General features: G+C 58.2%; 53 protein-coding genes, 1 tRNA gene and 1 pseudogene (1 of these 55 running past the window's edge). 31 read left to right on the plus strand and 24 right to left on the minus strand.

The features are described 5' to 3' along the window. The first annotated feature begins 783 nt into the window (after positions 1-783). Together ftsH and A37O_RS0110510 are read left to right on the plus strand one after the other, a co-directional pair. Positions 784-2,811, plus strand: a complete 2,028-nt coding sequence (gene ftsH / locus A37O_RS0110505; protein ID WP_245533833.1) for an ATP-dependent zinc metalloprotease FtsH — start codon at positions 784-786, stop codon at positions 2,809-2,811. Positions 2,812-2,897: 86 nt separating this feature from the next. Then, positions 2,898-3,485, plus strand: coding sequence for a flavodoxin domain-containing protein (locus A37O_RS0110510; protein ID WP_018297459.1), 588 nt, complete (start codon positions 2,898-2,900; stop codon positions 3,483-3,485). On the opposite strand, the gene A37O_RS0110515 is transcribed toward A37O_RS0110510, so the two are convergent. The 4 genes and pseudogenes from A37O_RS0110515 to ychF form a co-directional block, all read right to left on the minus strand. Further along, on the minus strand, positions 3,457-3,927 hold the full coding sequence (locus A37O_RS0110515; protein WP_018297460.1) for a GNAT family N-acetyltransferase: 471 nt from the start codon (positions 3,925-3,927) through the stop codon (positions 3,457-3,459). The two genes, A37O_RS0110510 and A37O_RS0110515, sit on opposite strands and share 29 nt — an antisense overlap. 26 nt (positions 3,928-3,953) lie before the next feature. Further along, positions 3,954-4,318: pseudogene (locus A37O_RS15720) on the minus strand (zinc ribbon domain-containing protein YjdM). An 11-nt stretch (positions 4,319-4,329) separates the two neighbouring features. Beyond that, a complete protein-coding gene (locus A37O_RS0110525; protein ID WP_018297461.1) occupies positions 4,330-4,689 on the minus strand; it encodes a hypothetical protein in 360 nt (119 codons plus the stop codon). Positions 4,690-4,826: 137 nt separating this feature from the next. Next, positions 4,827-5,912 (minus strand): redox-regulated ATPase YchF, encoded by a 1,086-nt coding sequence (gene ychF, locus A37O_RS0110530; protein WP_018297462.1) that lies wholly within the window; start codon positions 5,910-5,912, stop codon positions 4,827-4,829. A 58-nt stretch (positions 5,913-5,970) separates the two neighbouring features. Here ychF and A37O_RS0110535 point away from each other — a divergent pair, with 58 nt between their 5' ends. The 3 genes from A37O_RS0110535 to A37O_RS0110545 all read left to right on the plus strand — a co-directional run bounded on the left by A37O_RS0110535 (position 5,971) and on the right by A37O_RS0110545 (position 9,397). Then, positions 5,971-7,449: an AI-2E family transporter gene (locus tag A37O_RS0110535; RefSeq protein ID WP_018297463.1), complete on the plus strand. Its 1,479-nt coding sequence runs from the start codon at positions 5,971-5,973 to the stop codon at positions 7,447-7,449. 29 nt (positions 7,450-7,478) lie between these two features. Further along, a complete protein-coding gene (locus A37O_RS15375; RefSeq protein ID WP_018297464.1) occupies positions 7,479-8,582 on the plus strand; it encodes a DNA recombination protein RmuC in 1,104 nt (367 codons plus the stop codon). A 74-nt stretch (positions 8,583-8,656) separates the two neighbouring features. Continuing rightward, positions 8,657-9,397: a DUF6542 domain-containing protein gene (locus A37O_RS0110545; RefSeq protein ID WP_018297465.1), complete on the plus strand. Its 741-nt coding sequence runs from the start codon at positions 8,657-8,659 to the stop codon at positions 9,395-9,397. 10 nt (positions 9,398-9,407) lie between these two features. On the opposite strand, the gene A37O_RS0110550 is transcribed toward A37O_RS0110545, so the two are convergent. Beyond that, entirely contained in the window at positions 9,408-10,373 is a 966-nt protein-coding gene (locus A37O_RS0110550; protein WP_018297466.1) for a 4-hydroxy-3-methylbut-2-enyl diphosphate reductase, read from the minus strand. An 86-nt stretch (positions 10,374-10,459) separates the two neighbouring features. Here A37O_RS0110550 and xseA point away from each other — a divergent pair, with 86 nt between their 5' ends. Further along, entirely contained in the window at positions 10,460-11,716 is a 1,257-nt protein-coding gene (xseA, locus tag A37O_RS0110555) for an exodeoxyribonuclease VII large subunit (RefSeq protein WP_018297467.1), read from the plus strand. Between the two features lie 58 nt (positions 11,717-11,774). Continuing rightward, positions 11,775-12,041 carry an exodeoxyribonuclease VII small subunit gene (locus A37O_RS0110560; RefSeq protein WP_018297468.1) on the plus strand — a complete coding sequence of 89 codons (267 nt, stop codon included), beginning with the start codon at positions 11,775-11,777 and terminating at the stop codon, positions 12,039-12,041. A gap of 2 nt (positions 12,042-12,043) precedes the next feature. Here A37O_RS0110560 and A37O_RS0110565 read toward each other — a convergent pair whose 3' ends face one another. Beyond that, positions 12,044-12,628 carry a DUF4245 domain-containing protein gene (locus A37O_RS0110565; protein ID WP_018297469.1) on the minus strand — a complete coding sequence of 195 codons (585 nt, stop codon included), beginning with the start codon at positions 12,626-12,628 and terminating at the stop codon, positions 12,044-12,046. A 280-nt stretch (positions 12,629-12,908) separates the two neighbouring features. Between A37O_RS0110565 and glpX the strand changes: the two genes are divergently transcribed. From glpX to A37O_RS0110580, 3 genes are all read left to right on the plus strand, one after another. Then, positions 12,909-13,919 (plus strand): class II fructose-bisphosphatase, encoded by a 1,011-nt coding sequence (gene glpX, locus A37O_RS0110570; RefSeq protein ID WP_018297470.1) that lies wholly within the window; start codon positions 12,909-12,911, stop codon positions 13,917-13,919. A gap of 106 nt (positions 13,920-14,025) precedes the next feature. After that, on the plus strand, positions 14,026-15,426 hold the full coding sequence (locus tag A37O_RS0110575; protein ID WP_018297471.1) for a class II fumarate hydratase: 1,401 nt from the start codon (positions 14,026-14,028) through the stop codon (positions 15,424-15,426). A 64-nt stretch (positions 15,427-15,490) separates the two neighbouring features. Further along, the gene (locus A37O_RS0110580; protein WP_018297472.1) at positions 15,491-16,015 is read left to right on the plus strand and encodes a hypothetical protein; all 525 of its coding nucleotides are present in this window, start codon (positions 15,491-15,493) and stop codon (positions 16,013-16,015) included. Here A37O_RS0110580 and A37O_RS0110585 read toward each other — a convergent pair. Next, positions 15,986-16,900: a hypothetical protein gene (locus A37O_RS0110585; RefSeq protein WP_156802577.1), complete on the minus strand. Its 915-nt coding sequence runs from the start codon at positions 16,898-16,900 to the stop codon at positions 15,986-15,988. The genes A37O_RS0110580 and A37O_RS0110585 overlap by 30 nt on opposite strands. A gap of 159 nt (positions 16,901-17,059) precedes the next feature. Between A37O_RS0110585 and A37O_RS15935 the strand changes: the two genes are divergently transcribed. Both A37O_RS15935 and A37O_RS0110595 read left to right on the plus strand, forming a co-directional pair. After that, positions 17,060-17,692 (plus strand): TetR/AcrR family transcriptional regulator, encoded by a 633-nt coding sequence (locus A37O_RS15935; RefSeq protein WP_169332158.1) that lies wholly within the window; start codon positions 17,060-17,062, stop codon positions 17,690-17,692. Next, complete coding sequence (locus tag A37O_RS0110595; RefSeq protein ID WP_018297475.1) at positions 17,686-19,242, plus strand: MDR family MFS transporter; 1,557 nt, start codon at positions 17,686-17,688, stop codon at positions 19,240-19,242. The genes A37O_RS15935 and A37O_RS0110595 overlap by 7 nt, the downstream gene beginning before the upstream one ends. Before the next feature lie 85 nt (positions 19,243-19,327). Here A37O_RS0110595 and A37O_RS0110600 read toward each other — a convergent pair whose 3' ends face one another. From A37O_RS0110600 to A37O_RS0110615, 4 genes are all read right to left on the minus strand, one after another. Beyond that, positions 19,328-19,885 carry a GNAT family N-acetyltransferase gene (locus A37O_RS0110600; RefSeq protein WP_018297476.1) on the minus strand — a complete coding sequence of 186 codons (558 nt, stop codon included), beginning with the start codon at positions 19,883-19,885 and terminating at the stop codon, positions 19,328-19,330. Between the two features lie 70 nt (positions 19,886-19,955). After that, the gene (phoH2, locus tag A37O_RS0110605; protein ID WP_018297477.1) at positions 19,956-21,308 is read right to left on the minus strand and encodes an RNA 5'-3' helicase PhoH2; all 1,353 of its coding nucleotides are present in this window, start codon (positions 21,306-21,308) and stop codon (positions 19,956-19,958) included. Between the two features lie 153 nt (positions 21,309-21,461). Continuing rightward, positions 21,462-22,103 (minus strand): LGFP repeat-containing protein, encoded by a 642-nt coding sequence (locus A37O_RS0110610; RefSeq protein WP_018297478.1) that lies wholly within the window; start codon positions 22,101-22,103, stop codon positions 21,462-21,464. A gap of 54 nt (positions 22,104-22,157) precedes the next feature. Beyond that, positions 22,158-22,796 (minus strand): LysR family transcriptional regulator substrate-binding protein, encoded by a 639-nt coding sequence (locus A37O_RS0110615; protein ID WP_018297479.1) that lies wholly within the window; start codon positions 22,794-22,796, stop codon positions 22,158-22,160. Positions 22,797-22,820: 24 nt separating this feature from the next. Between A37O_RS0110615 and A37O_RS0110620 the strand changes: the two genes are divergently transcribed. Then, a complete protein-coding gene (locus A37O_RS0110620) occupies positions 22,821-23,210 on the plus strand; it encodes a DUF5997 family protein (protein WP_026196309.1) in 390 nt (129 codons plus the stop codon). A 67-nt stretch (positions 23,211-23,277) separates the two neighbouring features. Here the strand turns inward: A37O_RS0110620 and glyA are convergent, their stop codons facing one another. After that, complete coding sequence (gene glyA / locus A37O_RS0110625) at positions 23,278-24,567, minus strand: serine hydroxymethyltransferase (RefSeq protein ID WP_018297481.1); 1,290 nt, start codon at positions 24,565-24,567, stop codon at positions 23,278-23,280. A 113-nt stretch (positions 24,568-24,680) separates the two neighbouring features. Here glyA and coaA point away from each other — a divergent pair, with 113 nt between their 5' ends. Beyond that, positions 24,681-25,607 carry a type I pantothenate kinase gene (gene coaA, locus A37O_RS0110630; protein WP_026196310.1) on the plus strand — a complete coding sequence of 309 codons (927 nt, stop codon included), beginning with the start codon at positions 24,681-24,683 and terminating at the stop codon, positions 25,605-25,607. Positions 25,608-25,619: 12 nt separating this feature from the next. Here coaA and A37O_RS0110635 read toward each other — a convergent pair whose 3' ends face one another. The 4 genes from A37O_RS0110635 to mca all read right to left on the minus strand — a co-directional run bounded on the left by A37O_RS0110635 (position 25,620) and on the right by mca (position 28,964). After that, complete coding sequence (locus A37O_RS0110635; RefSeq protein WP_018297483.1) at positions 25,620-26,390, minus strand: isoprenyl transferase; 771 nt, start codon at positions 26,388-26,390, stop codon at positions 25,620-25,622. Positions 26,391-26,411: 21 nt separating this feature from the next. Then, positions 26,412-27,506 (minus strand): 3-deoxy-7-phosphoheptulonate synthase, encoded by a 1,095-nt coding sequence (locus A37O_RS0110640; RefSeq protein ID WP_018297484.1) that lies wholly within the window; start codon positions 27,504-27,506, stop codon positions 26,412-26,414. A gap of 262 nt (positions 27,507-27,768) precedes the next feature. Continuing rightward, positions 27,769-28,071, minus strand: coding sequence for a hypothetical protein (locus tag A37O_RS0110645; RefSeq protein WP_018297485.1), 303 nt, complete (start codon positions 28,069-28,071; stop codon positions 27,769-27,771). Positions 28,072-28,076: 5 nt separating this feature from the next. Beyond that, positions 28,077-28,964, minus strand: a complete 888-nt coding sequence (mca, locus tag A37O_RS0110650; protein WP_026196312.1) for a mycothiol conjugate amidase Mca — start codon at positions 28,962-28,964, stop codon at positions 28,077-28,079. A gap of 135 nt (positions 28,965-29,099) precedes the next feature. Here mca and A37O_RS0110655 point away from each other — a divergent pair, with 135 nt between their 5' ends. From A37O_RS0110655 to A37O_RS15385, 3 genes are all read left to right on the plus strand, one after another. Continuing rightward, the gene (locus A37O_RS0110655; protein WP_018297487.1) at positions 29,100-29,570 is read left to right on the plus strand and encodes a DUF4307 domain-containing protein; all 471 of its coding nucleotides are present in this window, start codon (positions 29,100-29,102) and stop codon (positions 29,568-29,570) included. 161 nt (positions 29,571-29,731) lie between these two features. Further along, positions 29,732-30,253 (plus strand): transcription elongation factor GreA, encoded by a 522-nt coding sequence (gene greA, locus A37O_RS0110660; protein ID WP_018297488.1) that lies wholly within the window; start codon positions 29,732-29,734, stop codon positions 30,251-30,253. A 68-nt stretch (positions 30,254-30,321) separates the two neighbouring features. Next, a complete protein-coding gene (locus A37O_RS15385) occupies positions 30,322-30,648 on the plus strand; it encodes a hypothetical protein (RefSeq protein WP_018297489.1) in 327 nt (108 codons plus the stop codon). Here A37O_RS15385 and A37O_RS0110670 read toward each other — a convergent pair. Together A37O_RS0110670 and A37O_RS0110675 are read right to left on the minus strand one after the other, a co-directional pair. Next, positions 30,645-31,406: a maleylpyruvate isomerase family mycothiol-dependent enzyme gene (locus tag A37O_RS0110670; RefSeq protein ID WP_018297490.1), complete on the minus strand. Its 762-nt coding sequence runs from the start codon at positions 31,404-31,406 to the stop codon at positions 30,645-30,647. The genes A37O_RS15385 and A37O_RS0110670 overlap by 4 nt on opposite strands. Before the next feature lie 189 nt (positions 31,407-31,595). Continuing rightward, a complete protein-coding gene (locus A37O_RS0110675; RefSeq protein ID WP_018297491.1) occupies positions 31,596-32,429 on the minus strand; it encodes a Bax inhibitor-1/YccA family protein in 834 nt (277 codons plus the stop codon). A gap of 147 nt (positions 32,430-32,576) precedes the next feature. On the opposite strand from A37O_RS0110675, the gene A37O_RS0110680 reads away from it, so the two are divergent. Next, entirely contained in the window at positions 32,577-33,557 is a 981-nt protein-coding gene (locus A37O_RS0110680; RefSeq protein ID WP_033378091.1) for a suppressor of fused domain protein, read from the plus strand. Between the two features lie 3 nt (positions 33,558-33,560). Here the strand turns inward: A37O_RS0110680 and A37O_RS0110685 are convergent. After that, positions 33,561-33,637 (minus strand) — tRNA-Leu (locus tag A37O_RS0110685). An 89-nt stretch (positions 33,638-33,726) separates the two neighbouring features. Here A37O_RS0110685 and A37O_RS0110690 point away from each other — a divergent pair. Continuing rightward, on the plus strand, positions 33,727-35,181 hold the full coding sequence (locus tag A37O_RS0110690; protein WP_026196313.1) for an amino acid permease: 1,455 nt from the start codon (positions 33,727-33,729) through the stop codon (positions 35,179-35,181). A gap of 15 nt (positions 35,182-35,196) precedes the next feature. Here the strand turns inward: A37O_RS0110690 and mfd are convergent, their stop codons facing one another. The 3 genes from mfd to A37O_RS0110705 all read right to left on the minus strand — a co-directional run bounded on the left by mfd (position 35,197) and on the right by A37O_RS0110705 (position 41,311). Then, positions 35,197-38,820 carry a transcription-repair coupling factor gene (mfd, locus tag A37O_RS0110695; protein ID WP_018297494.1) on the minus strand — a complete coding sequence of 1,208 codons (3,624 nt, stop codon included), beginning with the start codon at positions 38,818-38,820 and terminating at the stop codon, positions 35,197-35,199. Positions 38,821-38,872: 52 nt separating this feature from the next. Further along, positions 38,873-39,481, minus strand: a complete 609-nt coding sequence (locus A37O_RS0110700) for a TetR/AcrR family transcriptional regulator (RefSeq protein ID WP_026196314.1) — start codon at positions 39,479-39,481, stop codon at positions 38,873-38,875. A gap of 261 nt (positions 39,482-39,742) precedes the next feature. Then, on the minus strand, positions 39,743-41,311 hold the full coding sequence (locus A37O_RS0110705) for a multicopper oxidase domain-containing protein (RefSeq protein WP_018297496.1): 1,569 nt from the start codon (positions 41,309-41,311) through the stop codon (positions 39,743-39,745). A gap of 348 nt (positions 41,312-41,659) precedes the next feature. Between A37O_RS0110705 and A37O_RS0110710 the strand changes: the two genes are divergently transcribed. The 7 genes from A37O_RS0110710 to A37O_RS15390 all read left to right on the plus strand — a co-directional run bounded on the left by A37O_RS0110710 (position 41,660) and on the right by A37O_RS15390 (position 51,081). Continuing rightward, positions 41,660-42,895: an MFS transporter gene (locus A37O_RS0110710; protein ID WP_018297497.1), complete on the plus strand. Its 1,236-nt coding sequence runs from the start codon at positions 41,660-41,662 to the stop codon at positions 42,893-42,895. Positions 42,896-43,054: 159 nt separating this feature from the next. Beyond that, entirely contained in the window at positions 43,055-44,512 is a 1,458-nt protein-coding gene (gene glmU / locus A37O_RS0110715) for a bifunctional UDP-N-acetylglucosamine diphosphorylase/glucosamine-1-phosphate N-acetyltransferase GlmU (protein WP_018297498.1), read from the plus strand. Positions 44,513-44,523: 11 nt separating this feature from the next. Further along, entirely contained in the window at positions 44,524-45,501 is a 978-nt protein-coding gene (locus tag A37O_RS0110720; RefSeq protein WP_018297499.1) for a ribose-phosphate diphosphokinase, read from the plus strand. A 166-nt stretch (positions 45,502-45,667) separates the two neighbouring features. After that, a complete protein-coding gene (locus A37O_RS0110725) occupies positions 45,668-46,246 on the plus strand; it encodes an NADPH-dependent FMN reductase (RefSeq protein WP_018297500.1) in 579 nt (192 codons plus the stop codon). Then, on the plus strand, positions 46,246-48,675 hold the full coding sequence (locus A37O_RS0110730; protein ID WP_018297501.1) for a flavocytochrome c: 2,430 nt from the start codon (positions 46,246-46,248) through the stop codon (positions 48,673-48,675). The genes A37O_RS0110725 and A37O_RS0110730 overlap by 1 nt, the downstream gene beginning before the upstream one ends. 22 nt (positions 48,676-48,697) lie before the next feature. Then, positions 48,698-49,633: an FAD:protein FMN transferase gene (locus A37O_RS0110735; RefSeq protein ID WP_026196315.1), complete on the plus strand. Its 936-nt coding sequence runs from the start codon at positions 48,698-48,700 to the stop codon at positions 49,631-49,633. 95 nt (positions 49,634-49,728) lie between these two features. Further along, positions 49,729-51,081, plus strand: a complete 1,353-nt coding sequence (locus A37O_RS15390; protein WP_018297503.1) for a YkvI family membrane protein — start codon at positions 49,729-49,731, stop codon at positions 51,079-51,081. Here the strand turns inward: A37O_RS15390 and A37O_RS0110745 are convergent. After that, positions 51,074-52,189, minus strand: a complete 1,116-nt coding sequence (locus A37O_RS0110745) for an MFS transporter (RefSeq protein ID WP_033378111.1) — start codon at positions 52,187-52,189, stop codon at positions 51,074-51,076. The genes A37O_RS15390 and A37O_RS0110745 overlap by 8 nt on opposite strands. A gap of 19 nt (positions 52,190-52,208) precedes the next feature. Between A37O_RS0110745 and A37O_RS0110750 the strand changes: the two genes are divergently transcribed. From A37O_RS0110750 to A37O_RS0110770, 5 genes are all read left to right on the plus strand, one after another. Next, on the plus strand, positions 52,209-52,829 hold the full coding sequence (locus tag A37O_RS0110750; protein WP_018297505.1) for a DNA alkylation repair protein: 621 nt from the start codon (positions 52,209-52,211) through the stop codon (positions 52,827-52,829). Between the two features lie 83 nt (positions 52,830-52,912). After that, positions 52,913-54,262 carry an MFS transporter gene (locus A37O_RS0110755; RefSeq protein ID WP_018297506.1) on the plus strand — a complete coding sequence of 450 codons (1,350 nt, stop codon included), beginning with the start codon at positions 52,913-52,915 and terminating at the stop codon, positions 54,260-54,262. Between the two features lie 223 nt (positions 54,263-54,485). After that, a complete protein-coding gene (locus tag A37O_RS0110760) occupies positions 54,486-55,112 on the plus strand; it encodes a 50S ribosomal protein L25/general stress protein Ctc (RefSeq protein ID WP_018297507.1) in 627 nt (208 codons plus the stop codon). Between the two features lie 78 nt (positions 55,113-55,190). Next, complete coding sequence (gene pth / locus A37O_RS0110765) at positions 55,191-55,748, plus strand: aminoacyl-tRNA hydrolase (protein WP_018297508.1); 558 nt, start codon at positions 55,191-55,193, stop codon at positions 55,746-55,748. A 220-nt stretch (positions 55,749-55,968) separates the two neighbouring features. Next, on the plus strand, positions 55,969-56,712 hold the full coding sequence (locus A37O_RS0110770; RefSeq protein ID WP_018297509.1) for an SDR family NAD(P)-dependent oxidoreductase: 744 nt from the start codon (positions 55,969-55,971) through the stop codon (positions 56,710-56,712). A gap of 114 nt (positions 56,713-56,826) precedes the next feature. On the opposite strand, the gene A37O_RS0110775 is transcribed toward A37O_RS0110770, so the two are convergent. Further along, positions 56,827-57,671: the 3' portion of an FAD-dependent monooxygenase gene (locus tag A37O_RS0110775; protein ID WP_018297510.1), read on the minus strand. The gene runs 529 nt beyond the window's last position; 845 of the gene's 1,374 nt are visible here — the last part of the coding sequence; its start codon lies off the right edge, out of view — the gene reads right to left on this strand; the stop codon is at positions 56,827-56,829.

Consider the following 57,671-nt stretch of genomic DNA (forward strand, 5'->3'; position numbering starts at 1 on the left):
TGATGGTGTCCTGGAGCATCTGGCGCATCAGATCGGGTGAGGCTTGGGCCAGCAGGTCGTCGAGGTATCCGGTGGGGTCGATATGATTGGGCGCGGAGGCCATCGTTGGTGTCCTTTCGAGGATGTGTAGGAGCTGAGTCGAAAGGTACCGCGGTGGTCTCCTTGCTGGTCGGCAGGGGGGGTTCACCAGGCGGTAGCTGTACACCACACTATTGGACGCAACCATGGTTCCAGGGTGGGCCTCTCCCGAGGGTGTGTAGCGCTGCGCCACCAAGTAATCACCGTCGATGGCCGTGACACCAGGCGAGCTGAGAGCTGTCTCGCTCGACCCTAGGTACTCGTCGGAAGCTGCAAAGCGTTTGGAATTGATATAGAAAATGGCTACCCACGCAACAAAAAGCAGCGCCACGACCAAAACGATGCTTCCAACTACTTTCAAAAACGTTCGCATTGAGACCATCTCCCAGGTTGAGGTCCGTTGACTCAAGTATGCCTTAAAAAGGCAGGTCAGTTTAGCCGTTTTAAACGTGCTTTGCGCTTAGCTCCTGAAAATACACTCCCCACGGGGGTAAATCGAGACTGATCAAAAATACCTCGAGAACGAGACTTAGCCCACAAAGCTAGTTACTCTTAGTTAGTCTCAAAGAATCCTATGTGTACGTACTTTCGCCTGATTACCTATCTGGCATTCCCCCCATTCACTTGGAGTGAGCTATGACCGACTCAGCAGAAAACCCGAGTTCTGAACTCAAAAAGTCTCAAAATCCGCGTTCCGAAGGAAGCGTGTCAAAGTCGAATAACGACGGCACCGGTCGCCCACCTCCCTTGTGGCGCACTGAAGGCCTGCCCGACAATGACGACGATAAGCAGCCAAAGGGCCCGAACTGGATCCGGTTCTTCGTCTTCTTCTTCGTCGGCTGGCTTTTGCTCTTCGGAATCATGTCATTCCAGGACAGCCTGGCAAACCGCTCGGAAGCGATTTCCTATACCGAGTTCACCCGCCAAGTCGAAGCCGACAACGTCAAGGAAGTTTTCTCCCGCGGCGACTCCATCCAGGGCGTGCTGAAAAACCCCGTCGACGTGCCGTTCGAAGGCGAGCGCCCTCAGCTTCCCGAAGGCCAAACATTCCCGACCTATCAGCAGTTTGAAACCGAGCGACCTACCTTCGCCCAAGACGATCTGCTGACGATGCTGAACGAGAAAGGCGTCGAGGTCCGCGCAACACCCGTGACTCAAGAGCGCGGTGTGTTCTGGAACCTGCTCTTCTCCTTCCTCCCGATCATCTTGATCTTCGGCTTCTATGCCTGGATTCTGCGCCGCGCTCAGCAAAACGGCGGTGCCATGGGCGGCATGATGGGCATGGGTGGCAAGCAGACCAAGCCCGTCAACCCTGAAGAAGTCCGCGTTAACTTCGACGATGTCGCGGGTATCGACGAGGTCAAGGCGGAAGTCTCCGAAATCGTTGACTTCCTGAAGAACCCTGAGAAGTACACCAAGCTCGGCGCCAAGGTGCCGAAGGGCGTGCTCCTTGAGGGCGAACCAGGTACCGGTAAAACCTTGCTCGCTCGCGCAACCGCAGGTGAGGCCGAGGTGCCGTTCTTCTCTGCCAGTGGCTCCGAGTTCATCGAGATGATCGTCGGCGTCGGTGCGCAGCGCGTCCGCGAATTGTTTGCTGAGGCCCGCAAGGTCGCCCCTGCCATCATCTTCATCGACGAGATCGACACGATTGGCCGCTCCCGCAGCAGCTCCAAGTCTATGGGCGGCAGCGACGAGCGTGAGCAGACCCTGAACCAGATCCTCACCGAGATGGACGGCTTCGACGGCAGCGAAGGCATCGTCGTCATGGCCGCCACCAACCGCGCCGACGTGCTCGACGACGCCCTGACTCGTGCAGGTCGCTTCGACCGCAAGATCACCGTCACCGCGCCGGATGCCAACGGCCGTGAGCAGATCCTGGAAGTACATACACGCAACAAACCGCTTGCCGACGACGTCGACCTGGAACAGGTAGCCAAGATCACGCCGGGGCTGACCGGTGCTGACCTTGCCAACCTGGCCAACGAGGCCGCGATCTTGGCTGCCAAGCGCGAGGACACCCAGATCACCGCGAAGGACTTCACGAACGCGCTCGAGAAAGTCCAGCTTGGCGCCAAACGCAACGTGGTCATGCCGGAAGAAGAACGCCTGCGCACCGCCTACCACGAGGCCGGCCACGCTCTGCTGGGCATGCTGCAGCCAGGTGCGGACCCAGTGCGAAAGATCTCGATTATCCCTCGCGGCCACGCACTTGGTGTGACCGTGTCCACCCCGGATTCCGACCGCTACGGTTACGACTACGACTACCTGCGCGGACGCATCATGGGTGCCCTCGGCGGCATGGCCGCGGAGCAGGAAATCTTTGGTGTGATCACCACCGGCGCCGAGTCTGACCTCCAGACCGTCACTTCCATTGCTCGCAGCATGGTTGGCAAATGGGGCATGTCCGATAACGTCGGTCCTGTTCATGTCTACCCACAGGAAGGCACCGCCCGCGACAACGGCGCATCCGAGGACCTGCTCAAAGCTGTCGACGACGAAGTCCGCGACCTAGTCAAGGGCTGCTACGCAGAGACTCGCCGCATCCTGCGCGAGAACCGCGATAAGCACGACGCTCTGGCGAACGCCTTGATGGAGCGCGAGACCCTCGACCAGGCAGAAGCCTACGAGGTGGCAGGTGTTAAGCACCAGAAGGCACCTGCTCTGCTCGTTGGCGCAAAGCCCGGCTCCCCAGGACACCCTGAAGAAGAAACAGAACCAGTAACTGAGCAGTAAGTAATTCAGTAAAAGTGCCGGTAGCGTGACCTACGCGACCGGCACTTTCGCTTTAAAGGGCGCCGACCAGCAATAGAATTAAGGGTATGGAGCCAGACCAGCCCCGACCCCACACTCCTCTCGTCGTCTATCGCACCCAATATGGCCACGCGCAAAGCTACGCAGAGTGGCTCGCCGAGGATCTCGGCGCAATGCTAGTCAATCTCGGCGATAAGCCAGATCCCGACCTCTCCACGGCATCGGTGGTCATTCTTGTCTGCCCGATCTATGCCCGCAGTTACTACGGGGCGAAAGAATTCTCCCTGCTCGTTGAGAATCACCCCGACATACCTTTGGTTGGGGCATCCGTCGGCGCGTCGGATCCGGAAAATCCGGAAAATATTCAGGCCTATAAGGCCCTGATCAAGGCAACCTTTTCTGAAGGAATTCAGTCCCGCATGCAGTGGTTCCACCTACGCGGCGGCCTCGATTACCCACGAATGTCTCACGCGCACCGCGCGATGATGTGGATGGTCAGTCGAGCCGCTAAGCGCAAAGGCGCCAAGGGCGATGCCGAATCACAAATGATGTACGAAACTTACGGTCAGGTGATCGATTTCCGCGACCGCAGCACAATCGAACCGATCGTGGAGTACGTGCGCGGGCTTAGCTCCCGCCCAGATCCAGCACCATGACGTGATCCAGGTTCGGATACGACGTGAACCCCACCGAGGAATAAAGCTCGTGGGCGTCGTCGGTAAGCAACATGATGCGCTTCAGGTCCATCGGTTCGAGCGTATCGACGACCGCCTGCGACAACGCCTTGCCCAGGCCTTTTCCGCGGTGGACGGGTGCGATATAGACGTCACACAACCACCCGAAGGTGACTCCGTCGGTGACAACTCGCGCGTAACCTACTTGCTCGCCTGTACTCGAATACACACCAAAGTTCAGTGAGGAATCGGCGGCCTCGGACACGGTCTCGAAGGGGCGATTCTTCGCCCAGTACGCGTCCGTGGACAACCAATGGTGCACCTTTTTCAGGTCGAGGCGGTCCCGATCAGTATCGACGACGAACCCGTCCAGCAGTTCTGCCTGCCCGGCGGGCTCTGTTTCTGGATTGCGATGTCGTGACATTGTTGGCCTCCAATAAATTGCGGGTGTTACGCCTTCTTTACCACTGAAGACTTCAGGTGCATCCGACCGAAACCCGGAACTGTCGCATCAATGTCATGGCCGTTGACCGGCGTTTCGAGCAAGCGGATCCCCTTTACCTTCGTTCCAGCTTTAATTGCTCCCCCGCCGCCGCCGGAAACCTTAGGCCTTTCACGATGGTGACCGTATCGCCGTCGGCGAGCTCGTTGCCCACCGCGTCGCGCACGACGGAGTCGGTCTCGGCAGATTCTTCGCCACCGACCTCGGCGATCCACTCGTACCCACACATCGGGCACACCAAAAGATCGCCCTGCTCATAGGTATACGGTTCGGAACACTCGGGGCACGATGGAAGCACAACGTCAGTAGTCATAGATTTAGAATCTACCAACTTTTAGTTTGCGGCTGTTCTTTTACCTTGCTCGTATCCACCACGATCACCCCAACGGTCACCACAATGACAAGAAGCATACCGAGCAATCCAAATAGCGAAGTCGCGAAAATCAAGGCGAACCATGCTGTCATCCACAACGCGTACTTCTTCCAGCGATCTACGCGCAGTACCGCTACAAGAATAATGAACGCAAAGCAGCCCACAAGCACACCGATGGCGAAGGATCCCTGTGCGATTGCGACTGCAATGCCGACAACCACCGCCAGGACGATTGGCGTAGCGTTGGCAATCTTCTTGAAGTCTGCATCTGGGTCAAGGAGAGAGTTCGGCTTGTACTTCGGCATATTCATCGTCGAGGATTCCAATCTTCAGTCCGATAAGCGCGCGGTTCGCGTGCACTGGCCTTCATCCTAAAGCGAAACAGACACCCTCGCCCCACAATCAATCTTGTTGGGCGAGGGCGTCGGTTTTGAGATACGGATGTGAGCTACACGTTGAACTTGAAGTCGCAGATATCGCCGTCCTGCATGATGTAGTCCTTGCCTTCCATGCGGACCTTGCCGTGCGCGCGAGCCTCGGCCATCGAGCCGTACTCATTCAGGTCTTCGAAGGAAACGATCTCGGCCTTGATGAAGCCCTTCTCAAAGTCGGTGTGGATCACGCCAGCCGCCTGAGGCGCGGTGTCACCCTTGCGGATCTGCCATGCGCGAGCTTCCTTCGGTCCAGCGGTGAGGTAGGTCTGCAGCCCCAGGGTCTCGAAACCAGCGCGGGCTAGCGTCTGTAGGCCGGGCTCGGTCTGGCCGACGGACTCGAGAAGCTCTTGGGCGTCCTCGTCGTCAAGCTCGAGCAGTTCGGTCTCGGTCTGCGCGTCAAGGAAGACAGCCTCGGCTGGTGCGACCATGTCGCGCAGCTCCTGCTTCTTCGCCTCGTCGGTAAGCACTGCCTCGTCGGAGTTGAACACGTAGAGGAAAGGCTTGCCCGTCATGAAGTGCAGGTGCTTGAGCAGCGCGAGGTCGATCTCGTTGTTCTTCGCGGCGGCGAAGAGCGTGCGATCGTCCTCAAGCACTGCCTGCGCCTTCTTTACCTCTTCGACGGAAGCCGCGAGGTCCTTGTCCTTCTTCGCTTCCTTCTCCAAGCGAGGCAGCGCCTTCTCAATGGTCTGCAGATCCGCCAAGATCAGTTCGGTGTTGATCACCGAAATATCGTTGGCCGGATCAACCTTGCCGTCGACGTGAATCACGTTCTCGTCGGCGAACGCGCGCACCACCTGGCACACGGCGTCTGCCTCACGAATGTTGGCTAGGAATTCGTTGCCCATGCCTTCGCCCTCGGACGCGCCCTTGACAATGCCGGCGATGTCCACGAATGACACGGTCGCGGGGAGGATACGCTCAGAGCCGAAGATCTCGGCTAGGCGGTTCAACCGCTCGTCGGGAAGCTCAACAACGCCCACGTTCGGCTCGATCGTCGCGAAAGGATAGTTCGCGGCGAGAACGTCGTTGCGTGTTAGCGCATTGAACAGGGTCGATTTTCCTACGTTGGGCAGTCCAACAATTCCAAGTGTAAGGCTCACGGTGCCCAATCCTATCCCACGCCTGCCCACGCCACGCTTATAGGGCAATATAGATGAGGTGAGTTCTACAAACAGCGAGCGCCGGGAGAAAAACGCGATTCCGCCGCGTGACGACGAAGCGTGGGACGAGGTAGCCGCGCCAGGTGACGACGACCATAGCGATCAAATCGATCGCACCATCGTCGTCGATTCTTGGTTGAAAGCTGCCGCAACGCTTTCGATGCGCATTCTTGTTATTGGTGTCGCGATCTTTGCGCTGTGGTACGTCGTGCGCACATTCTGGGGTGGCGTTCTCCCCGTCATCCTGGCCATCATTGTCTGTACGGTGCTTGCACCTGCAACGACGTGGATGCGCAAACTAGGTATTCCCTCTGCCCTGGCCGCGTTGGTCTCAATTCTGATTTTCTTTGTCGGTCTGGGCTTTTTGGTGTCGTTGATCGCACCAGATATTGCGTCGCACTCACAGATTCTGTACCTGCAGGCAGTCGAAGGTATCCAGCGTCTGCAGCTGTGGGCACAGGGCGAGCCGCTCAATATCAACCCCACGGATATGGAAAGCGTTGTCAATGACATCGCCTCCTGGCTGCAGGAGCAGGCCGGCGCGATCGCCGGTGGCGTCTTCGCCGGAATCAGCACCGCTACCTCAGTAATTGTCACCCTCGGTGTTGTGCTTGTTTTGACGTTCTTCTTCCTTAAAGACGGCCACAAGTTCCTGCCGTGGCTACGCAAGGCCACTGGCCGTCGCGTGGGAATGCACGCCACGGAGCTGCTCACCCGCGCGTGGTCCACGCTGGGCGGTTATATCCAAACGCAGGCCATCGTGTCCTTCGTCGATGCGCTCTTTATTGGTATCGGCATCGCCATCGTCGGTGTCCCCATGGCGTTTACCCTGGCCGTAATCACCTTCATTGCCGGCTTCATCCCGATCGTCGGTGCGTTCACCGCAGGTGCCCTGGCCGTGATCGTCGCGCTGGTCTCCCTCGGTTTTACCGAAGCTGTCATCGTGTTGATCATCGTGGTCGCGGTCCAGCAGATCGAGGGCAATATTCTCCAGCCGATCCTGCAATCCCGCGCCATGAATCTGCACGCCGTGGTGATCTTGGTATCCGTCTCAGTCGGTGGCGGTCTCTTTGGCCTCGTCGGAGCGTTCCTCGCTGTGCCTCTCGCCGCCATGATCGCGGTAGTCTACCGCTACATCCAGGACATGACGGCACTCCAAGCCGGCGAAAAGCATGCCGACGAGATCACGTTTGTCACCCGCGAGGGCGAGATCATCGGCAATATTCGCGAGAAGGAAAGTCGCCAGCAGCGCAAGGCTTGGCGCGAGGATCTCGATTGGGAACCGGAGGAAGTCCCCGAGCGCCAAGATTTCACGCGTGACGACGATGGCGTGTCCTCCCACGATGCCACCAACAAGGAGCAGACCAGCCCACCAAAATGGCAGGCTGACCTCGCCGAGAAAAGCAAAAAAGACGGGGCCAAGGTCGGCAAGTCTATCGCACGCATGTTCGATAGAATGAGGCGTCCGAAGAAGTAACGTCGCGTGTATGTGGCATAGTGCGGTGCATGAGTGCGACCGTTTCTGTTTTCCTTACTCTCCTGGTTGGCCTAGTGCTGGGATTTGCCCTGGGCTACCTTTACCGCGGTCTCAAGGCGTCGCAGGCTAGTCCACATCCTGAACCCACGAAACAACCCGAGTTGGATCTGACTCCCTATACCCTCGAGCTGGAGCGGTTGACCAAACAGATCGATGACATGGACGAAGACAGGGCGGTTGCCTACTCCGCCCTGGCCAGCCAGGTCCAAGCGATGACGCGCACATCCACTCGCCTCGCGGACCGCACCGACCAGCTCATCAATGCGCTGCGCTCCCCGCAGACTCGTGGCCGCTGGGGCGAGATCCAACTCGAGCGTGTCGTCGAGTTAGGTGGCATGGTCGAACACTGTGATTTCGACGTGCAGGTCTCCGCACGAGTAAATGGCCAGATTCTGCGCCCCGACATGATTGTCAGGCTCAGCGGCGGTCGCAACATCATCGTCGACGCAAAGGTGCCGTTTGCCTCTTACCTAGACGCCCTTGATACCGATGATCCCGAGGAAAAGCAGGGGTATCTTCGTCGTCATGCGCACTTGTTGCGCAACCACGTAGATACCTTGGCCTCGAAAGACTACATCACGGCGTTCCAGCCCACCCCGGAGTTCGTGGTGCTTTTTGTGCCAGCAGACCCATTCTTGGATGCCGCTCTCGACCAGGACTCGGAGCTGTTGGATTACGCCTTCTCCCGCGACATCGTCATCGCCACACCCACGACGCTCTTTGCCCTACTGCGCACAGTCGGATTGGGCTGGAAACAGGAAGACATCTCGGAGCGGGCGAAAGAGGTGCAGCGTCTCGGGGCCGAGCTGTATACGCGCATCAACACGATGGGCGAACATTACAACCGGGTCGGGCAATCCCTAGAGAAGGCGACGGAAGCATTCAATGCCACGCTCGGTTCTATGGATTCTCGTGTGATGGTCACCGCGCGCAAATTGGCCGAACTTGATATTCCCACCCGCACCAGCAAGAAGCCGACACAGCTGGAAAGTGCCACCCTGACTCCGCGACAGGTTCCCCTGGCCCCCGCAGAGCCAGAACAAGATGTGCACGTCGAGCAGGATACTTTCTAGCGGAAACATAATTAGACCTATTTCACCGGGGCGGGAATCGTATCGAAAGCCCTTTCCAGGTAGACTTGTAAATCGTGTCATATCAGTCCAACCGAAGAAGCAGGCGCTCTTCCTCCGAGTTTGAGGGGCTCCCTCTTTACTCCAGTATCGGAATCATCGTTGCTGCTCTGCTGACCGGTTTATTGATTAGCTGGTTTTATCATTCGCTCGGCTGGCCGTTCCTCGCTCTGTTTGTTGTCGCGAGTGTCGTGGCAACTTTGCTGACGAATCCGAAGAACCTCTATATCGTGGTCATCTCCATTCCCATTTTGTTCGCGGTGTTCTTAGTCATCACCGGCTGGGTGGTGAACTGGGCCGACTTGCCCGATTATGGAGATCCGTTCTCGACGACCTCGATTTTGATGTCGGTCTACCCCTTAGTCCAGCACTTCCCAGTGCTGTTGGTGACTTTTTTGGGTTGCGCTGCAATCGCAGTGGTCCGGGTGTGGTTACTCAAGCGGTACAACAAGGTCTCAGCAGAAAAAGAAATGTCGGATCGCCAGCGGATTTCGCGGGAAAACCGCGAAACCCGGCGCACCAGCCAGCGCGCCCGCGAACAGACCAGCCAGGTCTCGGTTCAAGAGCTCATTGATCGCCGAAATCAAACCGTCTATCAGCCACCGCGTCGAACCCAACGGACTAATCGGTCCGAACAATCCCAGGCACCCGAAAGCCGCGGCACTACTCGTCGCCCTGTGGACCGTTTAGACAATAAAAAACCCCGCCAAGACCGGTCTCCCGGTCATCGGCTGGGCGATGATATCTACGGCGACTAGCCCGTGGATCTTAGGTGCGCGCTGGACGCAGATCGCGTGGCAGCGAGAAAGAAATCGTCTCGGTGGTCGTGGTGACCTGCTCGACGTTGCTGTAGCCACGCTCGTCGAGCCACTCGACGACCTCACGCACGAGGATCTCAGGCACTGACGCACCGGAAGTAACTCCCACGGTGGTGACTCCCTCGAGCCAAGCTTCATCGATCTGGGTGGCGTAGTCCACCAGATGCGAGTCATCCGCGCCCGCGTCGAGAGCAACCTCGACAAGGCGCTTCGAGTTAGAGGAGTTCTGAGAACCCACGACGATCATCAACTCGACCTTTTCGGCGATAGCCTTGACCGCCTGCTGGCGATTCTGAGTGGCGTAGCAAATGTCGTCGCTTGGTGGATCTTCCAGGTTCGGGTACTTCTCACGCAGCTTCTTCACAATCTCCATGGTTTCATCCACGGACAAGGTGGTCTGAGAGAGCCACACCAGTTTCTGGTCTTCCGCGAAATCCGGAGCCGAATCCACGCCTTCCACACCATCGATCAGGTGCGTAATCTCTGGGGCCTCGCCTGCGGTACCTTCGACCTCTTCGTGGCCTTCGTGGCCAACAAGCAGAATCTGGTAGCCGTCACGGGCGAAGCGCTTAGCTTCGTTGTGCACCTTCGTCACCAGCGGACAGGAAGCATCGAGGGTCTGTTGATTGCGCGAGAGCGCAAGTTCGCGCACTGCTGGCGAAATGCCGTGAGCCGAAAAGACAAGGTGTGCGCCTTCCGGTGCTTCGTCTGCCTCATCGACGAAAATAACGCCACGCTTCTCCAGCGTTTCCACGACATACTTGTTGTGGACAATTTCTTTACGCACGTAGATCGGGGCACCGTATTTCTCTAGTGCCTTTTCCACGGTTTCCACCGCGCGATCTACGCCAGCACAGTAACCGCGTGGCGCAGCGAGGAGCACGTTCTTGGCTGCGTCATTAATTGTAGAACTCATGGATCCCAGCGTATCGAATTGCAGTCTAAAAGGATAGGCTGGGTGAGTTCAGACGCCCAGTAAATACCGAGTAAGGAGGATCACAGGTGGACAATAACGGCACTAAGCCGCCCGCCAGCACATCTGAGACGCCGTGGCCCGTTCGACGGGTGAATTCCACGGTGAAAGGTTGGATTGAACGACTGGGTTTCTTGTGGGTTGAAGGTCAGCTCACTCAAGTCAATATGAAGCCAACGTGGAAGTTGTCGTACCTCACGTTGCGCGACACCGAGGAACAAGCGAGTGTCCAACTCACCTGTTCCACGAGTTTGCTGCGCAATATGCCCACCCCGCTAAAAGATGGCGACCGCGTTGTTATTCACGGCAAACCAGCATTCTTCGAAGGACGAGGTTCCTTTTCCTTGTGGGCCACCGAGATCCGCCACGTTGGAGAAGGAGAGCTTCTCGCGCGCATCGAAATGCTCAGGAAGCAGCTCGCTGCGGAAGGGTTATTTGACCCTGCACGCAAGAAGGCACTTCCCTACCTCCCAAATAAGATCGGACTGATCACTGGGCGTGGTTCTGCGGCAGAGCGCGACGTGCTCTCCGTATCGCAAGATCGCTGGCCCGCGGTGTCCTTCCGTGTGATCAACACGGCGGTCCAAGGTGCGAATGCCGTGCCCGAGGTCATCGAAGCGCTGCGCGCATTGGATACAGATCCGGAAGTTGATGTCATTATCATCGCCCGCGGAGGCGGTTCCGTTGAGGATCTTCTCCCCTTCTCCGAAGAAGCCTTACAGCGCGCCGTTGCTGCTGCGGCAACTCCCGTGGTGTCCGCCATCGGACACGAACCCGACAGCCCGGTACTCGACAATGTGGCCGATCTGCGCGCGGCAACGCCAACGGATGCAGCCAAGCGCGTTGTCCCGGACGTTGCCCAGGAGCGCGCGCTGATCGCAGAGGCCCGCTCACGGATGGCAGCAGCGCTGCGCGGTTGGGTCGAACGAGAACGACGCGGACTCGCAAATGTACGCTCGCGTCCCGTGTTGGCGAATCCGCTCACACCGATCAATCTGCGCCGCGACGAGTTGGAGCGCGCACGCAATTCTATTCGCCGGGAGCTGACTTACCTCCTGGGGCAGGAAACCAGCAGAATCCAATCTTTGCGCGCACAGGTGTCGGCATTAGGCCCGTCCGCCACATTGGAACGCGGATACGCGGTTGTGCAGGTGCTGCCGCGGGATCACTCCGATCCGGAAGTTGTCACAAGCATTGCCCAAGCGCCCCCAGGCTCGCAGCTGCGCATACGAGTCGGCGATGGATCAATTACGGCCGCCGGCATGTCCACGTCGCCCGCTGATTAAGTACGCCACGCACCGAAACTGCACGTCCCACGCCCATCACAAAAGGAGATCACACTTTATGTCGGAAAACATTGTTGGCCAAGGTCAAGCAGGAGAAAACGCCTTCCCCGAGCCTGAATCTTTAACCTATGAGCAAGCACGAGACGAACTCATCGAAACCGTGAAGATTCTCGAACTCGGCCAGATGAGCCTGGATGAGTCCCTGAAATACTGGGAACGCGGCGAAGCACTAGCGAAGCGCTGCGAGGTCCTCCTCGATGGCGCCTCTGCCCGCGTTGAGCAAGCCCTGGGTACAACAAGCCCTGTAGGGGAAGCTACGGAATAGCTCTAGTCCACCGGCACCGAGGTATTAATCGGTGCCGTGTCGATGGCGGTCGAGATAAGCTCCTCGAATTCAGCATCAGTACCGGCACCGGTAAAGACCAATCGGACGTCATCGAGATCAACAGCCCACACGTCGCGCACATCGCGTTCTTCGGAGGTGTATTTCTGCACGTCCTCGCCCGCGATCCGCACAGTGTCGGTGTTCTGGCGTGGGTCTTCGTCGATAGCCTTAATTGCTTCTGTCAGATCAGCGCTAGTTTGGGTCATCGCCACATACCCGGTGTCTGGCGTCACCCAACCGATCACAGGTGCCGGTTCTCCGCCGATCATCGAACGACGAGCGGAGTTAGTCACCCAGCCTTCGGGCATCTCAGGGTAGCGCACGGGATACGTCACAGAGCGTGCTTCCATGTCCGTGAAGGTCTTGGCGTCCACTTCCTGGACGGGGCCATTTTCAGGAGCGCCCGGGTTAAAAGTGCACAACCCCGTAAAGCCCACGGAAACAAACATCACGAGGACGAGCAATCCGATGGACAAAACCATGTCCTGTCCGTCCTGGAAAATACGGGGTTTCTCTTGTGCAGCCACGCTGGACAGTATTCCATGTCTGCGAGTTTCCACCAACCCACCCCCAAAATCGTGGTGTCTAAGAACGATTCCCGACAAAAACACATGCCATTAATGGTGACGGTCGGCACATACCCCCAAACGGTACAGAGATTCCACACTCTCGGACACAAAAGTGCCACAATAGTGTGAGGTTAAGGTGCGCGTTGCTCTCCTCGGAAAGTTACGTGCGCTGCAGACTTTTGTAAGTCTTTCGAATAATCAAATTCAGTACATCAGCAGCTCATCAGGAGGCCACCGAATGTCCGCGACTTCGCCGGAACGCCCAGACCGCAATCTCGCCATGGAACTAGTACGCGTCACGGAGGCTGCAGCTTTGGCCTCGGGCCGCTGGGTTGGTCGTGGCAAGAAAAACGAAGGTGACGGAGCCGCTGTTGAGGCGATGCGTCAGATGATCAATTCCGTCAACATGGACGGCGTCATCGTCATCGGCGAGGGCGAGAAGGACGAAGCGCCGATGCTGTTCAACGGCGAGAACGTCGGAAACGGCGAGGGCGCTGCCGTTGATATCGCGGTCGATCCAGTCGACGGTACCCGTCTGATGGCAGAGGGTCGTCCCAACGCGATCTCCGTCATCGCTGCCGCTGAGCGTGGCACGATGTACAACCCGAAGGACGCGTTCTACATGAACAAGATCGCCACCGGTCCAGAGGCCGCTGGCAAGATCGATATCACCGCTCCTGTCGCACACAACATTGCCGTTGTTGCTAAGGCGAAGGGTGTCACACCTGCTGACGTCACTGTGGTTGTCCTCGACCGCCCTCGCCACACCCAGCTGGTGAAGGATATCCGCGAGGCAGGCGCGAAGGTGCGTTTCATCATGGACGGCGACGTCGCAGGTGCAATCGCCACCGCTCAGGCAAATAACTCGATCGACCTTGCAATGGGCATCGGCGGCACCCCAGAGGGTGTCATCACCGCATGTGCCATGAAGTGCCTCGACGGCGAGATCCAGGGCATGCTGGCACCGCAGTCTGACGAAGAGCGCGAGAAAGTCTTGGCTGCCGGCCACGATCTCTCCCGTGTGCTGACCCACCACGACCTGGTCACGTCGGATCACTGCTACTTTGCGGCAACCGGCGTCACCAACGGCGACATGTTGCGTGGCGTGTCCTACCGCTCCAACGGCGCAACTACCCGCTCCTTGGTCATGCGCTCGAAGTCGGGCACCGTCCGCCACATCGAGAGCCTGCACAAGCTGGCAAAGCTGCAGGAATACTCCGTTGTTGATTACTCGGAGCCACTAGACTAATCACCTGTCAAAATGTGGTGGCGCAAGTCGGCTACCCTTGGTAGTGCGTTATTGCACTACCAAAAATCTCACACAATCAGATCACTTCGAAAGTAAGGAATAGTAAATGACCGAGCAGGAATTCCGCATCGAACACGACACCATGGGTGAAGTTAAGGTTCCAGTCGACGCTCTGTGGCGTGCACAGACCCAGCGTGCGGTGGAGAACTTCCCAATTTCTGGTCGCGGCCTCGAATCTGCACAGATTCGCGCCCTCGGCCTGCTCAAGGCTGCATGTGCTCAGGTGAACAAGGATTCCGGCGCTCTTGATGCAGCGAAGGCTGACGCCATCATTGCAGCGGGCAAGGAAATCGCAGAGGGCGTCCACGACGACCAGTTCCCAATCGACGTCTTCCAGACCGGTTCCGGTACTTCTTCCAACATGAACACCAACGAGGTCATCGCTTCTCTGGCGAAGCAGAAGGGTGTAGAGATTCACCCGAACGATGACGTCAACATGGGTCAGTCCTCCAACGACACCTTCCCAACCGCAACCCACGTTGCTGCTACCGAAGCTGCTGTCAACGACCTCATCCCAGGCCTGAAGGTGCTCCAGGAGTCCCTGCAGAACAAGGCAAACGAGTGGAAAGAGGTCGTCAAGTCCGGCCGTACCCACCTCATGGACGCAGTTCCAGTTACCTTGGGCCAGGAGTTCGGCGGCTACGCACGCCAGATCGAGCTAGGCATCGAGCGCATCGAAGCTACCCTGCCTCGCCTCGGCGAGCTCGCAATCGGCGGCACTGCAACCGGTACCGGCCTGAACACCCCAGCTGACTTCGGTGCAAAGGTCACCGAGGAACTGAAGAACCTCGCCGGTGTCCAGGAGCTCTCCGAAGCAAAGAACCACTTCGAGGCACAGGCTAACCGCGACGCTCTCGTCGAGTTCTCCGGCGCAATGCGCGTCGTCGCTGTCTCCTTCTACAAGATCGCCAACGACATCCGCCTGATGGGTTCCGGCCCACTGACCGGCTTCGGCGAGATCCACCTGCCTGACCTGCAGCCAGGTTCCTCCATCATGCCAGGCAAGGTCAACCCAGTTCTGTGTGAGACTGCCACCCAGGTGTCCGCTCAGGTCATCGGCAACGACGCAGCCATTGCATTCGGTGGTTCCCAGGGTCAGTTCGAGCTCAACGTGTTCATCCCAGTGATGGCTCGCAACGTGCTTGAGTCTTCTCGCCTGCTGGCTAACACCGCGCGTCAGTTCGCTACCAAGCTGGTCGACGGCATCGAGCCAAACATCGAGCGCATGCAGACTTTGGCTGAGTCTTCCCCGTCCATCGTGACCCCGCTGAACTCGGCAATCGGTTACGAGAACGCAGCTAAGGTCGCCAAGGCCGCGCTCGCAGAGGGCAAGACCATCCGCCAGACTGTCATCGACATGGGCTTCGTCGACGGCACCACCCTCACCGAGGAAGAGCTGGACCGTCGCCTCGACGTGCTCAGCATGGCCAACACGGACCGCGATTAATTTCACCAGGTTCGACTAACTAAAGGGAGCCGGCCCGAGGGATGTCCCCGGGCCGGTTTAGCATATGAGTGACTCATTTTCAGACGTAAATAATTCCACCGGCTCCAATCGCCCCGTGGTCGCCGGTGGCATTATTGTGCTCATCGTCGCCGTGATCGCTGCCATCGCGGCAGGTGGGATCGCTTTTTCGCGTAACGACGACAGCGCCTCCGCCACTCCGGAAACCGTGACAGTCACGGCGACCCCGGAAACCCCTGGCGCCTCTCCAGATGCACCACCGGAGGGAACGTATGTTGGCGAAGTCCAAAGTGTCGCCGAGGAAACTGCAGGGTCGCGCTGGCAGGCTGTGGCAACTTTTGGCGGCGATACCGCCATGATTGTCTACCCTGACCAGGGCTGTGCGGTGTCGCTGCAGCCACTCACCGACGAGCTGTATTCGTCCACCGCGTTGACGAAGGGCTGTTCCGGCACCGAGGGCGCCTGGAAAATCTCCGTCCCAGAGTCCGGCTTGGTCGACGTGGTCTATTCCATAGGCGGCATCGACCAGGTCGAAGGGACCCTATCCTTCGGGGTTCCCGTCGAACCTTAGAAGGCGCGTGAGGTAATCGTTCGGAGTAATCACGATTGCCCTGGCCTCTTGGTCGAACGAGGACAGCGTATCCACGTGACCCTCGTGCCAGAAGTGCAACAGGCGAGACAGTGGCTGCCTGGTTGGGTACGTCACTGCCACTTTGGCCATGTGGTTTAAGGAAGCCACCAGTTCCTCGCCTTCACCCACAGGTGAGACGAGGATCGTGCCATGTGCGGGGATGGCAAATAGCAGCCCCTTATCTCGCGGAATCCGCGGAGCAAAGGTATCCAGGACGAGTTCTAATTCCGTCGCAGCCGACGCGAGCTCGGAACCGACCGCCTCGATGGCGACGACGCCACCACCGTGATCCGAGACCTGCACGTCGAACGTCGATTCAATGTCTGCGCGCAGGTTCACGCTGGCCGCATGGCGCAGCGTCTCGGGATCGTCGATACGCGAAAGGGCATCATCCGACATCGTCTTAAATCCTTGACCTGTATCCAAGACGATGGTTGTGGCGGTATCGCTTGTAAACGTGCCCTGGCCGTCCTCGACAGAGACGAGACGTGGGCGCAAAGACGCATACACGGAGGCGGTTTCAGAGCCCTGGCCCTGGGGACTAGCCAACATCTGATCGACTAATGATGTGGCGATCCGCTGCGATGCCTTCGGGTGCACGCTTGAGCCGAGCTGCCGGACCGCACCGGAAACATCCGCGCTGACCTTCCCCAACCGAGGATGGTCGAGCAGAATCATCCTGCCGTTGATGCGGATTGCAGCCCCGCGCTGCTCCGCAGCTTTGCGAAGCTCTGTGCGCAGATCGTTCGCCTTTTCCCGGTCAAGGCCTGGGAAGTTGGCGTCAGGCTCTGCGGGTTTTCGCCGGGAAGGACCAAAGAATCGCACGTGTGCACCTACTTTCTTTTGCCAACCAGCGTAGACGTTACCTGACAATTGTGAAAGATGAGCCGTGGTGGCGACGTCCATCACATTCGCTTTGTTGAGAGATCATCATCTTACCGCAGTAAACTGGACAAATATTGCACCGGGTGTAACATGTCCTCGGTGAGCATTTCTTCTGATGAGGGAGTGCGTGAGACAAAACGTCGCCACACGCGGAGACGCATTATCGACGAAGCCCTGAAACTCATGGAAGAGCAGGACTTTGACAGCGTCACCGTAGAAAGCATTTGTGAAAACGCCGACATCTCACGTCGTACCTTCTTTAACTATATGAACTCCAAGGACGATCTCGTTCTTGGAGCTTTTCCTCCTGCACTGCCACCAGCAGCGCATGAACGGATTGCCACCACCCAAACTAATAATGTTGTTGCGCTCGTGATTACTGAGATCGCCGTAAACGCGGATCCGATCGACAGCGGATTCGAGAGTCGTCAACGCCGGATCATTGCGAAAGACAAAGCACTGGCGTTTAGCGCAATGAATCGAGTTCGCAGTGCAATGAAGCCCGCTCTTCATTCACTCGAGCGTCATTACAGTAACTTCCCCGAAGACAGGGTTCTTGAGCACGAACCTGTCTCCATTGAAATCCACTTTGTGTTCATGAGCGTGATGAACGCAGTGGGTGTCTATTTGCTTCACCCGGAATTCGAACCGACTGATACCGCTTCAGAGGTCGATCAACTACTCAATGCGGCGGCGCTTTCCGCCCGCTTTTCTAAGGAGTTAACTTGGTAGAAACAAGGACTGACCGCGAGCCTGCCGCCGCACCTCGACTCGGTCTGATCTTCACCGCTCTCATCACCACCATGATGATGAGCTCGCTGGGGCAGATGATCTTCTCCACTGCCCTGCCAACCATCGTTGGCGAACTCGGTGGCGTTGAGCATATGAGCTGGGTCATCTCGGCATTCCTGGTCACCATGACCATTGCCATGCCGATCTTCGGCAAGGTCGGCGACATGATTGGCCGCAAGTGGCTGTACATTTTCGGCATCACGGTATTCGTGATCGGCTCCACGCTCGGTGGTTTTGCAGATTCGATGGTTCTGCTTGTTATCGGCCGCGCAATTCAGGGCTTCGGCGCTGGCGGCATGATGGTGACGTCTCAGTCCATCGTTGCTGAGATCATCCCTGCCCGACAGCGCGGCAAGTTCCAAGGCCTGATGGGTGCAGCCTTCGGCGTCTCCTCGGTTCTTGGCCCGGTCCTTGGTGGCTGGTTCACCGACGGTCCTGGCTGGCGCTGGGGCATGTGGATGAACATCCCGATTGGTATTCTGGCCATCATCATCTGCGTGATCGTCCTTCGACTGCGCACGGGTTCCGACGAACGCATGCGCTTCGACTGGCTGGGGACCCTTCTTATGGCCGTGGCAACCTCGAGCCTGATTCTCTTTACCACCTGGGGCGGAAACCAATACGAGTGGTCGTCACCTACGATTCTCGGCCTCATCGCTCTGACCGTTGTTGCAGCGATCGCCTTCGTGCTCGTCGAGCTACGCGCTGAGAATCCTCTGATTCCGATGGAGCTGTTCAAGAACCGCAACATGGTCCTGACAACGGCCGGTGGCATGGTCCTGGGCCTGGCGATGGTCGGCGCGCTGTCCTACCTGCCAACGTATCTGCAGATGGTGCACGGTATGTCGCCGTCCAACGCAGGTTTGATGATGATCCCGATGATGTTCGGCATGTTGGGCACTTCGACCGTGGTGGGCTTTGTGATTACCCGCACCGGTAACTACAAGATTTATCCCATCATCGGCATGGCCATTGTGGCAGTGGCGCTCTTCTTGTTCTCCACTCTCACCGTCGAGACGTCGCTGGTCACCATCGGCCTTTACTTCTTTGTCTTTGGCTTCGGCCTTGGTCTGGTCATGCAGGTACTCGTACTCATCGTGCAGAACTCCTTCCCGATTACCATGGTGGGTACCGCTACCGCGGCGAACAACTTCTTCCGCCAGCTGGGCTCCTCACTCGGTGCATCGCTGATCGGTTCGATGTTCTCGATGAATCTGGTCAACCAACTGCAGGCCAACCTGCCTGGTACGTTCGCCCAGATGGGCCCCGAGGGCGCGACTTATGCGCAGGCTTTCGAAGCAAGTGGCGGCACTGGATCGCTGACTCCAAGTGCTGTGCTGGAATTCCCAACCTTGCTGCGCGAGACCATCATGGTCAGCTACAACGACGCGTTGACTCCTGTGTTCCTGCTCATGGTGCCTCTCGCAATTGTTGCCATGTTGCTCATGTTCCCGATCACCGAGGACAAGCTCAAGGACACTGTGGAGTAAGTGGAAGAGGACTTTCCCACTCCACAATGAAGTACCCCAGGCGATTTGCCTGGGGTACTTTTTCGTCGTAGTTAGACCTTGTTTGTTAAACCTCGTAGTTGGGGGCGGTGATTTCTTTCTCTTCCGGTTTCGGCAAGAGTTTTTCGTACACGTCGGTATCGCGCCACTGCCCTGCATATTCGCCGTAGGTCATCTTCGCGAGGTGGCGGTAGGTGCCCACCTTCTCAAATCCGCGGGACATATGCAGCTTTGCGGAGCCTTCATTCTCCGGGAATACCCAGGAGTGAATCGCCCATTTGTCTAGCTCTTGGCACACTTCAATGAGGCGGTCAAGGAGCGCACCGGCGACTCCCCTGCCCTGGGCATCCGGGTGGATGTAAATGGAGTCTTCGACAACGCCATGAAAGACGCTTCGCGACGACGCCGGCGCCGCTGAAACCCAGCCGATTACCTTGTCGTCGTCATCTTCTTCAACGGCGACGTAGACGGTTTCCATGATCTTGGACCTTGTGAATCTCTCCCACGTAGGCCCTTGAGTTTCATAAGTAGCATTACCTGTTTCGAGGCCCATTTGGTAGATCGCACGCACCTGGGGATAGTCCTCCGGGCGCACTGGTCGAAGATTGAAGCCAGCCTTGGTCATAACTCCCAATTTTTACCCCAACGTTGAAAGTCGCGCAAAATATTCGCAGCCAGCGAACGCTCGCGTGGGTTTAGTGTCCGTCTTCTAAGAGATCCGTGACCAATTCCGCGATCGCCGAGCGCTCCGAACGGTTCAGCGTGATGTGCGCGAAAAGCTCATTGCCCTTCAACTTCTCAATTACGGCCTGGACACCATCGTGACGGCCAACGCGCAGGTTGTCGCGCTGCGCGACGTCGTGAGTCAGGATGACGCGAGAACCGCGGCCCAGGCGAGACAGCACCGTGAGCAAGACGTTGCGTTCCAACGACTGCGCTTCGTCGACGATGACAAAAGTGTCGTGGAGACTGCGGCCTCGAATGTGTGTGAGTGGCAACACCTCGAGCAGACCGCGCGCCATGACTTCTTCCATGACGTTGTCGGACACCACACCCTCGAGTGTGTCGTAGACGGCCTGCGCCCACGGATTCATCTTCTCGGTTTCGCTGCCTGGGAGGTAGCCCAGGTTCTGCCCGCCTACGGCATAGAGCGGGCGGAACACGACGATGCGCTTGTGCTCCCCGCGCTCGAGCACAGCTTCGAGGCCAGCGCACAGAGCTAGGGCCGATTTACCGGTGCCGGCGCGGCCACCGATGGACACAATACCCACGCTGTTATCGGTGAGGAGATCGAGCGCGATCCGCTGTTCCGCGGAGCGACCATTCAAGCCGAAGGCGTTTGTGTCACCGCGAACGAGGCGAACACCGCCGTTGGGTGCCACACGGCCAAGTGCCGATTGCGTGCCAGCGTTTAAGGTGACACCGCAGTGCACGGGCAAGTCATCGGTGTCGATGGCAAGGAAACCGGTGGCGAAGAGTTCGTCGATGTCTTCCCCGGACACCTCGAGCTCTGCCATGCCGGTGTAGCCGGTCAGGACGACATCTTGCGCACGGTATTCGTCGGCAGCAAGACCCACCGTGCCGGCTTTGACGCGCAGCGGAACGTCTTTGGTCACGAGCACGACATCATTGCCCTCGTGCATCAGGTTGAGCGCACAGGCGAGGATGCGGTGATCGCCCTCGGTGCCCCGGAATGCCACTGGAAGCAGTGACTGGTCTTGGTGGTTCAGTTCCACCCGGACCAAGCCGCCGTCCACGTTGACTGGAACGGGCTGGTCAAGGCGGTCGTAGTCCAGGCGAAGCTCTTCTAATAAACGAAGAGCTTGGCGGGCGAACCAGCCAAGCTCTGGGTGATGACGTTTTGCTTCCAACTCAGTAATGACCACAAGCGGGAGTACTACGTGGTGTTCTGCGAACTTCCGAAGCGCCCAGGGGTCTGACAGCAGCACCGAGGTATCTAGTACGTATGTCTTCACCCCCGTCTGGTTTTCCGTGACATCTGAGACATCTGGAGTGAATTCGCGTTCGGTGACAGTTGGTTCAAACATGGGCTTGCTCCCCTAGTCGGCTGCTGTTCGGTAATAGCTCGATGATTTTCCGGACAACCCCGACGGTAGGGAAGCAAGGTGTAAATTACATTGTTGGAAGATGAACTTTTGCTTACGAACCCTTACCCTCTGCTCAAGGGTAAGGGTCGCACACTAGTTAGGCTCAACCTGGGCGGTCCACTCGCCACCCTCGTTGACCCAGTTGATCACACCGTTGGTGAACGTCTGGGTCCAGCCGCCGTCAGGAAGTGTTTCCTCTGGCGCGGTTGGCAGACCGATTTCGTTGGTCAGGCCACCCTGATCAGCCCACGTCTGGCCGATCATGCCCACGAGTGGTGCCGCACCGGAATCCTCGGACCATGCGAGCAGGTTCTCCTCGGCGAACGTTGCCAAGGCGCCGTTATCCTCTTGCTGGATGGACTCTGGGTCGCCCCATTCACCCGATACTTCATCAATGGCAGACTTGAAGTCCGCAGGGATGAGCACGGACTGACCATCTGCAGTCTGCTGCTCTACAGTTTCGCCGTCTGCGCCCTCGGCGCCATTGGCACCTTCGGCGTCTTCACCCTCAGCGTCTGCACCATCAGTTGCGCCTTCGGACTCAGAGGCATCTGCGGAATCGGAGGAGTCCGCAGAATCGGATGCCGATGCGTCTGCACCGCCAGAGGCTTCCGCGCCGGTCGTTGCCGAGGCGTCGCCCGACCCGTCGCTAGAGCTTCCTCCATCAGAGGTACATGCAGCCAACCCACCCGCAATGGTGACCGCTGCAATGACAGTTGCTAGTGTGCGCTTCATCGAAAGATCCTTTCATGTGGGGTCGATTACTTTTCCCAGTATCCGAACTTTTAGTTAACTGCGCTTCTTTCTCCCCCTATATTGGGGGGACTGATTTCCACGGCGAGCTTCTTTCGCTAAGCGTTTCTCTTTCGCTGTTCGCTTCGGCGCCGCGGCCCTCGACGAGTTCAACGTTCTGCCCTTCGCGACGCCAACGAAATCCTGAATTGCGTCCGAGTCCTCGGCTTTTCTCCACACCAGAGCGATAATCGTCACAGGTTCGCTGCCTCCTTTGAGCGTCAGCGGAACGACCTGTTTTTTCGACAACACCTTCAGCAGGGGCTTAGGCCCGAAGGCGATTCCGACGTTCGCCGCGACAACTTGCAAAGCTGCCCGCAGTTCGTCGATGGTGTCGTACTCGTTGATATGTTCGCCGTCCAAGTCCCGAAGTTGCACGGCCTCTCCCACCTCCGCATAGACCGATTCCTTTGGAACCGCCACGCCTGGTTCTTCGTCGTAAAGCGTGACGACGAAGAACTCGTCCGTAACCCGGACGTCCGGGAGCCTTGTGAGCGCTAACTCGGCCTCTCCTGCCTGCAATGCGGCGAACGCATCGTCGGAATCGCGCGTGGTCAACCCATGCGAGGTGGAGTCGCGGAATCTGCGGAACCATTTCGCAGGCTCTGTTCCGGTTACAAACGCAAGGGTCAACATGGCGTTAATGCTACCGTCATGGTTATGAGTGAAGATTTCAACTTCGATGGCGAGCCTTCCGGCACCGCCATGAAACCCGCAACCGCAGCGAAGAAGCTCGGTATCTACCTGCCCGCAACTCCTCAGGAATTCCAGGACGGCGCCGTCACCCACGGCCAATTGCGCGATCTGCAAACCAATCCACCGGAGTGGCTCAAGCAGCTGCGTTTGGAGGGCCCACACCCCCGCCCCGAGGTTGCTCGGAAGCTGGGTATCTCGATTACCGCGCTGAAGCGCAATGACCTGGATCAGCCGTTGACCACCGCTGAGATCAAGGAACTCCTGGCGAACCAGCCCGAGTGGTTGAGCCAGGCTCGCACTGCGTTCGCTGCTGAGCGTGCAGACGGTGCTGACGGACAGGACGCAGATAGCTAATCGCTCGCTTCACGACGAAGGCCCGATCCCCGCTGCTGCAGGGATCGGGCCTTTATTCGCGTGCTTCTTAGACCATCTTCCAGTCTTCGAGGCCTTCGTAGAGTGGGTACTGCTCGGCGAGCTTCTCCACGCGTGCACGAAGCGCTGCTACGTCAGCGTTCTTGCCTGCGGCCAGCGCGGTGCCGATGATGTCTGCGGTCTCGGTGAACGCCGCTGCGTCGAATCCGCGGGTAGCCAGCGCCGGGGTACCGATGCGCAGGCCGGAAGAGACGGCTGGTGGACGTGGGTCGAAAGGCACGGAGTTGCGGTTCACGGTGATGCCCACTTCGTGCAGAAGATCCTCTGCCTGCTGGCCATCCATCTCCGAGTTACGCAGGTCGGCGAGGACCAAGTGCACATCGGTGCCGCCGGTGAGCACGTCAACGCCAGCAGCCTTACAATCATCCGCGGTCAGGCGCTCAGCCAGGATTCGTGCGCCCTCGAGGGTGCGTGCCTGACGGTCCTTGAAGCCGTCGGACGCTGCAACCTTGAGCGCGGTTGCCTTCGCAGCGACTGCGTGCATCAGTGGGCCACCCTGCTGGCCTGGGAAGACTGCGGAGTTGAGCTTCTTTGCGAACTCTTCCTTCGCCAGGATCATGCCGGAGCGTGGGCCGCCGATGGTCTTGTGAATGGTGGTGGACACAACGTCCGAGTAAGGCACTGGGCTTGGGTGCAGGCCAGCTGCAACCAGGCCTGCGAAGTGAGCCATATCGGTCCACAGGTAGGCCCCGACCTCGTCGGCGATCTCGCGGAATGCCTTGAAGTCCAGGGTACGAGGGTAAGCAGACCAGCCAGCAATGATGACCTGTGGCTTGTGCTCGATGGCCAGCTCGCGGACCTTGTCCATGTCAACGCGCATGGTCTCTGGGTCAACTTCGTAGGCAACAACGTTGTACAGGCGACCGGAGAAGTTCGCCTTCATGCCGTGAGTCAGGTGTCCACCGTGTGCCAGGGACAGACCAAGGATGGTGTCGCCTGGCTTGATCAGTGCGTGCAGCACTGCAGCGTTCGCCTGTGCACCGGAGTGAGGCTGAACGTTGGCGTATTCCGCACCGAAGAGTGCCTTGGCGCGTTCGATTGCGAGGTTTTCGATCACATCGACGTTTTCGCAGCCACCGTAGTAGCGCTTGCCTGGGTAGCCTTCGGCGTACTTGTTCGTCAGGACCGAACCCTGTGCCTGCAGCACCGCGCGCGGAACGAAGTTTTCGGAAGCAATCATTTCCAAGGTGTTGCGCTGGCGGGAAATCTCGTTGAGGATTTGTGCGTGCACCTCAGGATCGAGTTCCGCCAGCTCCTGGTTCAACACGTTGTCTGTCATGGGATCGTTGCCGACCTTTCAAAGAGCGAGTAGTTCCTGTGTATCTTACGACACGGGTGAACTCAGCGGGGTCAAGGTCTAGTGCTTAGGCAAGAAGTGGGACAATTAACACTATGGCTCGCAGCACGGACTCCAGTCCCTACCTAGATTTTGACAGAGATGCGTGGAGGGAACTGCGCGCAACGATGCCCCAGGTGCTCTCTGCAGAGGAACTGGAAACGTTGCGTGGCGTGGGCGAGAATATTGATCTCAACGAGGTCACAGACATTTATCTGCCTCTTTCGCGTTTGATTCACCTCCAAATCTCCGCGCGACAGGAACTCACCGCCGCGACGGAAACGTTCCTCGGCGAGAAATCAGTTCGAGTGCCGTTCATCATCGGCGTCGCGGGCTCGGTGGCGGTCGGGAAATCGACGACCGCTCGCTTGCTGCAGGTTCTCCTGCAGCGGTGGGACACCCATCCGCGGGTAGATCTAGTCACCACCGACGGTTTCCTTCTCCCCACCGCCGAGTTGGAACGCCGCAAGTTAATGTCTCGAAAAGGCTTTCCCGAGTCCTACGACCGCCGCGCGCTGCTGCGCTTTGTCACTGACGTCAAGTCCGGCAAACCCAATGTGCACGCGCCCGTGTATTCGCACACGGCGTATGACATTCTCCCCGACGAGTTTCAAATCATCGACCGCCCGGACATTCTCATCTTGGAGGGACTCAACGTCTTACAGACGGGACCAACGTTGATGGTCAGTGATCTGCTTGATTTCTCGGTGTACGTCGATGCACGTACCACCGACATCGAGCATTGGTATATCGAGCGCTTCCTGAAGCTGCGCCACACCGCCTTCCGCCAGCCGGGCGCCCACTTCGCCGACTACGCCCACTTGGACGAGGCGAAGGCATCACACACCGCACGCGAAATTTGGCAATCGATTAACTTGCCCAACTTGATGGAAAATATCCTGCCCACAAGGGTTCGTGCTTCCCTCATACTGCACAAGGGGTATGACCACTTGGTGCAGCGTGTAAGCATGCGCAAGATGTAGGTTGATCAGCGATTATTTACCAAAGCGGCGCGAGCGCTGGGAGTAGTCTCGCAATGCCCGCATGAAGTCAATCTTTCGAAACGCCGGCCAGTAGGTATCAGTAAACCAGATTTCCGAATACGCCGACTGCCACAATAAGAACCCGGAAAGTCGCTGCTCACCGGAAGTTCGAATTACTAAGTCTGGGTCAGGCTGTCCCTTGGTGTAGACGTGCTTGGAAATCGAATCCACTGTCACGGCATCTGCTAGTTGATCCGCAGGGGTCCCTGCAGCCACCTCTTCGTCGATAAGCGTCTTGACCGCATCGACGATTTCCTGGCGCCCGCCGTAACCAACAGCAATATTTACGGTCAGCCCGGGACGCTCGGAAGTCGCCGCGGCGGAATCTTGCATCCGCTTCGCCACCTCGGGTGGCAAAAGGTCGAGGTGGCCCACGAGGCGCACCTTGCAGGTCTGATCGTCGGCGGCAAGATCGTCAATGACATCGGAAATGATGTCGAAGAGCAGCTCGACTTCTTCCCTCGTGCGCTGCAGATTCTCTGTAGACAGCAGGTAGATGGTGATGACTTCTACCTCAGTCTCCGCGGACCAGCGCACCAGCTCGCCGATCTTATTCGCGCCAGCGCGGTGCCCGTGGGAGATATCTGTAAAGCCTGCCTCACGGGCCCACCGCCGGTTCCCGTCCGCCATCACGGCAATGTGCTTCGGTTGCGGCTTGCCGCGCAGCTCACGGCGAAGCCTCCGCTCGTAGAGCGGATACATCAATCGTTCAAGCACATTCACATTATTCAGTGTAGCGGGTTCCTACTTTTCCCTGCGCTTGCGCACCGCGCGAGCCAGATCTTCCAGCAAATCCACAGTCGTGTCGAAATCCATGCACTTATCCGTCACGGACTGTCCGTACACGAGGCCTTCACCACCGTTGATCTTCAACTTTTCCGGATCCAGCTTCTGCGCGCCCGCAACGAGGAAGGATTCGAGCATAATGCCGGCGATGTGATCATTGCCTTCGGCGATCTGCTCGGCGACATCGCGCGTCACCTCAGCTTGGCGCACGTGGTCCTTGTTCGAGTTCGCGTGCGACGCATCGATCATCAAGCGCGCATCGGGGCCAAGCTTATCGACGACCGACGCCACCGAATCCCGGTCGTAATTCGGGCCGTCAGTGCCACCACGCAGAATGACGTGGGTGTGCGGATTGCCATCGGTTTCTACGACGCTGGGTACACCCTCGTCGGATACTCCAAAAAAGAAGTGTGGCTGCTGCGCCGCACTCACCGCGTCGATGGCGACCTGCACGGATCCGTCGGTGCCGTTCTTGAAGCCGATCGGCATGGACATGCCCGAGGCCAGCTGGCGGTGCACCTGGGATTCCGTGGTGCGGGCGCCGATAGCACCCCACGCTACAGCATCGGCGTAGTACTGCGGGCTCGAAGGCTCTAGGAACTCACACGCCGTTGGAAGGCCGGTGGTGACCACCTTGGTCAGTACCTCGCGTGCCAAGCGCAGGCCCTTTTCTACGTGGTAGGTGCCATTGAGATCGGGGTCGTTAATCAGGCCCTTCCAACCCACCGTCGTGCGGGGCTTTTCAAAGTACACGCGCATGACAACCTTGAGCTCCTCGTCGAGACGCTTCGCCAGCGGTGCGAGGCGATCGGCGTATTCCTGAGCCGCGACGGGATCGTGGATCGAACATGGCCCTACAACGACGACCAAACGGTCATCCTCGCCGGCGAAAATATCCGCGATGTCCTGGCGGTCGCGCTCGACCTTGTTCAACTTGTCCTCGTCGAGCGGGAGATCGTTTTGCATTTCCAGCGGGCTTGGGAGGCGGTGGAAGCCGCGGACCCGTTTATTGGAGGTGGAGGCCGAATTGCTCAGTGAGACTGGTTGAGACATTCTCGTGGTTCCTTTTGTGTGTTTCGGGTGTAGATGGGGTGCGATGCAATTGGTGTAAGCAAGCAAAAAAGCAGCCCCTCAACCCTTTCGGGGAGGTGCTGCTTAGGCTCTAGTTAGCGTGTGTTCGGTCAGCTCAAAGAACAAGACCGGGTGACGCCACCCAGAGCCTTGCTAAAATAAAAACGCTGTACGAACATGCCCCACACCATAACACAGTTCATGCTGCGGGGGTAGGGCTTTCACCCAAAGGCGAGAAAATGGGTCAAAACTTCGACTGTTCGCCGCGGTCAAGCACGCCAGCTTCCGCCATCGCTTTGTCTATTGCCTCGGTGTCGAACACGTCCAAGCCGTGTGCCTCCGCAAACATCCGGCGACGATTGAAGCGCGAGTAGCGACGATGGAAGAACCAGCCCAACGTCAGAATCGCTGCCAAAAGTGCCACTAGGATCAGCATGCCAATCGGCGATGCCTTACCGAATTCGGGGCCGAGCGGGCCACCGTCCTCCTGCTGAGCAAGCACGTCGATGACAACGCCCTGGGTGCTGGCCAAAAATTCCGTAATCACGGGTCTTAATCCTCATCCTTCGCGGCATCGGTTGCGATACCTGCGAATAAATCATCTTCGGGCATGTGCGTTGACACACGCGTGCGGGCGAGCTCGAACTCTTCCGTAGGCCACAGTTCTTGCTGCACTTCTACTGATGTTGCCAAGAAAGCCCCCGCTGGGTCAATCTGAGTGGCGTGCGCGAGAAGTGCTTGCTCACGATTACTAAAGTAGTCCGAACATTCAACCTGAGTGGTCACTCGAGCCATAATGTCCGCCCTATTCTCTTCCCAACGCTTAATCATCGGGCCGTACGGGCTGCGTTTCCCTTCGGCGCGCAGGCGCTCGTCGAAAAGCTTCATGCGTTGCAGCACGAAACCGTGGGAGTAATACAACTTCAACGGTGTCCACGGTTGACCCGCTTCGGGGGCAAATTCTGGGTCGCCGGATTTCTCCCACGCCAGCATGGAAATCTCGTGCACCATCAGGTGATCCGGGTGCGGGTAGCCGCCATTTTCGTCGTACGTAATGATCACATGCGGACGGAATTCGCGGATCACTTGCACTAGGTACTTGGTCACCTCTACTGGGTCCTGCTTGGCAAAACATCCCTCTGGCAACGGCGGGAGCGGATCCCCTTCAGGTAAGCCGGAATCCACGTATCCCAGCCACATCTGTTCAACACCAAGGGCATCGGCAGCTTTGGCCATCTCTTCGCGGCGCACTTCAACCATGTTGTCGAGGACGCCGGGGCGGTCCATCGCGGGGTTGAGGATCGAGCCGCGTTCGCCGCCCGTGCAGGTAACAACGAGCACGTCGTTGCCTTCGTCTGCGTATTTCGCCATGGTTGCCGCGCCTTTCGACGATTCGTCGTCGGGGTGCGCATGGATTGCCATGAGGCGTAGGCCGCTCACTAAAACTCCACCTTCCTCATCCTGTAAATTGGGGATTTAGGTTAACTCCAACCAATCTTAGTACGATCAAGGCTAAAGTCATTTTCGTTACTGAGCTCTCGCTCCGCCTGTTGCAATTTGTGAGGTTTTTCGGTCGTGTCCACCCCTGATATTTCCCGCCCCGTCGACCGATATGGGAAGGACTTCACTCCAGAAAAGCCCAAAGGCATCGCCGGCAAAGTCATCGCCGTGATCATGGTCGTCGCGATCGCTCTTATCCTGATCGCCGCTACGGCAAGAATTATGACCAAGGATGACTCGCCGATCGAAGGTTCTTTTGTCACCAATGAGCGTATCGACGATTCCACCAACCGGGTCTGGATCGACGTCGTGCGCTCAAACACCGAAATCCCTTCTTATTGCATCGCCACCTCGTTGGACTATGCCATGGCTGAGGTCGGTCGTCGCGAAGTGATCATTCCTGCGGGTGGCGAAGCGCAGATGCGCATCGCCGTGGACATGCCCACGCGCGGCTACCCCGTCTCCGGCGGTATTTACGGCTGTTCCGAAAACGTCCCGTCCTACATGAACACCGAAAACCCCACATACGATCAGGCTCGTTCCTAAAAAACCCTTTGTGGGTAGCCGGGTAATTTTTAGCACATTGAGGCTGTGTTAGAATGCCCGTTAGTTCAAGTGCGCATTTATGGCGTGTACCTCGCGCTGCCACAACGCAGAAATGTCGGCAGAAATGTCGCAGAATCGTTTCAATGGAAGGTTTGTCACCCATGGCTGAGCCCCAACAGCAGTACATCACCCCAGAGATGAAGGCCAAGCTGGAGAGCGAACTCCAGCAGCTGATTGATAACCGTACCGCCATCGCGGCCGAGATCAATGAGCGTCGTGAGGAAGGCGACCTCAAGGAGAACGCTGGCTACGACGCAGCTCGTGAGCAGCAGGACCAAGAAGAAGCCCGCATTAAGCAGATCTCCGAGATCCTTGCCAGCTCCACCACCGAGCGCTCCGGCGTGATCGAGGGTCAGGCTCACGTTGGCTCCGTCGTGCACGTGTATTACGACGGCGACGAGAACGATAAGGAAACATTCCTGATCGGTACTCGCGCTGCATCGACGGGCAACAAGGACCTGGAGACCTACTCCGAGCAGTCCCCACTCGGCGCTGCTGTGATTGGTGCTGCTGAGGGCGAGACTCGTTCCTACATTGCGCCAAATGGTCGCGAGATTTCGGTAACAATCGTCTCTGCAGAGCCGTATGATTCTGATAAGGCAGCAACACCTCGCGCGAACTAGTTCGCGCAAGTTTCCCGGTGCCAATTCACCTTTAATCATTTCGATTACATATTTTGAAAAGGAAACCCATGCGTATCTCCCGTAAGCTCACCGCAGCCTCCGTGGCGGCTGTCGCAGCCTTGGCTATCGCAGCATGCTCCCCTCCGAACGAAAACGATTCGGAAATCGGAAAGGTCCCTACTGCGGAGACCCAGAACCCAGATTCCCTGAACAATGGACAGCCTGGTTTTGAGGACCCAGAGGCAACCACTGCTCAGTCCACTACCTCGGCTAATGCAACTGCCACTGAGGAAGCTGACGCTAATGGTACTGAGCTCAACCAGGCACCTGAGACCGCTACCGACGGCAGCGGTCTAGAAATGGGTGGCCAGGAAGTAGTCACCGAGCAGTTCTAAGCTTCTCGCTTTGAGGTGTGTGCGCGTCGCTTCGACTTGATAGTCGAGGCGACGTTTTCTTTTGCCTCTTTCTCGGTTTTGGCGACTTCTTTCGTGGCTTTGTCGGCGCTCGCCCGAAGTTTATCTGCACCCGGACCGCTGAGCTGATCTAACCAGGCCGTACGCCCAGTTAACACCAAGAGAATTGCTGCCACGGGACCCCGAGCCTCGGGGCCACTGCCTACCTGCCAATCAACGTCGGTGGCCTTGAAACTAAGGTCGGGAGTACCCAATTGGGTAAAGACCTCGGCTAGTCCTGCCCCTTGATAGGACCAGACCCGCTTAGCCGCCCGCAGCACCTCCTGTGGTGGAACATCGATGGTTTTGCCAAGCGGGATCGCAATATCAAAGCCGTGGACGATGATGTCCATGTGCGTCTCTTGGGGAGTCACACCGAAGTTGTGTTTTGTAGATCCGATCATGTTCCGAATTGCTTTCGGGTAATGATCGGACGGTGCATTGCTCTTGAGGATCGCGGACTTGTGGATGATGCTGTTGAGATTGCCACGTGTTCTCAGGGCTAACCACATGACTTGCGGCAGGCTCATTTGCTGCAGTGTTAAGTGTGCTGCAACGTTTTTTACGGTCCAGCCTGCACACAGCGAAGGCTGCTCCCACTCCCCTGCTTCTAAGTTGTCCAACAGATCTGCGACGCGCTCCCGCTGAGCATCAATTGCGTGCCAGAGTTCTTTGTCCGTGGAGCTCTTCTTCTTTTTCATGGCGGTGCCCTTTCGGGGTCTTCCAATCGGATTTTTGGAATGAGGCACACAAGGTAAATCGCTATTGAGGAATATTTTAATCGGCTCATTTACCAATTCTCAATACCTTTTTCCTCCCATTCTTCGAGGTGGCGCAACAAAAAGCTCCACACCAATTTGGTGTGGAGCCCGCTATGAAAAGGTGGTCGGCTAGTCCCTATTGGTGAAGTAGGACAGCAGGCGCAGGATCTCGGTGTAGAGCCACACCAGGGTCACTGCTAGGCCGAGGGCGACACCCCATGCCATCTTGGACGGTGCGCCGGTGCGGATCAGCTGATCTGCAACATCAAAGTCGTTGAGGAAGCTCACGGCAGCCAGAACGATACAGACAAGCGAGAAGATGATCGAAATCGGGCCACCGTCGCGCAGAATGTTGAAGTCGAAGAAGATTGCTGCAACGAAGTTACCCAATGCGAGCACGGCCACGCCAATGATCGCGCCGGTGACGATGCGGGTAAACCGCGGGGTCACGCGGATTGCGCCGGTCTTGTACACGAACAGCATGCCGAGGAAAACGCCAACAGTGCCCAGGACTGCCTGGCCGATCATCATGCCAGCGTTTTCGTTGCCAATGGTCCAGCCAGAGAGGAGCAGCGACAGGCCACCAACGAAGAGACCTTCGAATGCCGCGTAGATGAGAGTGACCGTACGCGAGCCGTACTTCTTACCGAAAGAATGCACCAGCACGGTGATGAAGCCACCGATACCACCAACGACGGTGAGCAGCATGGCCAATCCAACATTGCCGGTCGCTGCGATAAAGAAGTTAATCAGTGCAAAGACAATAATGACGCCCAAGGTGGCACCAGTCTTGGTCACCACATCGTCAACGGTCATGGGGCGCTCGTTTGCAGGTGCCTGCTGCTGTGGCTGGTAACCCTGCTGGTAGCCCTGGTAGCTACCGTAGGACTGCTGTTGGTAGCCGTAGCCACCCTGTTGTTGGGAGGCGGGTAGGTTCGATAAAACAGGATTATTACTGCGCACGATAACCCGTTTCCTTTCTATAGAGCTTTTGCGAATATCAATGTTCACAAGGTGTAACGCAGTTTAAAGCCTAAAGGTTCCCACGTCACCCTACACGTGTGTGACACATCACAGTATTAATTTCAATGCAGGATTAACCTAGAGCCTATGAGTGAGTGGAATAGGGTGTTCAAACGCTCGCGCTTTGCCCCAAAGCTTGGTGGCACCGCGATCAAGGCAGCATTGATAAAGGCATACGGCGAGCAAGATCCGATTGTGTATGAGTACGGTGATGCTCCCGTGCTCAGTTTCCGCTCCCCAGAGAACAGCGAGATTGAGCCACACTACTTCTACACCACGTTTGGTATTTCCCGCGTGCATTCGGGAACGCCGATCGCCGGTACCCAAACGGAGCTGACCATCAGGGTTGCCGCGGACGAGCCCCTGCCTCCCGCGTGGCCAGCTATGCTACTCAATCGCGTCGCCACGTACCTCGACAGCACCGGAAACGATCTCGAGCCCGGCCACCACATGGATTTTGGCGTTCCGCTTATCGACGATTCCACCCTCTCCGCCCTCATCTTCATCAATGACCCCGCACTCGGGATCGTCGAAACGAAAACCGGCCCCGTCCGATTCACCTACGCCATCGGGATTACCGCGCGCGACTTAGGCGATGCCTTGAACTGGGACGCCCGGAAATTCGCCGGTGTTTTGGGAAACTATTACCCACTCGGACTCACGCATCCGATGCGAGAATCGCTGCGGGAAAACCCGCAGGCCCACCAAATTCTGGAGAAGGCCACGGATGAACAGGGCTCGTCGCTAAGCGCTGCGATGGCTGACTACCTTGACTTCACCGACGACCCCGCGCTGCGCATCGATATCACCTCCGTGGCCGCCGAGCAGCTGCTGCGGGCAGTGCGCTATCGCATTCGGTTTGGAAGGAGTTTTGCGCTGGTCAGTCGCAAGAAATGGATCGAGGTGGTGCCGGGTGAGGGCGAGCCAGTGCTTGCCGACGACCACCTGGGCCTACCCGTTTCTGAGCAGCTCGCGGCGGAAATCCTTGCCGTCTTCGACTCCGCGCCGGGTACTTACGCCATGACCACGCAGCCGATAACGATCCAGGTCATCGACCCGAATCGTTAAAATTGGTGCCCCCACTGGGACTCGAACCCAGACTTGATTGATTTTAAGTCAACTGCCTCTGCCGATTGGGCTATGGGGGCTAGCTTTCTAAATAATACGGTGCCGAAGCGCTGAGACAAACATCGGGGTCCATTTCCGCCTTCTGCCTGTTAAGGGTAGATTTTCTCGAATGACAAAAAACCATTCGGTCTCAATGTGGTCGCTGATGGCCTTAATCATTGGTTCCACCGTGGGCGCGGGCATCTTCTCACTCCCACAAAACATCGCATCGGCAGCAGCGCCGGGGCCCTCGCTGATCGGTTGGACAATCACTGCGGTGGGGATGTTGTCCATCGCCTTCGTCTTCCAGATCTTGGCGGTACGCAAACCGCACCTCGAATCCGGCGTCTATTCCTATGTGCGTGCCGGCCTCGGCGACTTCATCGGTTTCGCCTCCGCGTGGGGCTACTGGCTCGGCTCGGTGATCGCCCAGGTCGGCTACGCCACCTTATTCTTTAGCACCATCGGGTTTTATGTCCCCTTCTTCTCCTCGGAGAACCGCTGGGTCTCGGTGATCTCGGTTTCAGCCTTGACGTGGATCATCTTCGCACTGCTGACTCGTGGCGTGAAGCAAGCGGCATTTATGAACCTCGTGGCCACCGTCGCGAAAATCCTGCCCATCCTCGCTTTTATCCTCTTGGTGGCCTTCTTCGGCTTCTCCTGGGATCGCTTCACCACGGACTTCTGGGGCTCCGGCTCGATCTTCGAGCAGGTCAAGGGCACCATGCTGTTTACTGTATGGGTCTTCATTGGTGTCGAAGGTGCCTCGGTGTACTCCAAGCAGGCGAAATCGCGTGCCGACGTCGGCCGCGCCACCCTCCTCGGTTTCTTCTCCGTGCTTGCGCTGCTCGTCGCCATTTCCACCCTGTCGTACGGCGTCATGAGCCAGGAAGAACTTGCAGCTCTGCCCGATAACTCCATGGCCGCGGTCCTTACCGCAGTTGTAGGGCCGTGGGGCGGCGCATTGATTTCTCTCGGACTATGTCTGTCCGTCCTCGGTGCCTACGTTTCCTGGCAGATGCTGGCCGCCGAACCTGTCGCCATGATGGCCTACGACGGCCTGCTGCCCCGCGCGCTCGGCAAGACCAACAACAACGGTGCGCCATGGGCCGCCCAGCTCGTATCCACGATCGTGATTCAGCTCTGGGTGATCGTCTTCTTCATCTCCGAGGCCGCATACACCTCAATGGTTCAGCTGGCCACGGTCCTCTATCTCGTGCCGTATTTGTTCTCGGCGCTCTATCTGGTCCTTCTGACCGTGCGCGGCAAGGGAATTTCTCACCCGCATGCGGGCACGCGTTTCGACGACTCCGGGCCCGCCGTAGACACCGAGACTAATCGCCGACACTTTGTCATCGGCCTACTCGCCATGGTGTATTCGGTGTGGCTGTTCTACGCCGCCGATCCCGTCTACGTGCTCTACGGCGCGCTCGCTGTTGCACCAGGTTTGGTTCCTTACGTGCTCACCCGGATCAACACCCGCGAACGCATTTTCAACACCTTCGAGTGGGTGGTCGTGGCGATCATCCTTGTTGCTTCGGGGATCGCCATCTCCGGGATCGTGCAGGGCACGCTCGCGCTCTAGGGCGCGGCAGGAGCCTTACTCACTCACGCTGAAAACGCGCTTCTGCTTAGGCTTCTTTGCCTCCCCATCGACCGCAATCTTCTCCACGTCGAAGATATCGGACAAGAAATCCGCCACCCACTGTAGCAGCTCGGTGTCGCGCAAGTTCGGCTGATTGACACCTTTGGCCACGCGAGGGAACGGCACCTGAATCGCCTGCGCCGCAGCCCGATACGTCGTCCCTGGGTAGAGGCGCTTGAGGCGGACCTGCTTCGAATCCGGTAGCTCCACCGGGTGCAGCTTGATGCGGGTGCCCTGCACCGTGATGTTGGCTACCCCGGCGCGCCGTGCTTGGTGACGCAACCTGGCCACCGCCATCAACTGCTCCACCTCGCCGGGCAGCGGACCGAAGCGGTCAACCATCTCGTCGGCCACCTTGTCCAGATCCGTGTTGTCACGGGTTTCCGCAATCTTGCGGTAGAGCTCCAGACGCAGCCGCTCCGAATTGATGTAATTCTCCGGAATGTGCGCGTCCACGGGCAGGTCGATGCGCACTTCCTTCGGACCCTGGTCGGTGGCATCCACGACCTCGCCGGAAGCCAGCGCCTTGTAAGTCTCCACGGCCTCGCCGACGAGGCGCACATACAGGTCGAAGCCAACACCTGCGATATGGCCCGACTGCTCGGCACCGAGCACGTTGCCGGCGCCGCGCATCTCGAGGTCTTTTTGCGCCACGGCGATACCTGCGCCGAGATCGTTGTTCTGCGCAATCGTCGCTAAGCGGTCATAGGACGTCTCGGACAACGTCGCACCCTTCGGATACAGGAAGTAGGCGTAGCCGCGCTCGCGGGAACGTCCCACGCGACCGCGCAGCTGGTGGAGCTGCGACAGGCCCATGTTTTGGGCATTCTCGACGATCAGGGTATTCGCATTCGAGATATCCAGGCCCGTTTCCACAATCGTGGTACACACGAGCACGTCGTATTCGCGGTCCCAGAAACCCTGCACGGTCTGCTCGAGCTGCTGCTCGCCCATTTGTCCGTGCGCGACCACGATGCGCGCCTCGGGGACGAGTTCGCGCAGCTCGCGGGCCTTCTTCTCAATGTCGGAGACCTTGTTGTGAATGAAAAAGACCTGTCCGTCGCGGAGCAATTCACGACGAATCGACGCCGCCACCTGCTTATCCTCATAGGGTCCGACATATGTGAGCACCGGGTGGCGCTCCTCCGGCGGGGTGGTAATCGAGGTCATCTCGCGGATGCCCGTCATGGACATCTCCAGGGTGCGCGGGATCGGTGTCGCCGTCATGGTCAGCACATCCACATGCGCCTTGAGTGCCTTGATGTGTTCCTTGTGCTCGACGCCGAAGCGCTGCTCCTCATCCACGATGATCAGGCCCAAGTTCTTCCAGTGCACGCCGGTTTGCAGGAGACGGTGCGTACCGATCACGATGTCGACGGAACCATCGGCCAGTCCTTTAATCACCTGCTTTGAGTCCGCCGCGGAGGTGAAACGTGACAGCTCACGGATTTCCACACCGAAGCCCTGCATGCGCTGCTCGAAGGTGGAGAAATGCTGCTGAGCCAACAGCGTCGTCGGTACCAGCACCGCCACTTGAGTTCCGTCCTGGACGGCCTTGAAAGCAGCGCGCACGGCAACCTCGGTTTTGCCGAAGCCCACGTCGCCGACGATCACGCGGTCCATCGGGACGGGCTTTTCCATATCCCCTTTGACTGCGTCGATGGCTGTCAGCTGATCCTCGGTTTCCACGAACGGGAAGGCGTCTTCCATCTCGTGCTGCCAAGGCGAATCCGGTGCGAAGGCGTGGCCCGGCGCGCTGACGCGCTTGGCGTAGAGCTCGACGAGTTCGCCGGCGATCTCGCGCACCGCTGCGCGGGCCTTCTTTTTCGTGTTCTTCCAGTCCGAGCCGCCCATCTTGGACAGCGTCGGTGATTCACCACCGGAGTACTTGGACAACAGATCCAGCGAATCCATTGGGACCCAGAGTTGGTCGTTAGGCTGTCCACGCTTCGCGGGCGCGTAGTCGAGCACGATGTATTCGCGACGTGAGGTCTCGTCACCAGCGTTGATCGAGCGCTCGGCCATCTTCACAAACTTGCCGATGCCGTGAGTCTCGTGCACGACAAAATCCCCCGGCTTCAGTGCCAGCGGATCCACCCGGTTGCGACGCCTAGACTTCTTCCGCTTCGCGCCCGCAATATCGCCGACGCGGTTGCCGGTGACGTCGGTTTCCGTGACCACCACCAGCGGGATCTTCGTTCCAGTAAAGATCAGACCGGCATGCGAGAGCGCCTGGTACAAAGTGACTTGGCCCGACACCGGCTCCAGGCCAGGGGTGGCAATGCGCGCCGAGATCCCATGCTCGCGGAAGCGTTCGGCCATCCGGTCCACGGTGCCCTTTGCAGGTGCAATGAAGGCTGCCTCTCCCCCGTCGCCCACATGCTTCTTCAGCTGCGCCATGAGCGCTTCGATCTCTTTGGGATCGCCATGCGGAGCAGGCGCGGGACTGAATTCGAGTGGCAGGGTCTCGGTCTCGTCGGCGGTAAACATTCCCGGAGGCGCAAAGGTCCACCAGCTATTGCCGGCGTTCTTCGCCGAGACCGCCAGAGAATCATAGGAGCGATACGAGGACGCCGAAAGGTCTAGGCCCTCCACGGCGACCGGACCGTCAGCTCCCATGGCCGCGGCTTCCCAGCCAGCCTCAAGGAATTCCTTATCCGTTGCTTCCAAGTCGGCGATGCGCGTGCGCACCTTCTCCGGGGAGGTCACCAACACGATCGAGCCCTTGGGCATCAGCTCCGGCAGCACCGAGAGTTTCTGGGTGGTCAGGGCAGGAATCAGGGCTTCCATACCGTCAGCATGGGTCTTCTCGGAGATGCGGGTGAGCAGCTCCACCAAAGTCGGATTCGACGGGTACTCGCGGGACAGCGTGTCGGCTTTGGCGGCTACGTCGTCGTCGATAAGCAATTGGCGCGCTGGGAAAATCTCCACGCGCGCGACCTCGTCGAGGGTGCGCTGATCGGCGACGGCGAAGGTGCGCAGATCGGTGATCTCGTCGCCCCAAAACTCAAGGCGGAATGGGTGCTCGGAGGTAGTTGGGAAGACATCGATGATGCCGCCGCGTGTGGCAAATTCACCGCGCGCCGCCACCATGTCCACGTGCTTGTACGCAAAATACGTCAACTGCTCGGTGAGCTCGGTGAAGTCGTACTCGTGGTCCTGCTCGACGACGATCGGCGCAGGCGCAGGCAGCACCGGCTGGCATACTCCGCGAGCCGAGGTGACCACGACGCGCAGCGAATCCAGGTGGTGCAGCACTTCGCTTCGCTTGCCGACGACATCTGCCGCCGGCGACAAACGCTCATGCGGCAGGGTCTCGATAGACGGGAAGAGCGCTACCTTTCGCTCCCCCAACATCGCCTTGAGCTCGGCCGTCAGGTCTTCTGCTTCGTGACCTGTTGCCGTGACCAGCAGAACCGGAGTTTCCCGAGCGAGCGCGCCCGCGGCCCACGGCCGTACCTGATCGATGCCCGTGACGTGCATCTTTTCTACACCAATTTGGGAAACGAGGCCATGCAGCTTCGGGTCGGAGGCAGCCTTGGTCAACAACCCTGCAAGCTCTGGGAGATTCTCCGCCATGTACTTTTCCTTGAATTCCTTCTGTTGAATTTTCTCGCGCTACTACTCTGCGCTAATACTCGTTGACCAGCTTCGGCTGAGCTTCCATCCCGCGTAAACCGTTCCAACACAGATTCACAATGTGCGCCGCGACGATTTCCTTGCCTGGTTCGCGCTCATCCAACCACCACTGGGCAGTGTTTGAAACCATGCCAACCAGCGCCTGACCATACAACGTGGCCAGATCTGGGTTTAATCCACGATGCTCAAAAGCACTCCCAAGAATATGCGATACCTGGCCGACTGCAGTATTTAAGAGGGTGGAATAGCTGCGTTCCTCGCCAGGGACCTGATCGCGGACAAGGATGAGGAAGCCATCAGTGTTGTCCTCGACGTAGGTGAGCAGCGCGATGACGGCTTGCTCGATGCGCGCACGCCAGGCGCCCTCACCCAGGGAAGCCGTGATGACGGACTCCAGGTGGAGCATCTCTCGATCAACGATGACCGCGTACAAGCCTTCCTTGCCACCGAAGTGTTCGTACACGACGGGCTTGGACACCCCGGCGCGCTGGGCGATTTCCTCCACCGAGGTGCCATCTACTCCCCGCTCGGCGAAGACCGCGCGGCCCACCGAAATCAATTGTTCCCGGCGTTCTTTTCCAGTCATTCGCTGTCGAGCCATAGCCAACACCCTATCTTGCTTCCTATGTGAATTCGCTTTCGCGTTCATCCAATTAATAGCGCGACCTGCTGATTAGGGAAATAAGGACGTTCCGGTAAGATAGTGAACGTCTTTCCCCATGGTGTAATCGGCAACACTACGGTTTTTGGTACCGTCATTCTAGGTTCGAGTCCTGGTGGGGAAGCTTTTTTATGCCCAACCTGGGTTTTCCGTCGTGCGTTAGGTTCACACTCGGGGCCCCGGTTGGTCGAAACGACATACCTAATGCCCGTGGTGCTCCTGCGTTCCCGTCATCGGCTTGAGATCCGCTTGCTCGCCCGGCGCCGTGATCACGAACTGCCCCATCATCCCCTGGTCCTCGTGATAGAGCATGTGGCAGTGATACATATACGGCACCGTGGGATCAGGGTGATACCCGAATTCGACGGCCAAGCTCACCGTCGCGTTTGGCGGGATCGCAACGGTATCTTTCCATCCCGAATCGAACACATCGGGCACTTCAGTGCCTTCAATACCAAGCACCTTGAAGCGGGAGTCATGGATGTGGAAGTTGTGTGGCCAGTCCGGGTTCTCGTTAGTGACCTTCCAGATCTCAGGACCCTCGTGGTCGATGACGAAATCCACCCGATTCATATCCATGGTCTGCCCGTTGATTTCAAAGGTGTTCAACAAGAACTCGCGCTCCGGCGCACCATTCAAGTCCGGTTCCTCGCTCGCCGCGGGATCCAATGCGACAGGGACATCCGCTGCCTCGGCTGTGTCCTCGGCCGGCGCCAGAATCGGCAGCAGGTCGAAGGTGTCACGGAAACGGAAGTCGGGGGCGTATTCGTCGTCAGGCAGCCCGAAGTTGGATTCCAACCCGGCCGATTTCAAGGTGATGTCCTTACCAGGCTCCAGCTCGATGAGGATTTCTACCCGCTCTGCAGGGCCGATCAGGGCGGAGTCCACCTCGAGGGGTTCGTCGAGGAGGCCTTGGTCGGTGCCGATGACGTGGAAAGGTTGGTCGTCGTCAAGCGCAATGTTGTGAAAGCGCATCGACGACGCATTGAGGATCCGTAGGCGCACGCGCTGTGTGCTTGCCTGGAAAGATACGTTGGCCTGGCCATTGATCAGCGGAGTGTCACCCATGAGGCCGAGGACGGCGTCGTCAGTTTCGTCGAGCTGGCCGTCATCGGTGAACTTCTGGTCGGTGATGATAACCGGAATGTCGTCCACCCCGTACTCGCGCGGCACATCGAGCGCGTCGGAGATGTCATCGTCGATAATGAACATTCCTGCCAGCCCGCGGTAGCAGTGCAAGGCCGTGCGCCCGTGCGGATGCGGGTGGTACCACAGCGTCGCGGCCGCCTGATCGACCTGCCAGCTGGGCACCCATTGGCCACCGGGTTCGATCGGCGAATGGGGGCCGCCATCGGCCCAAGCCGGGATGTTCATGCCGTGCCAGTGGATGGTGGTCATTTCGTCGAGGTTGTTGGTGATGGTGACCTCGCAACGATCGCTTTTCGACGCCCGCAGCGTCGGCCCCAAGTGCGCGCCGTTGAAGCCCCAGGTCGCGGTACTCACTCCCGCGAGGAGCTCGGCTTCCCCGGGTGCGGCGGTGAGGTCAAAAGTGCGCACGCCGTCGACGATCACACCTTCGTCGAGAGGCGGAATGGGCAAAGGCCTAGTGTCCGCATCGAATCCTTGCGGCTCTGCCTGGTCGCGCTGCGTGCCACCGGGACCCTCTCCGCCGGGACCGGTACACGCTGCGAGAGTCGCACCAGCCGTGAGCACTAACATCCCCTTGAAAAAGGTGCGGCGTGAGAGTTGGTGTGGGAGCTGCTTCGACATACGACCCCTTGAAACGTGAGAAAGCGGATAAGGAATTCCATTCACCATACTACTTTCGGATGATCTGCCGGATCCATTTACCAATGAAGCACAGGTAGCCCCAGCTCGCAGCACACCGATGCACACTTCAGTGTGCAATCCCGGCCAGCACCCAGGAAATATGCGTGCCATGATATGTGTGGCACGAGATCAGTTTCGGGGGGTTGAGCTCGGGCCCGCACAAGAAAAGTTGTAGCTGCAGCCACGCGAGTGCGCGGGGAAGCACGTCGCGTGGCTGCAGCGGGTACGCAGCGGGTAAGCACATCCTTATCCCAGTGGAACACCACTTTCCGGTTTACGATTACTTGCATGAGTACTGAGCTAAAACCCTTTGAGGAACACAACGCTCGTCGGTTTATTTGGGCAAACGGGCTGCAGGGTCTGGGCGATCAAATCGTCGCCCCGAAAACAGTTCTCCCGTGGCTGTTCGGCGCGGCTGGCGTGCCGGGGTTTTTCACCGCCATGCTCGTTCCCATCCGCGAATCGCTCTCCATGCTCCCTCAGGCAGCGATGACTCCGTGGGTCACCACTCAACCTTCCCGCAAGAAGGTATGGATCATTGGCTCGCTCGGCCAGTTCATCGCGGCGGCATTGATCGCTCTGGTCGCTCTCTTCCTCAATGGTTGGGCGCTCGGTATCACCGTTGTGGTCCTACTCGGCGTGCTGTCGCTGTTTCGTTCCCTGTGCTCGATTGCTTCGAAGGATGTTCAGGGGCGGACAATCTCGAAGGGACGTCGCGGACTGATTACGGGGCGGGCCACTGCTTTGGCCGGCGCAATCGCGCTTGTCGTTGGCCTGGGATTGTCGTTTGTACAGGGAGACCTGCCACGGTGGGGCCTTGTAGCTTTGCTCGGCGGTGGTGCTTTAACGTGGGCGCTCGCGGCCATTGTGTTCCAGGGGATCCATGAACCCGAGTCTGAGGTTGATCCGCAACCCGTGAAAGAGGGGTGGTGGAAAGATACGTGGGAGCTCTTTACCGGGGATCAGCAGTTCCGCCGGTTCGTCATCGTGCGTTCCCTCATGCTGGTCACGGCCTTGTCTACCACCTTTATCGTGACTCTGAGCCAGGAAATCGGCCAAGACATCTCGAACCTTGGCATCTTTATGGTGGCCTCCGGGCTGGCATCTTTGCTCGGCGGGCGGATTTCGGGAATCTTTTCTGATCTTTCTTCGAAAAACACCATGGCCGTGTGTTCGGGGGCGGCCAGCGTCGTCATTATCTTGTTGGTAGTCTCAGCCGAATTCGCTTCCGGCGCCGTCAACGCTTGGGTGCTCCCACTCGGTTTCTTCCTCGTGACCTTGGCACACACCGGTGTGCGCGTGGCGCGAAAGACCTATCTGGTGGACATGGCCGAGGGTGATCTACGGACCCGCTACACCGGCGCCGCGAACACATTGATGGGTGTCATCTTGATCATCGTGGGTGCGATCTCTGGTGTCATCGCGCAATTCGGTTCCCAGGCGGCGCTCCTGTTCTTGGCCATCATCGGCTTTGTCGGTGTGTTCATGGCCGCGTCGATGCGTGATGTCTCCGCAAAAAGCTAGGCGAGGCGACCTCCACGCTGAATTCGGCACACTCGGAGAAGAGAATTTACCGATGATTTTGGCTAACTAGCGTTATGCTGGAATCCATTCTGAGCCGACGCGTGGGGTCACGGGAAATGACCTCCACTCAGCCCACACAACCTGCATGAGGAGTAATACATGTCCAATAGTTCAGACTGCGCTGTCGTCGTTTTGGCGGCAGGCGCTGGCACGCGTATGAAATCAGACAAGCAAAAAACGCTGCATGAGATCGGCGGACGCAGCTTGCTGTCACATTCGCTCCATGCTGCAGCAGGAATCGAGCCAGAGCACATCGTCGCAGTCGTTGGACACCAACGTGACCAGGTCTCCCCTGCTGTAGACAAGGTCTCCGAAGAAATTGGCCGCGAGGTCAAGCAGGCCGTACAGGAAGAACAAAACGGCACCGGCCACGCCGTACAGTGCGGCTTGGCTCCTATTGTCGGCTACACCGGAACCGTCCTGGTCACCAACGCGGATGTTCCACTCCTACAGTCCGATACCCTCAAGTCTTTGGTCAAGGCTCACGAGGAGAACAAGGCTGCTGTCACGGTCTTGTCTCTGAAGCTGGACAACCCTACCGGTTACGGTCGCATCCTCCGAGACGCCGACGGCAACGTGCAGGAAATCGTGGAGGAGAAGGACGCCTCAAACGAGCAGAAGCAGGTCACCGAGGTCAACTCCGGTGTTTTCGCCTTCGACGGCGCTGTGTTGGCAGATGCGCTGACCCGGATCGACAGCAACAATGCTCAAGGCGAGCTCTACATCACGGATGTGCTCGGCATCGCCCGCAATGATGGCAAGGTCGTCTCCGCGCACATCGCGCAGGACCCTCGCGAACTCGCTGGTGTCAACGACCGCGTCCAGCTCGCTGAGGCCGGAGCCGAGCTCAACCGCCGCACTGTCGAGGCCGCCATGCGCGGGGGCGCCACAATCGTCGATCCTCGCTCCACCTTCATCGGTGTCGACGTCAAGATTGGCCGCGACGTGGTGATCCACCCGAACACCCAGCTCTGGGGCGCAACCGTGATTGCAGACCGCGCTGAGATCGGCCCGGATACCACCCTGACCGACATGATCGTTGGCGAGGGAGCATCGGTCGTGCGCACCCACGGTTCGGAATCCGAGATCGGTGCGCAGGCAACCGTCGGCCCGTACACCTTCATTCGACCCAAGACCGTCCTGGGCGAACGCGGCAAGCTGGGTGGATTCGTGGAATCGAAGAACGCACAGATCGGTGCCGGTTCGAAGGTTCCGCACCTAACCTACATCGGCGATGCCACGGTGGGCGAAGAATCCAACATCGGCGCCTCGAGCGTGTTCGTCAACTATGACGGCGTACACAAGCACCAGACAAACATCGGTTCTTATGTGCGCACGGGATCCGACACCATGTTTGTTGCCCCGGTAACTGTGGGTGATGGGGCATATACTGGCGCGGGAACTGTCGTGCTTAAGGACGTTCCAGCGGGTGCACTTGCTATTAAAGAAGGTCGCCAGCGTAATATCGAAGGATGGGTCGAGGACAAGCGACCTGGCACCCCGGCGGCACAGGCTGCTCAACGTGCACGTGAAAACTCTACGAAGCAGGAAGGCTAACCCGCACCACTATGTCCGGATACTTCACTGAAGGCCACAAGAAACTCATGCTTTTCTCGGGGCGTGCGCACCCCGAACTTGCAGAAGCAGTGGCCAAAGAGCTCGGCACTGAGCTCACCCCCACCGTCGCACGTGATTTTGCAAACGGCGAGATCTTCGTTCGCTTCGAAGAGTCTGTTCGTGGCGCTGACTGTTTTGTCATGCAGTCCCACGCACAGCCACTGAACAAGTGGATCATGGAGCAGCTGATCATGATCGATGCACTCAAGCGTGGTTCCGCAAAGCGCATCACCGCGATTTTGCCTTTCTACCCTTATGCGCGCCAGGACAAGAAGCACCGTGGCCGCGAGCCAATTTCTGCTCGCCTGATTGCTGATTTGCTCACTGCTGCCGGCGCAGACCGGATCGTCTCGGTTGACCTGCACACCGATCAGATCCAGGGCTTCTTCGACGGTCCGGTCGATCACATGCACGCCATGCCGATCCTGACCGATTACATCAAGGAGCGCTACCCACTGGATAACCTCATGGTGGTCTCCCCTGACGCAGGCCGCGTGAAAACGGCGGAGAAGTGGGCGAACGCTTTGGGCGATGCCCCACTGGCCTTCGTTCACAAGACCCGCAGCATCGACGAGGCCAACAAGGTTGTCGCAAACCGCGTTGTCGGCGATGTTGAGGGCAAGAACTGTGTGCTTCTCGACGACATGATCGACACCGGCGGCACCATCGCCGGCGCTGTTGGCGTGCTCAAGGAAGCCGGTGCTAAGTCCGTGCTGATCGCCACCACTCACGGTGTGTTCTCGGGCCCTGCCCGCGAGCGTCTCTCCCAGTGTGGCGCCGAGGAGATCATCACCACCGATACCCTGCCTCAGTCCACCGAGGGTTGGGACAATCTCACTGTCTTGTCCATCGCTCCGCTTCTGGCGAAGACGATCCACGAGATTTTCGAGAATGGTTCCGTGACCACGCTGTTTGAGGGTCAAGCTTAAGCATTTTTCGCTTTTCGACGAGAAGCGGTTCCTGGCAGATGTGCCAGGAACCGCTTTTTGTTTTCTCCGGCTCATTACTATTTCTTGTGGCAGAATTGAGCATATCTAATTAAATAATCTGGTCTAACTCCTCGAGCACGCCCTTCCTAGAGCTAAGGAAAAAGGTATGGCAACCGATCTAAATTTTGTCGGGATCATAGGTAATAACTCAACCCAGTCAACGAACCGCACGCTGATGCACTACATCGCGAAGCACTTCGCCGATCAGGCAGAGATTGAAGTATTCGAAATCCGAGACATCCCGCCCTTCAAAGTCTCCGATGATAAGATTCCCCCGGCTGAGCTCCGCCCGCTCATGGAGGCCATCGAAGCCAGCGATGGCGTCGTCATTGCCACCCCGGAGTATGACCACACCGTTCCGGCCGCTCTAAAAAGCGTCCTCGAATGGCTGAGCTGGACCTCCGAAGTGTTGCGTTGGAAGCCTGTGATGATCTCCGGTGCTTCCTATGGTCGCCTAGGTACCTCGCGTGCCCAGGATCATCTCCGCCAGATCCTCACCAGCCCGTTCATTCAGGCTCGGGTACTTGCCCCGCAGTTCCTGCTTGGTGATTCGCTCCAGGCGTTTGACAACAACGGCGATCTAATCAAGGAATCCGACATCACAGAACTTGATTCCGTGTGGTCCAGGTTCATGATATTCACGCAACTTGTTAAATCAGTCGAAGGCAAGGAAGTGGCGCAATAATGGTTAAAGTCATTGGTATTGTCGGTTCAAACGCGGACTTTTCCTACAACCGCATCCTCCTCCAGTTCATTGAGAAGCATTTCGCAGACGAGCTCGATTTCGAGATCTGTGAAATCAAAGATCTCCCCATGTTTGATGCCAGCAACGATCTCTCCGAGACCGAGCCGATCGCGTCGATCGCGGAGAAGATCGAGGCAGCTGACGGCGTCATCATCGCCACTCCGGAATACAACCATTCCATCCCTTCCGCACTGAATAGCTTCATCGAGTGGATGTCGGACAAGTTGCATCCTTTCGATGGCAAGCCGGTGATGGTCGTCGGTGCGTCGACAAGCATCCAGGGCTCCTCGCGCGCCCAGCTGCACTTGCGCCAAATCCTCGATGCCCCAGGGGTCAGCGCCACTGTCATGCCCGGCAGCGAGTTCCTGCTGGGCTCCGCGCACGAGGCGTTTGACGACGAAGGCAACATTTTAAACTCCGATACGGTCGCATTCCTGGAATCCTGCGTAAAGCGTTTCGTTCGCTTCATTTCGGTGGCTAACCTGCTTAACTTGCCAGAGGAGATTGCCTTTGAGCCTGGCACCTACACCGTCGCCGCCGTTGGTTATAGCGGCAAGCTACCGATGAAGGTGACCTTCGGCCACGACCGCATCGAGAACATCGATATTGATACCACCGGTGAGACCCAGGGCATCGCCGATGTCGTTTTCACTCGCATCCCCGAGCAGATTATCTCTGGCCAGACGCTGAACATTGACACTATCTCTGGTGCGACCTCCACCAGCCAGGGAGTCCTCGACGGTGTGGCGGATGCGGTCAGGCTGGCCGACGCGGACCCAGAGATTCTGCGCAATCGCCCGAAGCCAAGCAAGGCATCCATCATCGCGCCCATCACCTTAGAAACCGATGTCGTAGTCGTTGGCGGCGGTGGAGCCGGACTGGCCGCCGCAGCCTCTGTGCTCCAGAACGACAAGAAGGTCATCCTGCTGGAGAAGTTCCCTGCCATCGGCGGAAATACTGTGCGCACCGGCGGCCCAATGAACTCGGCGGATCCGACCTGGCAGGAGAAGTTTGCTGCACTACCCGGTGAAGATGTGACGCTGCGGGAGCTCGTCGATACGCCCGAATCGGAGATTGATCCGGAATACCTCGACGATTTCCGCGCGGCCCAAGCCGAAATCACGGAGTACTTCGCGAAAACCGAGGGCGGAGAGGAGTATCTCTTCGACTCCGCCTTGTGGCACCGCATGCAAACCTATCTCGGTGGCAAGCGCACCGATCTCACAGGTACCCGCACTTATGGCCAGTACGACCTGGTCAAGACGCTGACCGACAATGTGCTCGATTCGGTGCACTGGCTGGAAGAGATCGGCGTAGAGTTCAACTATGAGGACGTGTCCATGCCGGTGGGGGCGCTCTGGCGTCGTGGCCACAAGCCAGTGGCCAACGAGGGTTTTGCGTACGTTGATGCGCTGTCCAAGTGGGTGGAATCGCATGGCGGCGAGATCAAGACCGAGATGGACGTGAAGAAGCTGATCATCGAGGACGGCCGCGTCGTCGGAGTCGAGGCGATGAACGGCGACCAGCGCGTCATCGTGCGCGCCAATGCTGTGGTCCTGGCCAGCGGCGGCTTCGGCTCGAACACGAAGATGCTGCAAAAGTACAACACGTACTGGGCCGAGATCGCCGATGACACGACTACTTCCAACTCCCCTGCCCTGCAGGGCGACGGCATCAATCTGGGTCTGCAGGCCGACGCCGAGCTGATGGACATGGGCTTTATTCAGATGCTACCTACTTGTGACCCGAAAACCGGGGCTCTGTTTACCGGTTTGCAGGTGCCGCCGGCGAACTTTGTCATGGTCAACCAGCGGGGTCGCCGCTTCGTCAACGAGTTCGGCAGCCGCGATGAGATCTCCAAGGCAGCCATTGATAATGGCACGCTCTACTACCTCATCGCCGACGACGAGATCAAGAAGACCGCCTACAACACCACCCAGGAAAAGCTGGATCAGCAGGTGGAGAAAAACGACGGCACGCTCTACCGCGCCGATACCCTCGAGGAGCTCGCGGAGCAGATTGGCATCGATCCTGCAGTGCTCGTCGAGGAGGTCACCAAGTACAACTCCTATGTAGATGCAGGTGCCGACCCGGAGTTCCACAAGTCCGCCTTCGATCTCAAGGTGGAGAAGGCGCCGTTTTATGCCACCTCGCGTCGCCCGGCGGTGCACCACACCATGGGCGGGCTGAAGATCAACACCAACACCGAGGTGATCAACACCGCAGGCGAGGTCATCCCGGGCCTGTATGCTGCGGGCGAGGTCTCCGGCGGCATCCACGCGGGCAATCGCCTGGGTGGCAACGCCCTGGCCGATATTTTCACCTTCGGTCGCTTCGCGGGCACCAACGCCGCGAAGCACAACAGCTAGGTCACCCAGGAGTTCGATGACGATGCACATCGCTAGTACCCACGTACACATGATGGGCACCGTCATCGAGGTCCAGGTGGAGGCCGAGCGAGCACAATCGCTTATCGACGAGGCCATCCGGCGACTCAGAATCTATGAGCACCGCTTCAGCGCCAACGATCCTGCCTCGGAATTAGGTGAGCTCAATAGTGCTGCCGGGCGCCGCCCCGTCGAGGTGCATCCCGAGCTGTTCGAATTGATCTCGCTTGGCATCGAGAACAGCCTGGCACCTAAGTCGATGCTCAACATTGCGATTGGCCCGCTGGTGCAGCTGTGGCGCATCGGCTTTGCGGATGCGAATGTTCCCGACCCTGCTGCGATCGACGCGGCTCTGCAACTTACCGATCCCGCGCTTATCGAACTCGATGCAGAGTCTGGCCAAGTCTTCTTGGCGCGCAGCGGGATGAAAATCGACTTAGGTGCGGTGGCTAAGGGATATATCGCCGACCTGATCATCGCCTACTTCAAGGACCAGGGTGCTCACTCTGCAATGATCAACCTGGGCGGAAATGTGCTGACTTTTGGCCCTTCCCCGCGCCAATCCGATGGCCACTGGCGTATCGGGTTGCGCCATCCCAACAACGAAAACGATCAGATTATCGGCGCCATCACCGTTGGGGAACAATCAGTAGTGACCAGTGGTGTGTATCAGCGCCGCCTCAACAAAGATGGTCGCACCTACCACCACATCTTGGACCCTGCCACGGGCTATCCCCTAGAGACGGATGTGGTCTCCTTGACCATCGTCTCGCCGCGGTCGGTCGACGGCGAGATCTGGACCAGCAGGCTTTTCGGTCGCTCCGCCTCTGAAATCCTGCTGGAGATCAGCACCCAGCCCGAGTGCAGCGCGCTCGTGATTACCGAAGATCTCGAACTTTATGCCTCCGGTGAACTCCGTGAACAGTTAGCGTTTAGTTAGGTCGTCTTCCCTCATTGATCTGACTTTTGTCGTGACCCCGACTATTCTTGGGGCATTTATTGCCTTTTTATTGTCTATTTTGAATTGGGGAAGAGATGAAACGCGCCTTTGCAATTGCAATGGCCTACTTTGGTGTGACGGTGGGTGCCGGTTTCGCTTCAGGCCAGGAAATGCTGCAGTACTACGTGGCACACGGTTGGTGGGGAATCCTAGGCGCAATCGTCGTCCTGCTCATCATGCCGTTAACCGCAATGATCGCTTTACAATACGGCAGCTATTTTCAGGCATCGTCGCATAAGCGCGTTTTTACTTCGATCACCTCGAAGATTCCGGCCACATTTATCGACTACGCCGTCACAGCCACCCAATTCGCCGTGGCCTTCGTCATGCTCTCCGGCGCGGGCGCGAATCTTCATCAACAATTCGGCTTGCCCCTGTGGGTCGGCTCAACTCTTATGCTCATCCTCGTGTTGGTTTTCGGCATGATGGACGTTGACAAGGTCACCAACGCCATCGGAGCCATCACTCCCGTGGTGATCATCTTCATGACGCTGGCGGCCATCGCAGCCCTGACCGATCCCCCAGAACCCTTCGACGGGATCCAAGAATTCGCCACGACCCATATCGACCCCGCGGTACCGAATTGGTGGCTGTCCACGCTGAACTACATTGGCCTGTCCATGATGGGCGGGGTCTCCATGGGCGTAGTCATCGGTGGCGCCAACCTGGACACGAAATCCGCTGGCCGCGGTGGGTTCCTGGGTGGTTTTCTCTTTGGTGCCATTCTGCTTCTTCTGGTCGTTGGAATGCTCTTCCAAGTCACAGAGCTTTACGACGATGCACTCCCCACCCTGACCCTCGTCAACGAGATCCACCCTGCTCTTGGCACGATCGCAGCTCTGGCGACCTATTTGATGATCTTCTCCACGGCGCTCGGATCCTTTTACGCGCTGACTCGTCGACTCGTCCCGAATAATCCAAAGCGTTTCAAACCTGTCTTCATTGTGGTTGTTTTTATCGGCTATGCGTTGTCCTTCGTCGACTTTGCCACCTTGGTCAATACTGTTTTCCCGGCCCTCGGATATGCCGGCATCGTCATGATCGTCGTGCTCATTGGCACCTGGTTTATGCGTGGTCGCGGAATTGTGAACGAGGAATCGTCGCGACGCGATAAAATCCGCAACCTGATCTGGCGCATGTTGGACCCCAATGAAAAGTTCACCACCGCCCACCGCGCTCAATTGTCACGCGAAGTCTTTAGCTCGCCGCTCGAGAGCACCAAGCTACGATCCGCCATGGCTGAGGAAGTCATCGACGAACTCGACGCTGACTCTTCCTCCGACTTTGACAAGGACTCTTTCGAGTTGGATCAGCAGTGGGTACAAGGACGCTACGATCCCACCCAGGCCGGAGAAGTCCGAATTGTCAACGAAAGCGACCCTAAGTAGTGGTCCTCCTCTGCCCCGCAATGTTGACCACGGCCATCACCAGCAGGATGCAGGCTGCGCCGAGGAAAGCCCACCAGGCATGAATGTTGTAAAGGGGAAGGATCACAATCGGTGTCAGCGAGTTGCCGAAGAACCTGAAAGCTTGAATCGTCGAGAGCATCTGGGTGCCTCCCGGCGCGCGCAACACAATCATGTTCATCGACACTTGTGTGCCTTGAACAGCTAGAACCGCAATGCCCCAGAACACCGCGATGAGAATCATCCACGGCGAGACCGCAATAGCCAATAACGCGACCGCAGCGACGATCAGCCCACCGGCAAGTACTGGGCGCGGACCGTGCTTGTCGGCAAGGCCTCCCACGTAGCGGGCAAAAATGAACGCCGTGAGTCCACCGATCATCACGATCGCACCGCGAGTCACCGGGCCCGCGCCGAACCTGTCGCCAACGTACAGCGCGATAATGAATGACATACCGATCACACCCGTGCCCACTGACAGCAGCGTGAGCATAGCGCGCACGATGGGCCAGTTGAGTTTGAAGCGGCGCGAGCCCGGCGCGGGTGGGCTCGCCGGGACATCGGGGACGCGCACAATCACAATCACCACGGCAAATACGGCGAGGAACACATACATTAAGCGCCAGCTCACAAGCGAAGTCACACCAGCGACCAGAGGCGCAGAGAAGAGCCCGAAGGATTGCATCGCGGCATAGGTGCCCAACGCCTGACCCAACTTGTCGTCCGGGGTGATGTGTTTCAGCACCTGCTGCAGGAGCGGCGCGGTAAACGCATTACCTATCGCGGCCACAATAAACGCCACGAGGAACAGCCACCACACCGGAGTAACTACCAGCACGAAGGCTGCTACAGCGATGACCAAGTACGCAGTGCGGATCACCCCGGCTGGCCGCAGGTTACGCACCAAGTAGGAGGAAAAGAGCATCGTCACGGCCAAAGGAAGCATGTAGGCCGTCATCGTCAGCGAGGCCAATTCCAGCGAGATCCCAAAATCCGCGGCGAATTCCGGAAGCACCACAGACAGCGACTGCCCCGCGAAGGGCCCGAGAAAGCCACCGATCATGATGCAGACATAGCGGAATTTATCCATGAGGTGATTGTATGGGTACATGCCAACAATTGAGTCGGTTTACTCCGCGCTACTGCCCCTCGCCGACCCCGATCGGGCGGTCGGTATGGAGGCATATATGCGCGATAAATTCCCGTTCTTGGGGGTTTCCGCAGGAGTTCGTCGCAAAGCGACGCGTGCCATCGTGCATGAACGACCCACCGACTTCGACTTCGCCGCACAACTTTTTGGCGAGGACGAGCGGGAGTTCCACTACTGCGCGTGCGACCATGTGCGCTTTGGTCGCTTGTCGACGACCGACCTGCCCGCTTTGAAGCGCCTAGTCCAAACGAAATCGTGGTGGGACACCGTCGACCCGCTGGCGAAAGCTGTCGGATCGGCTGCGGATGCTGAATCGATGCGCATCTGGGCTGCGGATGAGGATTTTTGGGTGCGCCGCGTTGCTATCATCCATCAGTTGGGTTTCAAGCAGGACACCGATGCCGAGCTCCTCTCCGAGTGCATCGAGGCGAACCTGGGATCGACCGAGTTCTTCATTAATAAGGCCATCGGCTGGGCACTGCGCGACTACTCGAAATCAAACCCCTCGTGGGTGTCGGAGTTCATTGCCACCCACGACCTCGCCGCGCTCTCGGTGCGGGAAGGATCGAAGTACCTGTAGTTCTTGCCATCTCCTTTCCGGTCCTTGGTATTGTGCGATGGGACACAAAGCGCCCACCTGACACCGATTTTTCAAAGGACACTATGAAAGCAACCTCCACCCCGCGTGAGCGTCGACGCGTCGTCGCTGCAACCACCGTTGGCACCGCTATCGAGTGGTACGACTTCTTCCTCTACGCCGCCGTGGCAGGGTTGGTTTTTAATCAGCTGATGTTTGGGCCCGTCGGAGACGGCTCCTCCACGATTCTGGCCTTCCTCACCGCAGGCCTTTCCTTCCTCTTCCGCCCGCTCGGCGCGTTTTTGGCCGGCCATTTCGCGGACAAAGTAGGACGACGCTTCGTCTTGATGGTCACGCTTTTCGCTATGGGTGGGGCGACGACCCTGATTGGCTTGGTACCCACCTACGAGCAAGCCGGCATCTGGGCGCCGCTTGCGCTGGTGGTGCTGCGCATCGTGCAGGGAATGTCGGCAGGTGGCGAATGGGGCTCTGCGGTACTGCTCGCCGTTGAGCACGCCCCCACCGAAAAGCGTGGCTTCTTCGGGGCTGGCCCACAGATCGGTGCGCCGATTGGTCTGCTCATGGCCAACGGTGCTCTTGCCCTGATGAACTGGATTGCTCCTGGGGACGCTTTCATGGACTGGGGCTGGCGCGTGCCTTTCCTTTTCTCCATTGTGCTCGTGGTCATTGGTTACCTCATCCGCGTCGGCGTCGACGAATCTCCCGTCTTTACCGAAATGGCCGACGACCGCGAAGCCCGTGCGGTTCCCGCTCATCCGATTGCCACGCTGTTTTCCAAGTACTGGCCCCTGGTGATTGCGGGTGCTCTCCTGTTCGCAGCGAACGGGGTCGCGGGCTACATGATGGCCGGTGGCTACATTCAGAACTACACCACAAATCCGGATGGGCTCGCGCTTGAGCGCGGCACGATCTTGCTTATCGTGACAGGTGCTGCGGCCGTATGGGTCGTCTCCACATTGTTCGCAGGCTGGGTCTCGGACAAGATCGGGCGTCGCACGACCTTCCTTCTCGGCTTCATCGTGCAAGCCATCGCCGTGATCACACTGTTCCCCCTGGTCAACACCGGTAACTACGGCACAATCTTCTTAGGCCTCGGATTCCTCTCCATCGGACTGGGCCTGACCTATGGCCAAACGAGTGCCACCTACGCGGAGCTCTTCCCCGCCTCGATCCGTGGCTCGGGAGTATCCATCACTTATGCCATCGGCTCGATTATCGGCGGCGCCTTCGCCCCAATGATCGCCGCATGGATGGTAGAAAATACGGGCTCTACCTGGGGAGTCACTGCCTACCTGCTCACCGCCACCGTGATCGGTTTCATCACCGCCGCCCTGCTCCGCGACCGCACCGGCCTCCCGCTCGGCCATGAATACGAAGAGCAACAAGCACGAGGCCACTTCGTGTTTTCGCGCTAGCTCCCTCTGTCAGAAGTGCGGTTTGGCCCAGTACACTAGCTGGTGTTATGCTTTTCAGCGTCTCGGCGAGGGCCTGAAAGAATGGCCGTTATCGACGCGATAAGTATCACAGACTTTTCTAGCCTGCGATCACTCGACGAGCAAAACACGTTTGAGTTGGTCGCAGGTTTTCTTCATGGAACACCTACTTTAGCGGCCGCTACCACTACATTTAGGAGTTCACATGGCTGAAACCCCAGTAATCAAGGCAGAGCTGCGCGAAGAGTTCGGCAAGGGTGCTTCCCGCCGTCTGCGCCGCGACCGTCGCCTCCCAGGCGTTCTGTACTCGAAGGGTGCAGAGACCCTCCACTTCCACGCTGACCTGCTCGAGGTTCAGGCTCTCGTTCGTAACGACGGCGTCAACGCTGTCCTCGAGCTCGAGGTTGACGGCGAGCAGCACCTCGCAATGGTCAAGTACATCGACCAGAACGTGCTCACCCTTGACATCGACCACATCGACCTGCTGGGCATCAAGCGCGGCGAAAAGGTTGAGGTTGACGTTGCAGTTGTCACCGAGGGCGAGATCGCTCCAGGTGCCATCATGATCCAGGAAGCAGACGTTATCACCATCGAGGTTGACGCTCTGAAGATTCCTGAAGAGATCACCGTTTCTGTCGAGGGCAAGGAGATCGGCGACCAGATCCTGGCTAAGGACATCACCCTGCCAGCTGGCGCATCCCTGATCACCGAGCCAGAAGACCTGATCATCAACGTCACCTACGAAGAGGTTGACACCGAGCTCGAAGAGGCTGCAGCAGCAGCTGAGGAAGGCGGCGCAGAAGCAGGCGCCGAGTCCACCGACTCCGAGTAAGCATTTCGCTTCACGACGATTCGCCCGCCCCGCTGGTCTCCAGCGGGGCGGGCTTCGTTTGTGTGCCAATATAGAGGCGTGTCTGACTCACCTCTATTAATCGTCGGCCTGGGCAATCCCGGCCCGCAGTATGCCGAAACTCGCCACAATGTCGGGGTCATGGTCATTGAGGAACTTCTTGGTGAAGTCTCCCCCATGGCCGCCACCTTAAGCGTGCACAAGAAGACCAACACCGAGGTCGCCGAGCTCACCGCCGGCCGGTTGACATCCCGACAAACAATTCTGGCACGGACCAGGGCATACATGAACGTTTCGGGCGGGCCCGTCAAGGCCCTGGCCAATTACTTCGGAGTCTCTCCTTCCGATCTCTACGTCATCTACGACGAGATCGACCAAGACTTCGGGGAAATCAAACTCCGCTCCGGTGGCGGCGATCATGGCCATAACGGGCTGAAGTCCGTGACCAAGTCTCTCGGAACCGGCGATTACAACAAGCTCGGCGTAGGAATCGGCCGACCACCCGGGCGTCAACCCGTCGCCGATTACGTGCTCAAACCCTTTAGCAAGAAGGAACAAGGCGAGCTCCCCTTCGTTCGCGGAGACGCCGCCTCGGAACTGCTGCGCGCGCTGCGCTAGCCCTTGATCCCCTGGCAGAAATTTCCTTGGTCCCGGCCCACGAGGTGCACTTCGCATGACTTCTCTCCCAGCGACCTGGGGTTTTATATTTCGCAGTGCGTTAGGTTCGGTTCGGGGATCCCAACCCGAGATACTTCAAACTTAAATTTTTGGTACGGTGGGAATTATCCGAAAGGATGACCTTAAATAACCAAATCTCCAAGTGAGAAGGATCTACATAATGAGCAACGCAGTTTTCAATCAAGACCTATTTAAAGACAAAGTAGCCGTAGTCACCGGTGGCACCTCAGGTATTGGCCAAGGGGTTGCCCAGTACCTCGCCGAGCTCGGCGCCAAGGTGTACGCAGTTGGCCTTGGTTCTGACAAGGTTTCCTTTCCCGAAGGCCTCAACGTCGAAGTTCGCGAAGTAGATGTTACTAACGACGACCACTTAAAGTCCCTGTTCGCTGAACTTGATCGCCTGGACATTTTAGTTCCGGCAGCTGGTATCAGCATGGGCGCAAAGGAAATGGAGTGGGAGGCCTATAATAAGGTCCTCTCTATTCAGCTACAGGGCGTTTACCGCACTATTAACCTTGCTGAGGATCTACTCAAGGCAAACAAGCGCACAGTAATAAACATCGCTTCGATGTACTCCTACTTCGGTGGCGGCACCGCAGTTGCTTATTCCAGCGCAAAGGGTGGCATTGTCCAGCTCACTAAATCCCTCGCAGAGGCATGGGGCAAGGACGGGGTTCGTGTGAACGCCGTGGCGCCCGGCTGGATTAATACCCCACTTTTGAGCGCCGTAGATGATGTTGCCCCTGGTGCGAGCGAGCGCATTCTCTCCCGCACTCCGGCAGGTCGCTTCGGCGAACCCGAGGAGATCGCATCGACGATCGCCTTCCTCGCTTCCGATGCCGCCGCGTTCGTCAACGGCGTTACTTTGCCAGTAGACGGCGGCTACCTCACCGTCGGCATCTAGATTCTGAGCCCTAAAACTGCCCCGGGCCGAACCAAACGCACTGCGAAATATTAAAAGCGGCGCAGGACGACTTCGAAAAGTCGCCCTGCGCCGCTTTTGCGCTAGCTAGGCAGATTAGATAGTCAGCTCCTCAGCAGACTTGCCCTCATCGCGCTGGCGAGCAATCTTGTGCAGGTTGTACTCCCACTCATCAAGCTCCTTCGGCAGGTTGCCCTTGGAAGGATCCTGCAAGTACTCGCGACGGGTGGCGTCGTAGTCCCAGAGCCAGTCCGCGTACTTGAACCAGCCGGTGCGCTCTGCCTCACGGAAGAGCTCGTTGCGGATCAAGCGGGACAGGCCATCAACGTGCCACAGCTCGCCCCAGAAGCGGGAGGTGGTCTGGATACGGCCACAGCGTGGGGCACGCTCGTCGGCAACTTCGCGCAGCACGGTGGTCCAGTTCAGGTCTCCGGCCTTCACCGCGTCCGAAGCGTATTGCGCCAGGCACTCGCCGTCCTCCATAGCCATGATGGCGCCGGAGGCAATGTACTGCAGTGGTGGGTGCGCAGCATCGCCCATGACGATGATGCGATCGGATGCGATCCAATCCTCGAGAGGCTCGCGGTCCGCCATCTGCCACCAGGTATCCAGCCACATGTTGCCCAGGCGACCCTTGACGGCTTCGTTGGTGTGGTCGAATGCCTGCTTGAACTCTTCGTTGTTGCCCCAGTCATCAGGGACCTCGGTGCCATTGGTCAATGCTTCGAGGTAGCGAGGCGACTGGAACACAGCAACCTGGTTAAGCAATTCACCGCCACGCAGTGGGTACTGAATGAAGTGACAACGTGGGCCAATGTAGCCGCGGACGTCCTTCAGATCCTTCATGTCCTCATCTTCAGCCAATGGCGAGGTGCCACGGTAGGCCACGTAAGCAGATGGTACTGGCTCGTCGTCGGCACAAAGAGGGCGGAATACCGAGT

The sequence above is a fragment of the Corynebacterium lubricantis DSM 45231 genome (assembly GCF_000379425.1).
GTDB classification, from domain to species: Bacteria; Actinomycetota; Actinomycetes; order Mycobacteriales; family Mycobacteriaceae; genus Corynebacterium; species Corynebacterium lubricantis.

What these genes read in the sequence shown, in the direction of transcription:
- A37O_RS0110510 (WP_018297459.1), top strand. Translation starts at nt 2,898, where the DNA reads ATGGAGCCAGACCAGCCCCGACCCCACACTCCTCTCGTCGTCTATCGC.
- A37O_RS0110515 (WP_018297460.1), bottom strand. Translation starts at nt 3,927, where the DNA reads ATGTCACGACATCGCAATCCAGAAACAGAGCCCGCCGGGCAGGCAGAA.
- A37O_RS0110525 (WP_018297461.1), bottom strand. Translation starts at nt 4,689, where the DNA reads ATGAATATGCCGAAGTACAAGCCGAACTCTCTCCTTGACCCAGATGCA.
- A37O_RS15375 (WP_018297464.1), top strand. Translation starts at nt 7,479, where the DNA reads ATGAGTGCGACCGTTTCTGTTTTCCTTACTCTCCTGGTTGGCCTAGTG.
- A37O_RS0110550 (WP_018297466.1), bottom strand. Translation starts at nt 10,373, where the DNA reads ATGAGTTCTACAATTAATGACGCAGCCAAGAACGTGCTCCTCGCTGCG.
- A37O_RS0110560 (WP_018297468.1), top strand. Translation starts at nt 11,775, where the DNA reads ATGTCGGAAAACATTGTTGGCCAAGGTCAAGCAGGAGAAAACGCCTTC.
- glpX (WP_018297470.1), top strand. Translation starts at nt 12,909, where the DNA reads ATGTCCGCGACTTCGCCGGAACGCCCAGACCGCAATCTCGCCATGGAA.
- A37O_RS0110575 (WP_018297471.1), top strand. Translation starts at nt 14,026, where the DNA reads ATGACCGAGCAGGAATTCCGCATCGAACACGACACCATGGGTGAAGTT.
- A37O_RS0110580 (WP_018297472.1), top strand. Translation starts at nt 15,491, where the DNA reads ATGAGTGACTCATTTTCAGACGTAAATAATTCCACCGGCTCCAATCGC.
- A37O_RS0110600 (WP_018297476.1), bottom strand. Translation starts at nt 19,885, where the DNA reads ATGACCAAGGCTGGCTTCAATCTTCGACCAGTGCGCCCGGAGGACTAT.
- phoH2 (WP_018297477.1), bottom strand. Translation starts at nt 21,308, where the DNA reads ATGTTTGAACCAACTGTCACCGAACGCGAATTCACTCCAGATGTCTCA.
- A37O_RS0110610 (WP_018297478.1), bottom strand. Translation starts at nt 22,103, where the DNA reads ATGAAGCGCACACTAGCAACTGTCATTGCAGCGGTCACCATTGCGGGT.
- A37O_RS0110615 (WP_018297479.1), bottom strand. Translation starts at nt 22,796, where the DNA reads ATGTTGACCCTTGCGTTTGTAACCGGAACAGAGCCTGCGAAATGGTTC.
- A37O_RS0110620 (WP_026196309.1), top strand. Translation starts at nt 22,821, where the DNA reads ATGAGTGAAGATTTCAACTTCGATGGCGAGCCTTCCGGCACCGCCATG.
- glyA (WP_018297481.1), bottom strand. Translation starts at nt 24,567, where the DNA reads ATGACAGACAACGTGTTGAACCAGGAGCTGGCGGAACTCGATCCTGAG.
- coaA (WP_026196310.1), top strand. Translation starts at nt 24,681, where the DNA reads ATGGCTCGCAGCACGGACTCCAGTCCCTACCTAGATTTTGACAGAGAT.
- A37O_RS0110640 (WP_018297484.1), bottom strand. Translation starts at nt 27,506, where the DNA reads ATGTCTCAACCAGTCTCACTGAGCAATTCGGCCTCCACCTCCAATAAA.
- greA (WP_018297488.1), top strand. Translation starts at nt 29,732, where the DNA reads ATGGCTGAGCCCCAACAGCAGTACATCACCCCAGAGATGAAGGCCAAG.
- A37O_RS15385 (WP_018297489.1), top strand. Translation starts at nt 30,322, where the DNA reads ATGCGTATCTCCCGTAAGCTCACCGCAGCCTCCGTGGCGGCTGTCGCA.
- A37O_RS0110670 (WP_018297490.1), bottom strand. Translation starts at nt 31,406, where the DNA reads ATGAAAAAGAAGAAGAGCTCCACGGACAAAGAACTCTGGCACGCAATT.
- A37O_RS0110680 (WP_033378091.1), top strand. Translation starts at nt 32,577, where the DNA reads ATGAGTGAGTGGAATAGGGTGTTCAAACGCTCGCGCTTTGCCCCAAAG.
- A37O_RS0110690 (WP_026196313.1), top strand. Translation starts at nt 33,727, where the DNA reads ATGACAAAAAACCATTCGGTCTCAATGTGGTCGCTGATGGCCTTAATC.
- mfd (WP_018297494.1), bottom strand. Translation starts at nt 38,820, where the DNA reads ATGGCGGAGAATCTCCCAGAGCTTGCAGGGTTGTTGACCAAGGCTGCC.
- A37O_RS0110700 (WP_026196314.1), bottom strand. Translation starts at nt 39,481, where the DNA reads ATGGCTCGACAGCGAATGACTGGAAAAGAACGCCGGGAACAATTGATT.
- A37O_RS0110705 (WP_018297496.1), bottom strand. Translation starts at nt 41,311, where the DNA reads ATGTCGAAGCAGCTCCCACACCAACTCTCACGCCGCACCTTTTTCAAG.
- A37O_RS0110710 (WP_018297497.1), top strand. Translation starts at nt 41,660, where the DNA reads ATGAGTACTGAGCTAAAACCCTTTGAGGAACACAACGCTCGTCGGTTT.
- glmU (WP_018297498.1), top strand. Translation starts at nt 43,055, where the DNA reads ATGTCCAATAGTTCAGACTGCGCTGTCGTCGTTTTGGCGGCAGGCGCT.
- A37O_RS0110720 (WP_018297499.1), top strand. Translation starts at nt 44,524, where the DNA reads ATGTCCGGATACTTCACTGAAGGCCACAAGAAACTCATGCTTTTCTCG.
- A37O_RS0110725 (WP_018297500.1), top strand. Translation starts at nt 45,668, where the DNA reads ATGGCAACCGATCTAAATTTTGTCGGGATCATAGGTAATAACTCAACC.
- A37O_RS0110730 (WP_018297501.1), top strand. Translation starts at nt 46,246, where the DNA reads ATGGTTAAAGTCATTGGTATTGTCGGTTCAAACGCGGACTTTTCCTAC.
- A37O_RS0110735 (WP_026196315.1), top strand. Translation starts at nt 48,698, where the DNA reads ATGCACATCGCTAGTACCCACGTACACATGATGGGCACCGTCATCGAG.
- A37O_RS15390 (WP_018297503.1), top strand. Translation starts at nt 49,729, where the DNA reads ATGAAACGCGCCTTTGCAATTGCAATGGCCTACTTTGGTGTGACGGTG.
- A37O_RS0110745 (WP_033378111.1), bottom strand. Translation starts at nt 52,189, where the DNA reads ATGGATAAATTCCGCTATGTCTGCATCATGATCGGTGGCTTTCTCGGG.
- A37O_RS0110750 (WP_018297505.1), top strand. Translation starts at nt 52,209, where the DNA reads ATGCCAACAATTGAGTCGGTTTACTCCGCGCTACTGCCCCTCGCCGAC.
- A37O_RS0110755 (WP_018297506.1), top strand. Translation starts at nt 52,913, where the DNA reads ATGAAAGCAACCTCCACCCCGCGTGAGCGTCGACGCGTCGTCGCTGCA.
- A37O_RS0110760 (WP_018297507.1), top strand. Translation starts at nt 54,486, where the DNA reads ATGGCTGAAACCCCAGTAATCAAGGCAGAGCTGCGCGAAGAGTTCGGC.
- A37O_RS0110770 (WP_018297509.1), top strand. Translation starts at nt 55,969, where the DNA reads ATGAGCAACGCAGTTTTCAATCAAGACCTATTTAAAGACAAAGTAGCC.